Raw genomic sequence first — 57,671 nt, forward strand, 5'->3', positions numbered from 1 at the left:
ATGTTCAGGTCCGAGCGCGCGTGGGCGGAATATTGCTTCACCGCAATTTCATCGAAGGTACGGAAGTCAAAGCGGGCGACGTGTTGTTCGAAATAGACCCTGCACCGTATGAGGCCGAGCTTGAAAAGGCTCAGGCTCAGGTAGCGCAGGCCGAAGCGCAGTATCAGCAATCCATTCGGGATGCCGAGCGCGCAGAACAACTCGTCCAGCAGAAGGTGCAGAGCACGGCAGTTCGTGATTCCGCTTTTGCGACGCGCGACCTGAACAAGGCGGCGGTTGCTGCAGCCAAGGCACAGCTTCGCACCGCAGAACTCAATCTGAGCTATACGAAGGTCACCGCGCCCATCAGCGGCATTACCAGTCAGGAACAGGTCAATGAGGGCAGCCTCATCGGTACTGATGCATCCTCCAGTCTTCTGACTTCGATTACCCAGCTCGATCCGGTGTACGTGAATTTCTCCTTCACCGATACGGAAGCTGCCGAAATCGACCGTTTGCGCGCAGAACGCGGTGCAACGGGTGAAGATGCCGATCGCCTCAAGATCAAGGTCCTGTTTGGTGACGGACAGGCTTATGATCATGAAGGTACGATCGACTTCACCTCATCGTCGCTCGATACGGAAACAGGCACTCTTGGCGCCCGTGCAGTCGTTGAGAACCCTAATCGCCGCCTGATCCCTGGTCAGTTCGTCCGTGCGGTGATCCTCGGTATTCAGGTCAAGGATGCAATCACGATCCCGAAGGCCGCATTGCTCCAGGGTCCGCAAACGCAGTTTGTGTACGTGGTCAACAAGGACAATGTTGTCGAAGTGCGACCGATCACGGTGTCGCGTGAACTGAGTGACGCGTGGCTTGTTTCCGAAGGTCTCAATGCAGGCGAACGGGTTATAAGCGAAGGTCTCGTCAAGGCAGCCCCGGGTAAGCCCGTGAATCCGGTCGACGCAGCTACTGAAGCAAGCAATCAGACATCGCCTGACAAGGCGGGTGCTGAAGCTGGCAAAGAACAGGCGGCAGACAAGCAATGAATAGATTTTTCGTCGACCGCCCCGTTTTCGCGGCGGTCATTTCCATTGTGCTCGTGCTGGCTGGCCTGATCTGCATCCGGATCCTGCCGATTGCGCAGTACCCCGAACTGACGCCGCCACAGGTGGTCGTCAGTGCAACCTATCCCGGCGCAAGTGCCGAAACGGTGGCGCAGACTGTTGCTGCGCCATTGGAACAGCAGATCAATGGCGTCGAGAACATGCTCTATATGCAGTCCTCGAGCCTTGGTAGCGGTACGATGCAGTTGACCGTGACCTTCGCTCTGGGCACCGACCCCGATCAGGCCACCATCAACGTCAACAACCGCGTACAGCGTGCAACCTCGTCGCTTCCGCAGGAGGTTCAGCGTCTCGGCGTCACGGTGGACAAGCGTTCCACCACGATTCTGGGCATGGTCGCCATGTTCTCCGACAGCGATCGTTATGACCGCACCTACGTCGGTAACTACGCGCTGCTGAACGTGGTCGACGATCTCAAGCGTCTGTCGGGCGTGGGCGACGTGCAGCTGCTCGGCAATATTGACTATTCGATGCGTATCTGGCTGCGTCCAGACAAGCTGGCGCAGTATAATCTGACCCCTAGCGATGTCTCGACGGCTATCCAGGAACAGAACGCACAGTTCGCAGCCGGTCGTTTCGGCGATCAGCCCGATCCGCAGGCCGGGCCGTTCACCTATACGGCGACCACGCAGGGGCGTCTGCCGGATGCCGCTGCATTCGAGAACATTATCCTTCGTTCCAGCTCTAACGCCGCAACGCTGCGTCTGAAGGACGTTGCGCGCGTCGAGCTAGGCACGGAAAGTTATCTCGTCGACAGTAATCTTAATGGTACGTCTGCAGTTCCGATTGCAATCTATCTGCAGCCGGGCGCGAATGCGCTCAACACGATGGAACTCATTCAGAACCGTATGAACGAGTTGAAGGCGAGCTTCCCGGCGGGTATCGATTACTCGATCCCGTTCGATACGACGAAGTTCATCAAGGTCTCCATCGAGGAAGTGATACACACCTTCATCGAGGCGATCATTCTCGTCGTGCTGGTGGTGTTCATCTTCCTGCAGAACTGGCGCGCGACGCTCATTCCAATCATCGCAGTGCCGATCTCGATCATTGGCACTTTTGCGGGCATGTATGTGCTCGGCTTCTCCATCAACCTCCTGACGCTGTTCGGTCTGGTGCTGGCAATCGGTATCGTGGTCGACGACGCTATCGTGGTTCTGGAAAACGTCGAACGTATCATGACGACCGATAAGCTGTCGCCGCGCAAGGCCGCCATCAAGGCCATGGGTGAAGTGACGGGGCCGGTTGTTGCGATTGTTCTCGTGCTTTGCGCCGTGTTCATTCCGGTTGCCTTCATGGGCGGTCTTGTCGGTGAAATGTACAAGCAGTTCGCCGTCACTATCGCGATTTCGGTGACGTTGTCTGGTCTTGTGGCATTGACACTGACACCGGCGCTCTGCGCGTTGATCCTCAAGCCGGGTCATCACGAGCCGATGCTGCCGTTCCGCATCTTCAACCGCTTCTTCGAGCGGGTGACGGACGGTTACTCTCGTGGCGTTCGCTTCTTTTTGAAGCGCGCTGCAATCGGTCTGATCATTTTTGCAGGCCTTCTTGGTGCTACATACTATCTTTTTGAACGGGTTCCGGGATCGCTGTTACCTGACGAAGATCAGGGCTACCTGTTCAGCGTTGCTGTCCTGCCTCCTGCGGCCTCGTTGGAGCGCACAACGGCGGTTCTTGATCAGGCGAGCGCGAATATCCGGAAAAGCCCGGCTGTGGAAAGCGTCTTCGCGGTATCCGGCTTCGATCTTCTGTCGGGCGGTCTGAAAACCAGTGCGGGCACGATGTTCATCATGCTCAAGGACTGGAAGGAACGCACGACACCTGAAACCGATGCCCGCAATCTTCCCGGTGCCATCATGGCCATGAATTCGGGCATCAAGGACGGGCTTGTGCTGGCATTCAACCCGCCTCCGATCATGGGCCTCAGCACGACCGGTGGCTTTGAACTCTATGTTCAGGATCGTACCGGAGGTGGTGTCGAATCGCTGACGCGTGCGACCAAACTCATCACCGAGGCTGCGGCCAAGCGACCGGAACTGCAGGGCGTGCGCACGACGTTCGATCCGAACGTTCCGCAATATGACATCCAGCTTGATCGCGAAAAGGCGAAGGCTATGGGTGTGCCGATCAACTCTGTATTCACTGCAATGCAGGCAACGTTCGGCAGTCTCTACGTCAACGACTTTACGCTGTTTGGCCGCAACTATCAGGTCAACCTGCAGTCGGAGGCTGAGTTCCGTCGTGATCCAAGCGATCTCAAGCATGTCTTCGTGCGGGCCAATTCCGGCAGCATGATCCCGCTTGATGCTCTTGTGACCGTCAAACGTATTGTTGGCCCGGATCAGCTTGAACGCTTCAACGCCTTCAATGCAGCGAAGATCACCGGTAATCCGGCACCAGGTTTCACCTCTGGCGATTCCATCAAGGCAATGCAGGAAGTGGCTGCGGAGGTTCTTCCGCAGGGCTACCAGATTGCATGGACGGGCTCGGCCTATCAGGAAGTAACCACAAGCGGCACAGGCACGCAGGCGATGATCTTCGGTCTCGTCATGGTGTTCCTGATCCTTGCGGCGCAATACGAGCGCTGGAGCCTGCCGCTTGCCGTTATTACCGCAGTGCCGTTTGCTATCTTCGGTGCGCTGCTGGCGACCGATCTGCGCGGGTTGACCAATGACGTGTATTTCCAGATTGGTCTGGTGACACTCATAGGTCTGGCGGCGAAGAACGCGATTCTGATCGTGGAATTCGCGGTACTCGAGCGAGAGACAGGCAAGTCCGCGATAGAGGCGGCAGCGTCGGCGGCCCGCCTGCGCTTCCGTCCGATCGTGATGACTTCGCTGGCCTTCATTCTCGGTGTAGTGCCGCTCGCGATCAGTACGGGTGCCGGTTCGGCAAGCCGTCACTCGATCGGTACGGGTGTCATCGGCGGTATGCTGGCTGCAACGTTCATCGCAACGTTCTTCATTCCGATGTTCTATAGTCTGATAGCGCGCAAGCCGCCGAAGCGGCCAGAGGATGAAGATGTGAATGAAACGACTGGCCCGAATGGGCAGACAGATATCTAGTCCGTTTCGAACTTCACACAAAAGCCCCGCCGATAGGCGGGGCTTTTTTACATCAGTTAATGCTCATGCTTATCAGACTGTATTCGCATTTCGTTGCGACATATCCCTCGAACCAAAGGGTGTGCGTGTTCTAAAACAGCGATGCGATACTCTGAACGATTGCCCAGCCCAGAAAAGTCGCTGGTACGCTAAGCGCTGCAAGCATGATACCGAGAAACACATAGGCGGCCTCATTGGGCGAGCGCTTTGTTTGTTCCGGAGTCTTGTGCCATTGGGCAGGAACGCCATCGAACATTGTATAAATCCTCCTTCTCCCTCAACTTGATTATTGATGAGAGGGTGATTTGTTCAAGTCAAAATAAATGCATGTATTTATTGATCTTATTCTGCTATAAGCGGCGCAATTCGCGGTGCAAGTTGTATAGTTATCACGCTTCGGACGCGATTTTGTTGAGCTATATATTTGATATGAAATATTTTTACTTTTTTACTGTAAGTATCGTTATATCGGAAATTTCAAGAATATCTGAAAATTCGTTTAGTGACGGCCCTTCTCTGCGTCAAAATGGCACGCAAAGGGCATCCCAGTTTTATCGATTCCATCCGTCTTGAGTTAGGCTCAATAAAAGCTGTTGGGGAAATAGCGCAGATAAAGCTCCGTTAGCGTGCCTTTCTGCTGCAAGGCCTGAAGAGCATTGTTGAAGGCACTGGCAAGGGGAGCGTTCTTCTGTGCGACCGCAATGCTGAGACCGGAGCCAAGATATTGCGGTGCGAGGTAAGCGCCGGCTGTAAAGCTGCAGCAAGCATGGCCTTCAGGACTATTCAGCCACACTGAAAGTGACATGCCGTCGTGGAACACCGCGCTGACCTTACCGCTCTTGAGGTCAGCGAGCATGATGGATGCGTCAGGGTACGGTTTGGCGACCGCTTGAGGAAAATAGCTTTTTAGCAGTTGCTCGTGGGCCGATCCCGCAATAACGCCAACGCTTTTACCTTTTGTGGCCGTAATTGCATCGTCATTAAATGCGCCTGCGTTGGTCGTCGCAAATCGCGCAGGCAATCGCATATAGGACCGCGAGAAAGCAAATTGACCACGATTCTCATCGGTTGGTTTCCATCCGGCTATGATGGCTTCTGCTTGTCCGCTAAGCAGTCGTTCCTCAAGCTCATTCCACGGCACAGCTTCAATCTGACAGACGTCGTCAACACCCAATTGACGACAAAGGGCTTTGGCTAGGTCGACATTGTAGCCGGACAGCTGTCCCTGATCGCCAAGCATGTTGAACGGGGGAAAGTCAACGGTTGTGATGAACCTCAACCGATTGAGCGCCTGCAAGGACGGTAACGGCAGGCGTTCTTTCTGGTTGATGAAAGATGGAGCCTCTGGCTGTGCGTCTGAGGCCCAGGCACCATGGGCGCCACACGTGAATGCCAACGCGACGAGCAGTCTTGGAAGGTAGCGTTTCATGACCCGCTTTTGCCTTTTTCTCTATAATTTCGCGTTAACTGAGTTATCGAGTGACGAGCAATATTCAACGAAGGTTCAATAAAAATAAAGGTTGCAATTCATTTTCAGTATATTACCTTCCGATTGCAAATTTTACCGAAATAAATACCTAATGAAGTAAATGGTAAAATAGTAAAGAATTGAATTATTAAAGCATAAAATAAATAAATATAGGTATTCAGTAGTGCGGGGGTGCTATGAGTAATGGATCGATTGCGTTCGATCTGGAGATATGCAGTGCCATATCAGCCAGATTGGAACAATGTGGCGTGTCTAGAGATGCGTTGTTGGGGGCGTATAGTACGGCTACTCACCATGGAACATCTTTTTGTGTGGAATTGATTCAGCGAGGAGATGTTGCGGAATCGGCCATTTATGCAGCTATCGCTGATCTTCTGGGATTGGAATTCACAAACGAGGCTTTACCGTCGCGCATTTTCGTATCGGGGGAGGAAAAGCCATCGGCTTTCATCGATGTCGGACAGGTTATGGTGCTCGGCGCAGACGGAAATAGTTATCTCTACATTGCTCCGTCCGAAAATCGTATCCGAAAACTTCGAGATCATATTCTTGCGACACCGCAATTGAAGAGCCGAATTCGGATCTGTACGCCGACACTTTTGAAACAGATCATGCGGCAACGACATCAGAAGGATCTGATTGCGCGGGCTCATGAAATGACGCCGCAGTCGTTTTCAGCAGCGCGCGTTCTGGATACGCCACAGGCATTTATCATTGCCATGGCAATCTATGCGTTCTTTGCCTGCGTGTTTAACTGGCCGACGATGACGCTTCTGGTGCTTCATGTGGCGTTGTCGGTATTCTTCTTCGGATGCGTGATGATCCGTTTGTTCGCGGCTGTTTCGGGACGCCGGTTGAAGTTTCTCGAAATCAGGAAATGCAATCCGCGTGACTTACCGAACTATTCAGTCCTGGTCCCGTTATATCGGGAGCAGGAAGTGATCGGTCAGCTCATTACGAGCTTGAAACGGCTGAATTGGCCCGCCAGCAAACTCGATATCAAGCTTGTTTGCGAGAAGGATGATTTCGATACAGTATCGGCGATACGCCGTGAACGGCTGCCGTTGAATTTCGAATTGGTTCTCGTGCCGTCTGGCGGACCCAAGACGAAGCCGAAGGCACTGAATTATGCATTGCAATTTGCGCGAGGCGAGATTGTAGCGGTCTTCGATGCTGAAGACCGTCCACACCCTGACCAGCTGCTGGAAGCATGGCAGACTTTTCAGGCTGAAGGCGACAAGCTGGCCTGTGTGCAGGCACCGCTGATTATCGGGAACTTCCGCCACAACCTGCTGACACGAATGTTTGCATTTGAATATGCAGCGCTTTTCCGCGGTTTGTTGCCTTGGCTCGCTTCGCGGGGGCTTGTCATTCCTCTCGGCGGTACTTCCAATCATTTTCGGCGATCTTGTCTGGAAGAAGTTGGCGGCTGGGATGCCTACAATGTCACGGAGGATGCCGATCTCGGGGTGAGGCTCGCCCGGTTCGGTTATCACATCGGCGTCATCACGCGCGGAACGATTGAGGACGCACCCGTAAACTATGATATCTGGCGCAAACAGCGAACACGCTGGCTCAAAGGCTGGATGCAGACATGGCTCGTTCATGGACGCCAGCCGCACAACACATGGCGTGAACTTGGCTGGTTCCGGTTTTCTGTCAATCAGATCTACACGCTAGGTATAATCAGTTCAGCGCTTCTGCATCCGCTCATGTTGGCCATGTTCGCGATCTTGCTGACCAGCATGTTATTCGGGCCTTTGACAACCCATGGCGTCTGGCTGTTGGGGATTGATGTAACGAATATTCTGCTGGCCTATCTTAGCTTCTATCTTCTGGGTGCAAGAACAATGGAGCCAACGGAACTGGGAGGATATGCTTATCTGTTTTCAATCCCGGTATACTGGGTGTTGATTTCAATCTCCGCGTGGCGCGCCTTATGGCAGCTGATGCGTGTGCCTCATCTGTGGGAAAAGACACCGCACCAGCCAAGCCTGTTCTACATTTCCGCAGAAGACGAGGTGAGGAATGTAGAGCCGCGTCCGATGATCGATTGATCCTCGGCTCCAATTGCCTGAAGGTCTCTTCCTTCATAGGGCAGCGTCAAAAGGATGCGCCGGATTGCAGCTAATCTGGCGCGTCGCTTGTCATTCGACCGAATGATCGTCCAGGATGCGTAACCTGTATCGGTCCGTTCAAGCATGGTGTGTAGTGCGTCGGAGTAATCATTCCAGCGGGAGATTCCCGCCACATCCATCGGCGAGAACTTCCAGTTCTTGAGCGGACTATGGCGACGTTCATGAAAGCGCTTGAGCTGCATTTCCTGACCGATATCCAGCCAGAATTTGAAGAGATGAATACCGTCCGTAACGATCATGCGCTCGAAATCGGGTGTTTCAGTCAGGAAGGTTTCAAGCTGCGCCGGGGTACAAAAACCCATCACCCGTTCCACACCAGCCCGGTTGTACCATGATCGGTCAAACGTAACGAACTCGCCGGCAGTTGGAAAATGCGCGACATAACGCTGGAAATACCATTGACCCTGTTCGGTTTCGGTGGGCTTCGGCAAAGCAACGTTCCGCGCGGTTCTGGGGTTCATGAACTCACGGATAGTAAAGATTGTCCCGCCTTTACCAGCCGCGTCGCGGCCTTCGAAAACACTGATGACTCGACCGCCTGTATCCTGAAGCCAGTATTGAAGTTTGACGAGTTCGATCTGAAGCCGCTCCAGCGTTTCTTCATATTCGTCCGACTTCATCTTGGATGGGTAGGGATATCCACCTGACTGCAGCGCATTATCGTCGATCCATTTCGGCAGTTTCGGATCATTTATGTCAAACGAACGCGCTACACCGTCAATTTTCAGCTTGATTGGCTTGTCGATCGGCTTCGCTTCGTCTTTTTTGTCTTTCTTTTTGTTAGCTGTCTTCGAACTGTCACCCACGGCAATTCCCTTTCGTTTATATCAAAGCATGATATGGGCTGTTTGGAAGCCGCGTAAAGGACGTTCGAGCATTTCCGGATAAGTCTATGCCCCAACCGCAGAAGGAAGCAGCATGAGCGAGGCAGGCAACCGCACCGATCCAGAACCACAGGCGGAGAAGTCGATTTTCGAACCGCTTCTTCGGGTCAAGGGTGTCTTGATTGCCAGCATGGTTCTCGCGGTCTGCGTGCTGGCTCTTGATCTCCCCTTCTGGTTTCGAGCTGGCCTCCTGGCCGTTGTCGTACTCGGCGCTGTGTGGCTCGCAAGCGAAGTTGCGAGCAGCGAGCCAGACGAAGAGCCGGTGAAGACAGCGGCACCCAACGAAATGGCGGGAGTGTCCGGCGAGCGTCTGGCCGATCTTCTGACCGATCCGATGGTCGTCTTCGATCATAGCGGAACCGTTCTATTCAACAATTCTGCGGCTCTGGAGGCGTTCCAGTCGCTGGAAACCGGCACAGCGCTCTACTTGCGGTTTCGAGCGCCGGAAATGCATGCTCTCATTCAAGGCGTGATTGCAGACGGCGAAGCGCGAAGTATTGAATATTTCGAACGCGTCCCGATTGATCGCTGGTTCAAGGCGATGGTCAAGGCCTTGCCGGGTAAGGATGGCAGGCCTGAACTTTTCGTCCTGCTGTTCCGCGATCAGAGCGAAACGCGTCGCATTGATCGTATGCGTTCAGACTTCATTGCGAATGCAAGTCACGAACTGCGCACGCCGCTCGCCTCGCTTCGCGGGTTCATCGAGACGCTGCAAGGGCCAGCTCGAAACGACGCAGCTGCGCGCGACCGCTTTCTGGATATCATGCAGAAACAGGCCGAACGCATGTCGCGCCTGATCGACGATCTTTTGTCCCTGTCTCGCCTTGAAATGCGGGCACATCTGGCGGTCAATGAATGTGTGGACATGACGTCCATCCTCAATCACGTTGCCGACACACTGACGCCCTTGGCAGCCGGTCTCGATATCAGTATCGAGCGTCAACTGCCGGATCATCCCGTTACAGTCACTGGCGCGCGTGACGAGCTTATCCAGGTATTTCAGAACCTCGTCGAAAATGCCTGCAAATACGGGCAGGCAGGCAAGCGCGTCATCGTAAAACTGGACGAAGACAATAGCGGCAGTTCTGCTGAGGTGGTGGCATCAGTTCAGGATTTTGGTCCGGGCATTGCAGCGGAGCATTTGCCGCGCCTGACGGAACGTTTCTATCGGATTGACGTCGAAACAAGCCGGGCTCAAAAGGGTACGGGCCTTGGGCTTGCCATCGTCAAACATATCCTTGCACGCCATCGCGGTCGTCTGGTTGTTCGCTCGCAATTGGGCGAAGGATCAACTTTCACGGTGCGGATGCCGAAACGTACTGTGTAGGCTTTCTAACCAAACTTGCGCAGCACCCGCCATTTCAACGGGCGCAGCTTTTTGTAAAGCAAGGTTGAACGTATCCATTCCAGTGAACGGGCAAGAATGAGTGAGGTGCGTCCCCGAAGAGTGGCGGGGCGAATATAGTCGCGCAGGGGTATTGTCCGGTCGCACAAGCCGATTTTCCACCCCTCGTCGCCAAAGCCAAGATCGAAGCAGGCGTAGCCATCTGCTTTCAGCCTGTGCAAAAGGCGTAGAATTATCACTTTGCCGGGTGAAAATTTGCTCCATGTTCCGGCCTCGAAGGTTGTGATCATCGCACAGTAATGGTCATTGCGAACGACGCTCCACATGGTGGCCAATATTGTTTCCCCAACGGCAAGTGCTGAAAGATGCAGGCCATTGTGTTGAGCTAGCTGCTCGGTTGCTTCTTCGAAGAAGCGGCGCTTTTCAGGATGCGCATCGAAGCCAGGGACTTTTGTTTCTTCAAAACGGCGCTGTTTCTGGCGTAGCATGACCTGCAGAACAGATCGTCGTTCCGCTTGGGTTTGCGCTATAAAGAACCGACATCCTTCCATCTTCTGAAGCGTGCGATCACGCTTCTTGATATTGCTGATACTCTGTATGGATCGCTCTATCTCATCCATCGGGCGCATCAGAGAAATCGCATGTGTCGATGCGTTAGAAAGCTTGTTTGCCAGTTGCCACAGTGGATTTGCGAAGCCTTCCACTCGCTCCGGCATTTTGCAGAATGCAATCACATCATGCGAGGGAACCGCTGCGACAACAGCTTCGAGAACGCGTGCGGTAGTGTCAGGAGAAAGTTTCGCTGCAGCTGGAAACACGATAGGCACGTTGTAGTCGCTCACACCGTCATCGATAAATCCCAGCACACGGGATCCGTAAATACTTGTGATTGAGAGCGGCAGAAAAAGAAGCGGGGTGCCGTCGTGCTGGCGAACCTCGGTCAAACATAGCTGTGTGCCGGGTCTGCGCCCGTAAGTTGCGTCCCATGCTCTTACGAAAGATTTGGTCTGGAACACAAAAAATGCGCTGCCGGTTTTGTCATCGGCATCTGGCCAGTCGCTGGATAGCTGTTCCGCGCTGCTATAGACCCGAATGTCAAAATCTTTGGTCAGCATAAATGTCTTTCAGGATTTCCTAAATTAGGAAACCTCAATTATTTGAGTACGCCGAATCTCATTTTATAGTTGAAGTGTTTAGTGGATTTGAAACCAAAGGAAACTATGAAATGCTGGCTTGATTGGTTCTGCCAATAGATTGCTAGGCGCGTGCTTTCTCCCAAATAGGTCAACGATGTCTGTTTCGATTATCATCAAAACTTTGAACGAAGAAAAGCGCATCGCCGAGGCTGTAGAGAGCGCTCTGAAGGCTTTGCCTGGCGGAAAAGTGGAAGTAATCGTAGCAGATAGCGGGTCCACGGATCGCACAATAGAGATAGCACAGTCTTATCCGATCAAGATTGTGCAGATCGAGCCTCCCGCGCGGGCCAGCTGCGGTCTCGGTCCACAACTGGGCTTTCAGTATTCGACGCAGCCCTATATCTGCCTGATCGATGGCGACATGACAATCGAGCCAGATTTTCTGCCGGCAGCTCTTGATTATCTCGACAAGCACCCGGATGTCGGTGGCGTGACCGGCCATGTCGTGGACCAGATTCTGGAAAGTCTGGAGTTCCAGCGTCGTGCGAAGCGGCATTCGCCGGAAGCGCGAACAGGTGACATCGACCGTATGAATGGCGGTGGACTTTACAGGCGCAGCGCGATCGAGCAGGCGGGATATTTTTCCGATCGCAATCTTCATGGCCATGAAGAGTTTGATGCGGGTGTTCGGCTGCGTAGTAAAGGCTGGAAACTCTATCGTCTGGATCGCCCTTTTGTGCAGCATTTTGGCTATACCATGAATGCCTATAAGCTTCTGGTTCGCCGGTGGAAAAGCAAATATCTGCGTGGAACCGGCGAGGTTTTGCGTGCTGCAATGGGGCAGGCACACCAGAAGAATTTGTTCCGTGAACTGCCGGAATTACGGCTTTGGGGCGCGGTTTATCTATGGTGGCTGGTGATCTTGGCGGCTCTCGTTTTCGTGCCGGGATGGCCGCTGGCAATTCTGGCGGCAGCCGTGATTGCGGCGATCCCGTTCGCGGCAATGTCCATTCGTTCGCGTAGTATCGAGCTTGGCGTCTACGCGGTGGTAGCATGGATATTTCATGCAGCTGCACTACCGCTTGGCTTTTTTCAGCCGCGCCGCAAACCAACCGACTGGATCGAAAGTAAGGTTATAAGGGAGCCTTGATGAAAATCCTGCGACTGGCCATATCCGTTTCACTTATAGGCCTCGCGATGTCCAACGCTGGTGCTGAGGAATGGCTTCCGGTCACAGAAAACAATCTCGAAATTTCCGATGGAAGCCCGCTCGATTTTTCGGGGTTTCTGACAAACATCCCCATTGAAGAGAAAAATCGTTTGATCGCAAATGCCGCCGGGCATTTCGCAAAAGCCGACGAGCCTGACCAAACGATGCGGCTGCAGTGTGCCGCGATTGCCTGGGGGCCACCCTCATCTGGCGTGGTAGATCATGCCTTCATTGATCGATATGTGCGACAGCTTCGCCTGCACGGCTACAATATAGCTCGACTTCATTTTGTTGATGCCGACTTGATGCTTGGACAGGAGCGCGATTTCGATTTTCGTCCGGAAGCTCTCGACCGGATGCGTTACCTGATGGCGGCGCTCAAACGCGAAGGCATTTACTGGATCATCGACGGGCTTACCTCCGAAAGCGGCGCTTTGGGCGGGAAGGACACTGATCGTTGGGGACTTGAAGGCAATCTGAAACGCCGAACCTATGTGGACGATGCAGCATTTGATCACTGGCTGCGCTTCCAGAAAGAAGTCTACGCCACGATCAATCCTTATACAGGCCTCACACCTCTAGAAGACCCCGCACTCGCCCTCATCATTCCGTTCAATGAAAATGGTATCGAATTCACAAGCTTTGTGCACGAGCATGACGACGGGACCACATTTTGGCCCGGCTATCGTCCCGCGTTCAATGCATTTCTGAAAAAGCGCTATGCGAATACCGCTGCCTTGTCACGAGCATGGGGTGGTTTGGCATCCGATGAAAATCTGGAACAACAAGCCATCCAATTGCCTGAAAGCCGTAGCGGCGGCGGTAGACGGCTTCGGGATTTTCAGGCTTTCCTCGTTGAAAGTGAACGTTTACTGGCACAACGGATGGAACAGGGCCTACGCGGTCTTGGCTATCGCGGTCTTGTCGCCCCCTATAACAACTGGTTCACCGTCCAGACGGCTCTTTCAAGACAGAGCCAGAAAGCGTTGGTTGCCAATACCTATCATGACTGGATCGGAACCCTCAGCCCAGGAACGGAAATCAAGCATACGAGTTCGATTGCCGACGCTGCTTCCTATGTCAGCGAAATCGCTGTCGGGCGCTGGCTCGGGCGGCCTTTTCTTGTGACCGAGTACGAGCATCTGTTCTGGAACCGCTATCGATATGAAGCGGGTTTGGTGTTTCCGGCCTATGCCGCATTGCAGGGCTGGGACGGTATCTGTCGCCATGGGCAGGGGCCGCTAACGCTTGCATTTGATGAGGCAGCACCATTCCGCCAACGTATCGTTCCCTACACTTTTGCCGTCGATCCTGTCGCGCGTGCGGGCGAAACGCTGGCGTCACTCCTGTTTCGTCGAGGCGACATCGAAACTGCAGATTTCAATCTACCGTTCATGATGCAGGGTGAGGCGAGCCTTGGTGAATCGCTTGAGTTTCGAGAATCGGCGCGACTGAAACCGCTGGCACTTGTTGGCGGGATCGGTCTTGCCACGAAAGAACTGGCCTGGCCGCAAGGCCTACAAAAAAAAGTCGCGGTCGATTATCGAAATGTATCACTCGATAACGTGTTGCAGCGTCTGAAAACGGCGGGTCTCCTTGCAGATGACAACGCGACCAATCCCTCGCAAGGCCTGTTTGAAAGCGCCACTGGTCAAATCCGGCTCGACCGTAACAAGCTGCGGATGCAGGTTGTCACGCCTAAGACCGAGGCCATTGCCTTTGCTGAACTGAAAGACCGCCTGACTTTGCGTGAGCTATCCCTCGGCAATGCCGAGGAGAGGGGCTTGTTTGCTGTTTCGGCTATTGATGAGAAGCCATTGAAGGACAGTGAAAAGCTGCTGATAATTTTCGCCAGTGATGCCCGTAATACCGACATGCGCTTCCGCGACAAGGCGGAGAAAATCATAGAGGATTGGGGACGGTTGCCAGTCACTCTGCTGCGTAACCGGGTGGATGTGACACTGGCAAGAAATACTGTTTCATGGACACTCTCGCCAGTCGGTCTTGATGGGAAGATTCATGACAAGATAGCTGTCGGGTCTGGCCCCATTGCCTTCCGGCTGGACAATGGAGCTGGCAAAGCAGGGCCGACGACGTTCTTCTTGCTGGAACGGAAGCTTGCAGCTCAATAGAAATCCGTCGACAACCTGCTCCAGCTTTCGCCAGCGAGCCCGCCAATAAAGATATCATTACGCTGAACGGCGTTCAGCATATCCGCGTTTGCTGTGGCTACACAAACGTTGGCTTTCAGACGAAAGAACATGATCGACTGTTGTGAGAGCGCATTGAGATAACGCGGATCGACCCGGCCTTGCGCTGCGACATGCCCTTCATCCTGCAGATGGAGCAGCATCGCATCGACGGCATGTTTTTCCATTCCGGCCTTGGCGAGGATGTTCAGAACTTCTGCAATGCCATTGGAGCGGACGTAGTAACAAAAAAAGCCGCTCGGACTGCCGGTGCGGTCGTTGATCGCACAGAAGCGCAAGGTACCGGCAGCCTGATTATCGGACGCCATCAGGAACAGCCAGTTGATGTCGCTTTCTGTCCAGGCTGGATGTGCCAAATAGCTTTGCAGGTAACCTGGAACAAGAGATATGGCTTCGTCTTGCGCAATTTCCTTCACATTCGCCCGGGGCTTGGCAGCTCTCATGATCGCAGGAATCGGAAAAAGCGGGTTGAGCATTCTGCCTACTGAGCTTGTTGCCCATCCGCCGAGGATTGGACGCCGTTCTGCAACGTAACTGGCCACATAGCTGGCAGCCCGGAATATGCGTGTCCATCCGAGTCCATGTGTGCCGAGTGTAATCCCCCCAATTGCTTCGGAATGTTTGAGGCTTACTGGCGCAGCACTGTCGGTGAAGTTGAGTATCTTTTCACTTGGACGCAAAGTGAGTGTCAATTCGGCGGCGCCGCGTGGCGACATTTCCGGTTTCATCATGAAAGCGCAAAGCAATCGCCCCATGATCGATTGACCATTGACCCTATAGGGAATGGGCAGAACCGAGATCGCGCTATCGATCTCACCGTGCTCGTCCTCATGGACCACGCTGCCAATTGCAGGGTCGTAGTAGGGGCTTTCAAAAAAGAACTTCTGAAAATACTGATCGAAAGTCTTGTTGCATGACTTTGAGTGTGGACGAAAAACTCGCTGGAACAGCGTGCGGACGGCAGGAATATCATCAATATGCATCGCGCGAACACGTCGCGACTTGATGTCATTTGCTGGTGTAGAGATGCGCGTCATCTAAGCCCCCGCCTGCTTGAAACCGCCTTTTTTCTCTTCTGCGTCACGACTCCGGCGAACGAGGTAGATAACGCATCCCCACGATGCCAACACAATACTGATTTCGATTACGTAAATAGCTGCGAAAGTTCCTGTGATTGGCGCATACCAGGTGGCCAGTGCCAGAAGCGGTGCACCAAGAATGTTGCCTGTGTTCAGGACCGCCGTGCGATAGCTGTGCTGGCTGGCTGCACCCAGAAGATCCACCGCTATCGACCATAGAGCAACAAACACCGTGATCCAGCAAAGCGTGCGGCAGAAGGAAACCAGCGTGTCGTATTCGCTGCCGAAGAGATAGGGCAGATAGGGCGCAATGATAAAGACGGCCAGCGATGTGAATATGCCGATTGCAATCGCGGCGCCGAGCAGGCGCATTGTAATCGGTAGCGCATGATGGATGCCGTTTGCGCTGGCGCGGGCCAGATGCGGGTAGACGAGACGGTTCATCGCCTCGACGGTCAATGTGCTGCTGTCGATGATGCGACGAGTGACGCCGTAGCTGCCAACAATGCTGGGAGTTACCAATGTTCCGAGAAGCAGAAGGTCGGCATTCTGGCGGACCGCCTTGAAGATGAACTGTGATGCGAACATCACTCCGAGCCGCAGTTCATCGCGCACGATTGTGTATTGCGGAAGACCGAGTCTGCGCAGGAACAAGGCATAAACCACGGCGACCAGCACATGAACCCCGAACTGCCAATAAGCCCATCCGACAACAGTGGATACGCCAAACACAAGGCAGGCGATTGTCGCGCCAATGGTGCGGGCAATGGCAAATCCGACGACGGAGAGATTGGCCGATACGAAGTCAGTATGCGCAATGTAAATTTGCTCGACCAGCAGGATAAGGCGCACCAACACAATATTGGTGACAAGTAGCAGAAAAAGCCCAAACAGGTTGTTTGTAAATTCTGGAGAGCCACTCAGCCAGAACGGCAATATCACCATTCCGGCGGCGACGAGGACAACGCCTGTAACTGCGATCAAAATGAGATTGTGGCCAAGCATTGCCGGATAGATCGCTCGATCCTGCGCCACGCGACGTACGAGGCATTCCGCTCCGCCCAGGCCGCAAATGAAGGTGGCGATGCTGGTAACGGCCATCACCGTCACGAACAAACCGAACTCGTGAGAGCCAAGATAGCGTGCCAGAATAGCGAATGTAAAAAGCTGTGCGATGTTTGCCGCAAAAAGGCTGCCGCTAGAAGCTGCGTAGGACAGTAATGTCGACCAATGGCGTTTCAAATTTTCATACCGAGTTTTCGGGCCGCTATGGCTCAGCGTGCTTCTGGAGGATCAAAGGCGCGCTTGGAACTTCAAGATAAGGTTATGACAGCGAAGAGGCTTCTTTTTCGTAAAGCTTCTGATGATGAGGCATATGCACTGTTTTCTCTTAGTCCCGAAGAACATGAGGTGCCAAGCATGTCGACCGAAATTTATCACAAACTGCAGGACTAAATGACCGTCATTTGCATTTTGGTGACACTCGTGCAGATGATTGCCTTTCATTAACCGAATTTTTTAATCTTTAAGTCTAAGGAAAATAGTAGCGCCATGTTTGCGCTATTGAGTGAACCTTAGGGACGACTAATGTACACCTTGCGCGACCTCGCTTCGAAAGCACGGGTAACAGAGACTGCCAGTGAAAATCTGGCATCCGTCGATGACCGGCTGCGTGCAGTCAGACGCGAGACGTATGTTGTCCGTGAAGAAGAAAAGGTTACTGAAACCATTGCGCCTGCAAACAAGGGACTGATGCTGCCGGAACTCGACCTGTTCGAGGCGCTCGCCTGGATGCGTGCCCGGTGGATTTTGATCGCAGCGCTCGCAATAATAGGTGGTTTGGCGGGTCTCGCCTACGGCATGACGGCAAAGCCTCGTTATACAGCCTATACGGATTTGCTGGTTCCGCCGTCTGGACTCCAGTTGTTGCCCAACGATGTTTATGCCCAGAGCCTGCAGGCTGACAGCCAGATTCTCGACATCGAAAGCAAAATGCGCATCTTGACTTCCGGCAACGTACTCCGGCGGGTCGTGACGGACTTGAAGCTGAATGAGGATGAGGAGTTTGTGCCTCCTCCGCCAGCGTTCGATGTTAGGGCTATGCTTGGCCTCAGCAAACCGGCGGGTCCGAAAGATGATACACTGACTGCTGTACGTGCACTGTCGCAGCGGATCAACGTTACGCGTCCTGAACGATCCTATCTGGTTACGATTGCGGTCTGGACGGAAAATCCCGAAAAATCGGTAAAGGTCGCAGATTCTCTGGCGAACGCCTTCCAGGAGGAAGTTGCGCAAGCAGATGCTGATGGCGCAGGACGTGCTGCCGCTGCCCTATCCGAACGTCTGTCCTCTCTGCAGAAGGCGGCAACTGAGGCGGAAGAAAAAGTCTCGGCGTTTCGCCGGGCGCACGGCCTGCAAACATCAGGTGGCGAACTCGTCAGCACCCAGTCGATGACGCAGATCAATTCTAAATTGGTCGATGCCAAAGCGCGCGTTGCCGACGCAAGCACGCGCTATCAGGAGCTGACAAAGGATACCGGCAGCGCCGTTAGTCCGGCAAGCACCTTGCAATCGCCCACGATGACGAACCTGCGTGGACAATATGCATCGCTGAAACAGCGCTACGATGCTCTCGCCATGACCTACGGTCCGCGATATCCGGAACTGATGAATACGGAACGCCAGCTTGCCGGTCTGGAACAGCAGCTGGCGCAGGAACGGGCGCGTATCCTGCAATCGGCCAAGGTTGACCTCGATCAGGCAAATGCCGTTGTAGCGGCTCTCAACGCACAGGCAGCTTCAGCACGTTCGGCTGTTGCGCTCGACAATGACGCGCAAGTCCAGCTGTCGGACCTCGAACGCGACATGGCCGCCAAGGTCTCTATCTACAACACGTTCCTGACCCGCTCATCGGAGACGAGCCAGCGCCAGCAACTCGATGCGACCAATATCCGGATCATTTCGACTGCCATTCCTCCGATTGGTCGCAGCTGGCCACCCAAGACCGTCGTGCTTGGTGCTGGGGGTGGCATTGCCGGGATGGGCCTTGGTGTGGTTCTCGCGCTCAGTTTGGGCTATCTTGGTGCATGGCGTCGAAACCGTGAGGGTCTGGTCTGACTTGGCTGAACTATCGGTTCATTACCGTGAGGAGATACAACCGCGAGTCTCGTCAGCTATCGGGGCCGCTCTCTTTCTCTGCATGTTCTTATTCATCTGGATAGGCACCAATCCCTATCCGGATCTTGGTGCCGTGACCGGCGTCACAGCCAAAGCTGCAGATTCCAGCTCGCTCAACCAGCTGGTCACCTTGTTTCTGACGGGCAGCTTTCTGGTTTGCGCGCTGAGCAGCTCCATGCGCAGTGCCATTCTGCAACCGCGCGTTCTGATTGGCCTGGTTTTCTTCTGGCTCTTTATGACGGCCCTTTTGTCGGCTCACCCGATGATCGCCAGCAAGAAAGTGGTCTTGTCTATCCTGACCGCGTTGAATGCGAGCATCTTTCTCATGTTGCCGCAATCCGAACGCCAGATGGCACGGTTGCTGGCAGCCGGTTCATTGATAACACTGGCGTTTGCCTATTTCGGCGTAATCTTTATGCCGCAACGGGCTATTCATCAGGGTACTGAAGTTATTGAACCTATGCTGGCCGGTGCATGGCGCGGCCACTATCCACACAAGAATGCCGCCGCCGCCTCTCTGGTGCTGATGAGCTTTTTCGGCCTCTATATCTGGAAAACCGGCTTGCCGAAGACGGGTATGCTTATCGTCGCCCTTTGCGTGTTCTTTGTTCTTAACACGGGCGGCAAGACATCGACGGCCATGTTGCCGTTTATCGTCGTGATGTCGCTGGTGTTTGTGCGACTGAAATGGACACGTGTTTTCATTGCTATCGGCGGGATCGCTGCTTTCAATATTATTGCTGTCGGGGCGGCCGTTTTCGATCCCTTGCGCGAGCTTGTTCAAAGCCTGGGCGTTGACGCCAGCTTTACAAATCGATCTGACATCTGGAAACTCGCATTCGCCGCAATCTCGGCAAAGCCGATTTTCGGCTACGGTCTGGACTCGTTCTGGAAAACGCCGGAAATGGTCTATGCAGGTGGCGGTGGCGCAAGCTGGGCGGTTGCAGCCTTCAATGCACATAATTCTTTTCTGGATATGATGATCAATGCTGGGATTATTGGTTTAATTCTGACGCTTATCTGGATAATGGTCTTACCGCTTCGGTATATTAAGGAAGCGGAAAGCACAGATAACGACCCTATATTAACGCTCCTCTATATTCGCCTTTGGCTTTACGGATTATATATGTCTTGTATGGAGAGCACGTTCTTTCAGAACGGTGGGGCGGTGTGGTTCTGCATTATGGTTGCTGTCTTCGGATTGCGCTTGCAGGCAAAGGCAAAGCTCGTCTGAAACAGCTTTTGGGGGCTGGGGCAATGATGGAAATGGATAGTCTCGACAAGGCGCGCAGCCGCCTGGAATGGTATGCTATACGGCTGAACGACAGCATCAGCCGTCGGTTTCCATTGCGCCCATTCTGCCTGCCGAAGAATGAACGGATCATCACTTTCACATTTGACGATGTGCCTGATACGGCCGAAAGCGCCGGGGCTGCCATTCTCGACAAGCATGGGGTTCATGGCACTTTCTATATTGCAGGCAACCTGGTTGGTACGAAAGAAGCCAAAAGGAACCTGATCACACAGGAAGGCTGCCGGAAACTGGTCGAGCGCGGACATGAATTGGGTTGCCATACCTATGATCATCTCAAGGTTCCTTATGTCGGGGCGCAGAACATAGTGGCCGATTTAGATCGCAACACCGCCTATCTCGATGTGTTCGAGCCTGATCGTGTCGAGGCGCGCAATTTCGCTTATCCCTACTGCGCATCTTCCATGATGTCGCGGCGGCTCTTTGCTGATCGTTTCTCTACATGCCGCGGAGGTGGCAACCGCATCAATCGCGGCATGATCGACCTTGCCTTTCTGCAGGCGGTGGAGATCAGGCAGCCTGACGATGACGCTGCGCGCCAGACTCGCTGGATCGATGATCTGAATGCAAATCCCGGCTGGCTTGTCTTCTATACGCATGATGTCAGCGATACGCCGACCGAGTTCGGGTGCAAGCCTGAAACCTTTGAGCGCCTCGTATCTCATGCGGTGAAAAGTGGGGCGGCTGTTCTTTCTGTCCGCGAAGCATTGGCGCGCCTTGGTGCTCAACGAGGTGCTGCTTGACGCATTTAAATGATAAAGAACATCGCCTGTTGGCGATCAACAATTACTTTTATCGGCGCGGTGGCGCCGAAACTGTTTTTCTCGACCACATCAAACTATTTTCTGAAATCGGCTGGCAAACGGCACCTTTTGCCATGCAGCATCCGGATAATTTCCCATCCGACTGGTCTTCCTATTTCGTCTCGGAAATTGAGTATGGCCGGGAAAGCAGCCCGCTCACAAAGTTCGTGCAAGCGGGCAAGATCATCTATTCATGGGAAGCGCGCGACCGGATCAAGGCGCTGATCGAACGTTTTCGTCCGAATGTCGCGCATGCACATAATATCTATCATCATTTGTCACCGTCGATTTTCCCGGTTCTGAAGGACGCGGGTATCCCGACGGTCATGACAGCCCACGACCTGAAGCTGGCCTGTCCGGCCTATAAAATGCTGTCACACAACCAGATTTGCGAGCGCTGCAAGGGCGGGCGCATTTATAATGTGGCGCTTCATAAATGCATCAAGGATTCCACGGCGCTGAGCGGGCTGGTTTTCGTTGAAACAGCCATTCATCGCATGCTTGGTCTTTACCGCAATACGCTTGACCGCATCGTTGTGCCGAGCCGCTTCTATATTGCCAAGCTTGCCGAATGGGGCTGGCCTGAAGAAAAGCTGGTCTATATTCCCAACTTCGCCCATACGGACGATCTGAAACCTTACGCAGATGAGAGCGATTACTTCGCCTATGTCGGAAGACTGGCGCCGGAAAAGGGGATCGGTACCCTCATTCGTGCAGCGGCGATTGCGAGGCAGAAACTTGTTATTGCAGGCACCGGGCCTGAAGAACAATCACTGAAAGCGATTGCCACTGAGGCGGGCGGCGATGTCACATTCGCAGGCTATGTCTCGGGTGAACGACTGCATAGGCTGATCGGAGAAGCAAAGGCGCTCGTTCTTCCGTCTGAATGGTATGAAAATGCCCCGATCAGTATTCTGGAAGCCTATGCGCTTGGGGTGCCGGTGATTGGCGCAGACATTGGTGGAATTCCCGAAATGATCATCGAAGGTGAGACCGGAATGGTTTCCCGTGCAGGCGATATAGATGATCTCGCCCGGGTTCTTGGCGAGTTTGCGGGATTATCTCCGCAGGCGCGGCGCAAGATGGGGAATGTAGGCCGGGTCTGGGCCGGTAATGAATTCTCGCCACAGGCATACAGAAACCGCACGCTGGAACTTTATGCCGAGTTAGGGGCGCTTTGATGGTCCGAAACGACAAACGACCTCGCGTCATGATGCTGGGTCTACGCGGTGTTCCAAACGTACAAGGCGGAGTGGAAAAACATGTCGAGGAGCTCGCCCGGCTCTATGTGACAAAGGACTGGGATGTCGAGGTCATCGGACGTCGCCCATACCTTGAAAAGAAACAGCCTTATGTATGGGAGGGTGTGCGGGTAACGCCGATCTGGGCACCGACTTCCATGAAATTCGAGGCGATTGTCCATACGGTTCTGGGCGTGCTGCGGGCAGGGTTCAAACGTCCGGATGTTCTGCACATTCACGCAATCGGTCCGGCTCTGGCTGTTCCGCTGGCGCGTCTGCTGGGGGTGCGCACGGTCGTGACGCACCACGGATTTGACTATAATCGTCAGAAGTGGGGGCGTCTTGCGCGCACGATGCTGAAGCTTGGCGAATGGTGCGGGATGCGTTTTGCAAATGCACGTATCGCTGTGTCCAACGACATCGCGCAAACCATGCAACAGCATTTCCATGTGCCGATCACATTTATCCCGAACGGCGTCACGCTGCGTCCTGCCTGCCGAGACAAGACGTGGTTGGAGAAGCACGGCCTGTTACCGGAGCGGTATATCGCTCTTGTGGCACGGATTGTTCCAGAGAAACGTCAACTCGATCTCATCGAGGCTTTTGCAAAACTTTCCGATTCTTCTTTGAAACTGGCTCTGATCGGTTCGGCGGAATATACCGCTGAATATGCCGGAGCCGTCCGCGCAAGGGCTGATGCTGTGCCAGGTGTCGTGCTGACGGGCGCACTTCAGGGAGAAGAGCTGTCAGCCTTGTTCAGTCAGGCGGCATTGTTCGTTCTGCCATCCAGCCACGAGGGCATGCCGATCGCTCTGCTGGAGGCGATGGGGTATGGCTTGAACGTACTCGCAAGCGATATTACTGCCAATGTCGAAGTGGGGCTTTCAGAGGAGAGTTACTTTCCGCTTGGCAATGTCGATGCATTGAAGGATGCGCTGCGGCAGAAGATCGATAGCCCGTTGACCAGCAAGCAGTCGCAAGAAATGATCGACTGGATCGCGCGGGATTACAGCTGGAGCGGGATCGCTGACCGCACGCTGGAAGTTTACAAGTCCACTTTGAAATAGAACGCGCCCCGAAAATTGTGGGGTGGCTTTCGGGACAAGGCGTGTGTGGACCAAAATAAAGGCCCCGGAAGCTTTCGCTTCGGGGCCCGATAATCTCATTCTCGTATTCGTCTTAACGAGCCCGACGGCGTTCCGCAGTCGGCTGGAAAGCCAGACGCGAATGATAGCTGCAATATGGGCTCGATTCACCGGATTCATGGCCGCAGAAATGAAAGTCTTCGTTCAGCGGGTCGCCAATCGGCCACTTGCAGGTACGTTCGCTCAGCTGCAGCAGTGAGAGACGGCGCGAAATAGGCACCACTACATCTGAAGCCGGCTTGACCACTCTTTCCGCAACGACGTCTACGGCGTAGTCCATCTGAAGTGCAGTAGCACCAACCGTCTTGGTGACCGTAGCCGTGCGCATCGTCGTCGTATGCACGCCGGTTGAATGTTGTGCTGCAGGACGTGGCGCTGCGGCAACCGTGTTGACCTTCTTGCTGCGTGGAGCAGCGGTCGTGGTTTTGCCACGGCCCGAAAGCTTCAAACGGTGCACTTTGCCGATCACTGCATTACGGCTCACGCCGCCAAGCTGTGCTGCGATCTGGCTTGCGCTCAAGCCTTCGCTCCACAGTTTCTTCAGTAGTTCGACGCGTTCGTCTGTCCAGTTCATCGCCCTGGGCTCCAATCATTTTCGTTATCCGGAATCCGCCAGTGTTCTCGGATTGCTCCAAGCGCAAACACCATATCTATCCGGGTGACTAGGTCCGCCGCACGAAATGTAGCTTTAATCTCTAAAAAGAAACTACAATATCCAACGACTCCATGACAAGGGATAGCCCTGTCAGGCAGATTCCATTTTTATGGTTTTCCCCAACTTGGGTGCCAAAGACGGTTTTTCTTTGATCCAGCGCCGAAATTTTGCACGCAATTGGTTCTGAACTGAAAACCCGGATTGTTTCAGGATGGAACATCGCGAACTTGCGAAGCGGATATGCCGTCTGGCAGCCTCAGCCGAGGAGAGGCCTTTCTCTATAGAGTGTGGATGCTCGCGTAAAGTCACCTTCGACCGGCGAATGTTACAAGAACGAGAAAATGCATGAACTCATGCCGAAAGATGGCCTGCAAACCTTGCTTGCTTTGATTGACATTTTTTTTGTGAACGCCAATATACGCGCGAGATAAATATGCCGCCCTGAGGGCGGTTTTTTATTTCTGCCGGAAGCTCAGGCGAGGAGCATGAGCTATCTGGGCCATTCCCTCATGTCTCATTATATTTTCGCGGCAGCTGGGATGGAATATTGGGCGCTTTTCGAAAGGTGGGAACCGTTTCGAGTGCCTGAGGACTGTTTATGGGAAACACAGCTTTGCCGGTGCGACCGTGCAAGCTGCAAAAAAGGCTTTGGAGGCCTGACGCTATGACCGACGCTACGACCGTGCAACCGCTTTACGACACCTATAATCGTGCGGCGCTGCGCTTCGAGCGAGGTGAGGGCATCTGGCTGATTACCGAAAGCGGCGAACGTTACCTCGACTTTGCTGCCGGCATTGCTGTGAACTCGCTTGGCCATTCGCATCCACATCTGGTGGAAACGCTGAAGACCCAGGCGGAAAAGCTGTGGCATCTGTCGAATGTCTACGAAATTCCGGCGCAGGAGAAGCTAGGACGGCGTCTTGTCGAGAGCACTTTCGCCGACAAGGTCTTCTTCACCAACTCCGGCGCTGAAGCCCTTGAATGCGCGATCAAGACCGCGCGCCGCTATCAATATGTAAGCGGTCACCCGGAACGCTACCGCATTGTGACCTTTGAAGGCGCCTTCCATGGCCGCACACTGGCCACGATTGCCGCTGGCGGTCAGGCCAAATATCTCGAAGGCTTTGGCCCGAAGGTCGACGGTTTTGATCAGGTTCCGTTCGGTGATGAAGCGGCATTGCGTGCCGCTATCACCGATGAGACTGCAGGGATCCTGCTTGAACCCGTGCAGGGCGAAGGCGGTTTGCGCGGTTTCCCTGAAGAATTCATGCGCATGCTGCGCCAGATCTGTGATGAAAAGGGTCTTCTGCTGATCCTCGACGAAGTGCAGACCGGCGTTGGCCGCACGGGCAAGCTGTTTGCGCATGAGTGGGCTGGTATCAAGCCGGACATCATGGCTGTGGCCAAGGGCATCGGCGGCGGTTTCCCGATGGGTGCTTGTCTCGCGACCGCAGAAGCGGCCAAGGGCATGACGGCTGGTGTTCACGGCACGACCTATGGCGGCAACCCGCTGGCCATGGCCGTCGGCAATGCCGTGCTCGATGTTGTTCTGGCTGACGGTTTCCTCGAAAATGTTCAGGCAACCGCTCTGGTCATGAAACAGGGGCTTGCTTCCATCGTTGACCGCTACCCAAGTGTTGTTTCCGAAATCCGTGGCCGCGGCCTGCTGATCGGCATCAAGTGCGTTGTGCCGAATACCAGTCTCATTCAGGCCCTTCGTGACGAGCATTTCCTGAGCGTCGGCGCTGGCGACAATGTCGTTCGTCTACTTCCGCCGCTGGTTACGACGCCGGAAGAAGCGCGTGAAGCGCTGAAGCGCATTGAAACGGCGGTCGAACGGCTCGCAACTGCAAATCCGATCAGCAAGACGGCGTGATATCATGGCTAGCGATAACGGGATCAAACACTTTATCGACCTCTCTGCTGTTCCGGCATCGGAACTTCGCGCTATCATGGAAGACGCCAAGGCGCGCAAGGCGCGCCTGAAGGCGGGAGAAATCGAACGACCGTTCGCAGGCAAGGTGCTTGCGATGATCTTCGAAAAGCCTTCCACGCGCACGCGTGTGTCGTTCGATGTCGGCATGCGCCAGCTTGGCGGCGAGACGATCATGCTGACCGGTTCGGAAATGCAGCTCGGGCGCAGTGAAACCATCGCCGATACGGCGAAAGTTCTGTCGCGCTATGTTGATGCGATCATGATCCGCACCACATCGCATGAACGCATGCTGGAACTTGCCGAATATGCAACTGTTCCGGTTATCAATGCACTGACGGACGATACGCACCCTTGTCAAATCATGGCTGACGTTCTTACATATGAGGAACATCGCGGCCCGATCAAAGGCAAGACTTTTGCCTGGATGGGGGACGGTAACAACGTCCTCCACTCGCTGGTTGAAGCTGCGGCGCGTTTTGATTTCAACGTCAATATCGCAACGCCGGAAGGCAGTGAACCCAAGTCGCAATATGTCGATTGGGCGAAAGCGAATGGCGCGAGCATCATGTCTACCATCGATCCGGAAAGAGCGGCGAACGGCGCAGATTGCATCGTGACCGATACGTGGGTTTCGATGGGGCAGGAAGATCATGCCCGCGGCCACAACGTTTTCATGCCCTATCAGGTCAATGCGCGACTGATGGCAAAAGCTGATCCGAAGGCGCTTTTCATGCACTGCCTGCCTGCACATCGCGGCGAGGAAGTGACGGATGAAGTGATCGATGGACCACAATCGGTCGTATTCGATGAAGCGGAAAACAGGCTCCATGCCCAGAAAGCCATTCTGGCCTGGTGTCTGCAAAGCCGCGATCTGGGAGCATAATTTGGCTGACAAGACCAGCAATGAGCATACCGAAGTCGAGAACATCCAGGTCAATCTGGGCGATTTCGACTTCGCAGGCGATGACGCCGTTGTGCCCTTTCAGGTGGAAGGACTCGACGTGCGTGGTCGCGCGGTTCAGCTTGGCGCGAGTATCGACGGCATTCTGAAACGCCATAACTATCCGGAAGAAGTGGCCCGCCTGCTGGCGGAAGCGACGGTGCTGACCGTATTGCTTGGCACGTCGCTCAAATTTGAAGGCAAGTTCATCTTCCAGACGCAGTCCGACGGTCCCGTCGACATGCTGGTGGTCGACTTCCGCACGCCGCGTTCGGTGCGCGCCTATGCACGTTTCGACGAGGAACGGTTAAAGGAGGCGGTTGCCGCCCACAAGACGAAGCCCGAGGAACTGCTTGGACGGGGCACACTCGCCTTCACGGTGGATCAGGGCGCTTATACTCAGCGCTATCAGGGCATTGTTGCGCTTGATGGTTCGACGCTGGAAGAAATCGCCACGACCTATTTCCGTCAGTCGGAACAGATTCCGACTGATCTGAAACTGAGCGTTGCCAAGCTTGTCGAACGCGGTGCTGATGGTAAGCCAGTGGAACAGTGGCGTGCTGGCGGGCTGATCATTCAGTTCCTGCCGGAATCCGAACTGCGTGCACGCATCCCCGACCTGCCAGGCGGTGATGAGGATGAAGCCGAAGTCGCCTTTCATCCCGAAGACGACGCATGGGACGAAGCCCGTTCGCTGGTTGGAACGATCGAAAGTTCTGAACTGACGGACCCGCAGGTCGGCTCCGAGCGGCTGCTTTATCGTCTGTTCCATGAACGCGGCGTGCGCGTCTTCGACTCTGTGCCTGTGCTGGACGAGTGTTCGTGCTCGCGGGACAAAATTTCCGGTGTGCTGTCAGGTTTTACAGCCGAGGAAATTGCAGAGAGTGCGGACAACGGCAAGATTTCCGTGACCTGTGAGTTCTGCTCGAAACGCTATGAGTTCGATCCGGCGGAATTCGCGCCAAAGTCCTAGGCTTTATTACAGCTGAGAAAATGGCTTGTTACCACTGGTGGCGAGCCATTTTTTATGACCAACCTAATTTAAAGTTCGCCTTTGTTCCGGAATATCCAGCGAGAACGCGGGTATATCGACTTCGAACAAACTGCCGCCGTTGCCCTGCATCTGATAGCGCCCGACCATGACGCCCGATGTAGTGGTCAACGGGCAGCCCGATGAGTATTGAAAAGAGTCGCCTGGTTCGAGTGTTGGTTGTTCGCCGACCACGCCCGGCCCGCGCACTTCCTCGACATACCCGTTCGCATCGGTAATCTGCCAGTAACGCGAACGAAGCTGTACGGTTTCCGTGGAGTTGTTGGCAATCGTTATACGATAGCCCCAGACATAACGGTTTTCTTCGGGCTCGGACTGGTCTTCCAAATAGAAAGGTTCGACCGAAACTTCGATCCCCCGCGTTACCGCTCTGTACATGCGCACCCGCCCTACATTCACATCGGCCTTGGCACCTTGAGATCAGATAAAACCGGATCGCAATGATGCTTTGCATTGAACGGTTTGCCGATTCTGTTCATGGGCACCGTTGTTCGCCCCACCTATCGCTAAAGTTGCGGGGGAGGTCAACAATTCGGCACGTCAAATGAACGGCATTTGCCGAAATGTTCCGGCAAATGCTCAGTTTTAGCCTTTGTTTGCAGCCTAAATGCCACAATATAGCTATGTGTTTGCTTAGCGCGCGGCCTTCAGCGCTTCTTCTACATCCTCGACGAGATCATCCGTATCTTCGAGGCCAACCGAGATACGCAGGAGGCCGTCCGTGATAGCGAGTTCAGCTTTCGCCTCGTCGCTGAGGTTCTTGTGCGTCGTGGTTGCCGGGTGAGTAATCAGGCTTTTTGCGTCACCCAGATTGTTGGAGATGCTGAAAACCTGCAACGCGTTCTGGAACTTGAAGGCTGCTTCCTTGCCGCCGTCAAGTTCCAAAGCAATGAGGGTCGAGCCGCCGGTCATCTGCTTGGCGATGATGTCGGCCTGCGGATGGTCTGCCCGTCCCGGATAGATCACGCGCTTCACGCCCGGTTTGTTTGCGAGGAAGTCGGCAACCGCAGTCGCCGATAGCGTCTGCTGGCGCACGCGCACGGCCAGTGTTTCAAGACCCTTCAGCATGATCCACGCGTTGAATGGGCTGAGCCCCGGACCGGTGTGACGGAAATAATCCTGCAGGGTGTTTTCAATCCATTCGCGGTCGGAGAGGACTACACCACCAAGGCAGCGTCCCTGACCGTCGATATGCTTGGTCGCAGAGTAAACGACGATATGCGCGCCCAGCTCCAGAGGCTTCTGGAAAAGTGGTGTGGCAAAAACGTTGTCGACGATCAGTTTGGCGCCCGCTTCATTGGCGACCTGTGCAACGGCAGCAATGTCGATGATTTCGAGCGTCGGATTGGACGGGCTTTCAAGGAACATGACCTTGGTGTTCGGGCGAACAGCCGCTTTCCAGTTTTCAATATCGGAGCCGTCGATAATCGAGATTTCGACGCCATATTTCGGCAAGATAGTCTCTACGATGTAGCGACAGGAGCCGAAAACGGCGCGGGCAGAAATCACGTGATCGCCCGCCTGCACCTGACACAGGATCGCAGCTGCGACCGCCGCCATGCCGGATGCGGTTGCACGGGCTTCTTCGGCGCCTTCCAGCGCGCACATGCGTTTTTCGAACATGTCGGTGGTCGGGTTGGCATAACGCGAATAGATGAAACCCGGATCCTCGCCCTTGAAGCGCGCTTCGGCGGCTTCGGCATTCGGATAGAGGAAGCCCTGTGTCAGGAACATTGCTTCTGACATTTCGGCAAATCCGGAACGCAACGATCCGGCATGCACGAGCTCAGTTGCAGGGCGAAACTTGCGGGTATTCTCAGTCGTCATTTTTCCAACCTGTCGAAAGCTGGTCGGCCGGGGCAGGATAGTCGAGCCTCGGCGGCCAATAAAAAACCGGCCTTGCGAACACGCAAAAGGCCGGTAACGAACCGCGGCCTTTTTTAGCGAATTCTTTAACGTGGCTGCAAGCCGGCCGGCCAAATCACCACGGAACACATTTTCATTATGCCTGTTGAGTAGAGCCGTCAATGCCGAAACCGCCCCTTTTCGGGAAAAGCGCATCCCGCATGCCGTGATAATGCTTGGATTCCTGCGGAAAACCCGGTTTCTAGCTGCTGGAAGGGTTGGCATTGACGCCGCGAGCAGTCAATGGTCTTTGTCAAGCAATGCTTAGAGCATGTCTCCCGAAAGTGGGAACCGGTTTCGGGATAAAGACATGCGTGAAAACAAGAGATTAAAGCATGTCGCTTGAACACGATAAAGCACGACGTGCTTTAGGCTACGGAGTATCGGGGTAATGATGCAGAAAGATGCTGGAATTCTGGCGGATGCGGATATTTCCGCGCTGTTTGAAAGCGGTTTGCTGGCGTCTCCACGCCCTCTTGATCCCGATCAGATACAGCCTGCAAGCCTCGATCTGAGGCTTGGCGCAAAGGCCTATCGTGTCCGCGCCTCCTTCATGCCGGGGCCAGGCACACCGGTCCTGGAAAAGCTGGAACGACTGAAACTGCACGAGATCGACCTGACCGCAGGGGCAGTTCTTGAGACCGGCTGCGTTTATATCGTTCCGCTCCTCGAAGGGCTGGCGCTGTCGGCGGACCTGTCGGCATCGGCAAACCCGAAAAGTTCAACGGGACGCCTCGATATCTTCACCCGCGTTATCGCGGACGGAGCGCAGGAATTCGACAAGGTGCCTGCGGGATATAATGGCCCGCTTTATCTGGAAGTCAGCCCACGCACATTCCCGATCGTCGTGCGCACGGGATCGCGCCTGTCGCAGATACGCTTCCGCAAGGGGCGGGCCCAGCTCGACGAAGCTGAACTCGCCGCACTGCATCATGCCGAAACACTGGTTGCTGCGGAAATGCCGAATATCTCCGGCGGCGGCATCGCCCTTTCGGTCGATCTTTCGGGCGGTCCTGACCGGCTGATCGGCTATCGCGGCAAGCACCATACGGCTGTGGTCGATGTGGACAAGCGCGCAGCGCACGACGTTCTCGACTTTTGGGAACCGATCTATGATCGCGGCGCGCGCGAACTCGTGTTGGATCCGGATGAATTCTATATTCTCGTCTCACGCGAGGCCGTGCATGTTCCCCCGCTTTATGCGGCGGAAATGACGCCGTTTGATCCGCTGGTTGGCGAATTCCGAGTTCACTATGCAGGCTTCTTCGATCCGGGTTTCGGGCACAGCGCTGCGGGTGGAACCGGCAGCCGCGCCGTTCTGGAAGTTCGCAGCCATGAGGTTCCGTTCATTCTGGAGCACGGGCAGATCGTCGGGCGTCTGGTTTACGAACACATGCTGCACCGCCCATCTGCGCTTTACGGTGTCGACCTCGGCTCCAACTATCAGGCGCAGCAGTTGAAGCTTTCCAAGCATTTTCGTTGACTGTATTAGCCTCCTCCGAGCAGATATAGTTCTGGGTGGAGGAGACCGACCTAAGTGACAACTGGAATCGAACGGGATCAGGACGGGAAGCTTCAAGCGACAACGGATGCCCCGCAGCGCAGGCTATCGGTCGGCATTGTTGCGCTACCGGGCTTTACGCTGAGTGCGCTCAGCCTTTTCCTCGATCCTTTTCGCCTTGCTGCCGATGATCGCGACAAGAGCCGTCAGATACGCTGCGCATGGAAAATCTGCGCGCTATCAGGAGACCCCGTAACCTCCAGCTCCGGCATGGTGATCGAGCCGACGGCCCCCATGGGAGAACTCGACGATTGTGATTATGTTGCCGTTGTCGGCGGGCTGCTTGCACAGTATCGGCCGAGGCAGCAGGCACTGATCGATATCATCAAGCGTGCGGACCGGCGCGGCAAGACCGTAGTCGGTCTTTGTACTGCCGCCTTTCTGCTGGCGGAGGCCGATCTTCTGCCGGACCGCAATTGCTGCGTCAGCTGGTTCCATCGTGACGATTTTCTGGAGCTTTTCGACGGTTATACAGCCGATACGACCAGCCTGTTTCACCGCAGCGGAAGACATTTCACCTGTGCTGGCGGGCTTGGTACGGCGTCGCTGGCGCTTTCAATCATACAGAACGAGATTTCCGAGGAATTGGCGCGCAAGAGCGCATCCATCCTCATGATCCCTTATGAGCTTGTACGTTCCGAACAACCCGCTCTGAGTTTCAACGGTGTACGCTCGCCGATGATCCGCAAGGCGATCCGTATTTTTGAGGAAACGCTGGAAGACCCGGTGCCGATGATCGATGTCGCGCGACGATTGGGAATTTCTGTCCGCCAGATGGAGCGTGGTTTCAAACTTGCCCTTGAGCGAACGGCATTCGAGGTTCGCGAAGAACTTCGGGTTAAAAAGGCCAAGGAACTTTTATCCGAAACAGGTCTGTCCCTGCTGGAAGTGGCCGTTGCAAGCGGTTTCACCGATACGCGCAGCATGAACCGTTCATTTTCGCGGCAAAAACAGAAAGCTCCGCGAGATTACCGCAAACAGCGATAAACGAGTGTGGAACTTGCGAAGGCTGCACGGACAGCCTATTTCTTGCGCGATGAATCTGTCGCTTTGACCAATAACCACTCAGGAGATTTGCATGTCGGATGGTGTGAACCGTTTTCTTGGCGATACCCCCGCCCGTGTCCTGATCAAGCTGGTGCTGATCTCGCTGGTCGTCGGCGTGGTCATGAGCGCGTTTCACTGGACGCCTTATGATATTTTCTATGGCATTCGCGATTTCTTCCTGCGCCTGTGGAATATGGGCTTTTCGGCAATCTCAGGTTTTGTCGATTATCTGATCCTTGGGGCGGCTGTCGTCATTCCTGCCTTTATTTTGCTCCGTATCCTCAGCTACCGGAAATGAACTCAATTCGGTAATTGGATAGCTCAGACAGGCAATGCAGCAAAAACAAGGATTAACACTTAACCGGCGCGGCTTTCTGGTCCTCGCCGGTGGGGCGCTGGCGGTGTCGGTCGTGCCATTGAACATGGCGCTGGCTGCCGGAGACAATGATCCCACCCCGATTTTCAACGCTATTCGCAAGGCAAATGGTCTGCCTTTGATGGCGACCGATTCCAAGCTCGAGCAAGCCGCGCTTTATCAAGCAAGGCGTATGGCGAGTTACGGAAAGATCGGCCACAGCGTCGGTTGGGGCAATGGCTTCGTCGCGCGACTGCGCCAGGCGGGTATCCGCGGACCAGCCGCCGAAAACGTGGCCTCGGGACAGCGTGATACCCAAGCCGTCTTCGACGCATGGATGAAATCGCCGGGCCATCGCAAGAACATGCTCGATCCGACATTCGAGCATTATGGCCTTGCCTGGGCTACGCCTGAAAACAAACCCACTTACATATATTGGGCCATGATGTTGGGTCTTTAACATTGCTGTTTCTCCTGACAGTTCGCTGTCAGGAACTGCGACAATGCGGTGGCCGAATTATCTGTAGTTTCGATTGATTCCAGAGTAGATGATCTTCATCAGAGGGAATGCATTCGGGACAAGCATTATGGATCAGTCGCTGCAACGTGTTGGTGGCGTAACAAGGCCGTTCGACGTAACGCACCGGATGGTGATGCTGATCGCCATTCCCATGACGCTTGCTGCAATCACGACGCCGCTTCTCGGACTTGTGGACATGGGCGTTGTCGGCCAGATGGGACAGGCCGAGCTGATCGGCGGTCTGGCGATCGGCGCGCTGGTATTTGACTTCCTGCTATCGATGTTCAACTTCCTCCGCTCCGGCACGACTGGACTTGTGGCGCAGGCCGTGGGTGCGGAAGATGCAGTGGAAGAACAGGCGATCTTCTGGCGCGCAATCATTATCGCGGTGGTAGCCGGCAGTCTGATGATCCTGTGCCTGCCGATCATCATCGCTGTCTCGTCCACTTTCATGCATCCAACTTCCGCCACGCAGGAAGCCATGGCGACCTATGTGTCGATCCGCATGTTGTCGGCACCGGTTGCGCTGATCAATTATTCGATCCTCGGGCTGGTTCTTGGCCGCGGACAGGGCCTTTTCGGTCTCGGTCTTCAAGTGCTGCTCAATGGCATCAATATAGTGCTCTGCATCATCCTCGGTCTTGAAATGGGCTGGGGCGTCACGGGGGTTGCCTGGGCGACAGTGACTGGTGAAACGGTTGCCGCTCTCGTCGGCATGTTCATCGTGCTGAGGCATTTCCGCAAGGATGCATCCCTGCGTCCGAACCGGGCACGCATCTTTCAGAAGCAAGGAATTTTGCGCATGTTCGCGGTCAATCGCGACATCATGATCCGTTCGTTCCTGCTTCTGACTGCCTTCGCGTTTTTTACGCGGGCGGGATCCGACCTTGGGACGGTCACGCTTGCGGCCAATGCCGTCTTGTTGAACTTCTTTCTCGTTGCCGGTTTCTTTCTGGACGGCATGGCGGCGGCTGCCGAACAGATTGTCGGCCGGTCGATCGGAGCGCGTTACAGCCCGGCCTTTGTGCGGGGTGCCAAGCTCACTTTCGTGTGGGGGCTGGTCATGGCGAGCATCATCGCCTTTTTCCTGCTGGTGTTCGGCGATGCCATCATTGGGCTTCTGTCCAAGGCGGAAGACGTTCATGCCGAGGCTTTGAAATATCTGCCATGGGCGGCGCTGACAGGCATTACGGGGCTGCTGGCCTTCCATATGGACGGGGTCTATATCGGCGCCACATGGTCGCGCGACATGCGCAACATGATGTTTCTGTCGCTCGCACTCTTTATGGTTGTTCTTTATGCGGCAAAGCCCGTGATGGGCAATCACGGGCTTTGGCTGGCTCTCAATCTGTTTCTGTCTATCCGCGGCGTTACGCTTCTGGCGATTCTTCCGCGACGCTATCGTACAGAATTCATCGCTTGATCATGCAGACAGTTCGCGCCGGGCCCAGTCTTTGGTGTCCCGGTCGCGCAGTGCGGCGATGTTGGTAACGCCCTCACGTTTTACAGCGGCGGACAGGCCGCGCACGATTTCAGCAGGCAGGTTCGGGCCGCGATAGATCAGGCCCGTATAAAGCTGGACGAGATCGGCGCCTGCCTTGATCTTCGTCAGCGCTGTCTCGGCGCTATCCACGCCGCCGACACCGATCAGCGGCATGTCAGGACCGACGCGCTCGCGCATCCGGGCAAGGACGATGGTGGAACGGTCGAAAAGTGGGGCACCGGAAAGCCCACCTGTTTCATCACGATTTTCTGCGCTTTTCAGTCCGGCGCGTGAAAGTGTCGTATTGGATATGATGATGCCGTCCAGCTTCTGTTCGGTTGCCTCGGCGGCTATATCGTCCAGTTCTTCATTGGTCAGATCGGGCGCGATCTTGAGGAAAACCGGACGCTTCAGCGTGCACATCTTGCCTTCTTCGTTTCGGGCTTCCAGTACCCGGCTCAACAATTCACGCAGGCTGTCGCGAGCCTGAAGATTGCGCAGACCCGGAGTGTTGGGCGAAGAGATGTTGACCGTGAAATAACGTGCCAGCTGATAGAAGCGGCGAATACCGGCAACATAATCGGCGATGCGGTCTTCGGCATCCTTGTTGGCGCCGATATTGACGCCCACGATACCGCTCTTGCCTGCACGTTGCGACAGGCGCTTAAACGCCGCATCATGGCCTTCATTGTTGAAGCCAAGACGATTGATAACCGCTCTATCTTCAACGAGGCGGAAAATGCGCGGGCGTGGATTGCCGCTTTGGGGGCGCGGTGTGATGGTGCCGATTTCGGTGAAGCCGAAGCCCAGTTTCAGCAATGCATCCGGGACTTCGGCGTTCTTGTCATAACCCGCCGCCATGCCGAGCGGATTTGGAAACTGCAGGCCGGCAACCTTGACGGAAAGAGCCGGATCGTTTGGCGCGCCGCAGGTGACAAGACCTGTCTTCAGGCCAGCGATGGAAAGGCCGTGTGCCTGTTCCGCATCAAAGGCAAAGAGGGCACGTCGCCCGAGAGTTTCAAAAAGCCCGCTCATTAATCTTCCAGCTCCGGAAAAATGTGAAGACCATCATCGCCCAGTGGCAAGGGTTCAACCTTCAAAACAGCTGCAAGCGGCAGCTCGCCGTAAAGATGAGGAAACAGGGCTCCGCCGCGTGAAACTTCAAATTTCAATGCTGCTCCAAGCGCGGAAGCGTTCACACTGATCAGAAGCAAATCCTGTTGGCCCGCAAAATGCTTGGCTGCCGTTTCCCGCACCTGTGTTGCAGTAGAGAAATGGATATAGCCGTCGGCAATATCAACCGGAGCCCCGGTAAAACTACCAGCCTGTTCTGCTTGTGCCCAAAGGTCGCGCGGAGCGATCTTATAGATGATCTCATTGGTCATAGCTGCTCTCTAGACCGAAATTCTTCGGAAATCAAAGTCCCGCATGTTCGATTTTCGTCGTAAACGTCCCATATGATGGGGACATCTCAAAGAGAAGCTGAAGGGAATTGCATTATGTTGAACAGAAAGACACTGATGGTTCGTAATCTGGCTGCTGTTGCTCTTCTCGGTTCAGCGCTTGCTCCAAGTGTTGCATTTGCGCAGGAAAACGGGCGTTATCGGCTGGAAGGCACGGAAACCGGTTATGTCCGCCTGGATACACGAACCGGGGCGCTCTCGACCTGCACGGAGCAGCAGGGACAACTCGTCTGCAAGATGGCGACCGAAGATCGCGAAGCTTATGAGAACGACATTGCCGACTTGCAGGATCGTCTAGAGAAGCTTGAAGACAAGGTGTCCGCTCTTGAGGGGAAGGGCGGAAGTGCCGCTTCTGGCCTGCCGACCGGACAGGAATTCGAGCAGTCCATGAGCTATATGGAACGCTTCATGCGTCGCTTCATGGATATTGCGAAAAGTTTCGACAGCGAGCCGGAAAGCCCGAACAAAGAAACTGCGCCGGGCGGTCGGACCTGACGATAAAGAAAAAAGGCGCCATGCGGCGCCTTTTCATTAGAGCATTTCCAACAAAAGTACGAAGCGGTTTTGCGTAGGATAATGCGTAAAAACAAACAGATAGAGCGGAAGCGCGAACGAATGTGAATGCTTTCCGCTCTATTGAGCGAAACGCTTTGTCGCTTCGATCAGTTCATGGGTGATGCCGGGCTCTGTGACGGCGTGCCCTGCATCCTCGACGGTTCTGAGATCGGCTTCGGGCCACATCTTCTTCAACTGCCAGGCATTGATAAACGGCGTGCAGACATCATAGCGGCCATGCACGATCACACCAGGAATATGCCGGATGCGATCGACATTGCGCAGAAGCTGGTCATCGGAATCGAGGAAGCCGCGATTCTGGAAATAGTGGCATTCGATACGCGCAAAGGCGATCGCGTACTGATCTTCGCCAAAGGCGTCGACGCGGGCCGGGTCGGGCAGAAGCGAAATGACCGAGCCTTCCCAGCGCGCCCAACGTCGCGCTGCTTCAAGCTGCACCTGCGGGTCACGATCAGTCAGGCGCTTGTAATAAGCGGCGATCATATCGCTGCGCTCGGCTTCCGGGATATGCTCCTGATAAGCCTCGAAATGGTCCGGAAATAGAATGCTTGCGCCGTTGGAATACATCCAGTCGACTTCAAAACGACGGATCATGAAGATGCCGCGCAGAACAAGCTCGGCCACGCGATCCGGATGGGATTGCGCATAGGCAAGGCCAAGGGTCGATCCCCAGGAGCCGCCGAAGACCTGCCACTTCTCGATGCCGAGATGCGCGCGAATATGTTCCATATCCGCCACAAGGTCCCATGTCGTGTTTTCACGCAGTTCCGCATGCGGGGTCGAACGACCGCATCCGCGCTGGTCGAACAGGATGATGCGATAGCGCTCCGGGTCGTGCAGACGGCGCATGGTCGGTGTGATGCCGCCGCCGGGGCCGCCATGGATCATGATGACCGGCTTGCCGTCCGGGTTGCCGCATTGCTCGACATGGATTCGATGCAGCGGAGAAACCTGAAGCATCTCTTCCTTGAACGGTTGGATTTCTGGATAAAGCGTATTGCGCGTCATGAAATGCCTTTTTGGTTCCCTTCCATTAGGCTGGTCGGGCCGCTCTTATGTTATTTTCGACACCAGCCTAACATACAATGCGGCCAGATGGCGGCAATGCGTATTGTGAAAACGGGTTAGCAACGTGAATTTTGGTTGCCCAAGCCAAAAAACGGCATAAAACGGAGTGGTTGGCTGATTGGCCTGCACCGCGAGGGGAGGAGACCTGAAACAATGGCGCGCGAGGCACATGCATTTCATCATTGCTGACGATCACCCGCTTTTCCGGGGCGCACTCAGGCAGGTCCTTTCGGGACAGTCGCAGAGTGTTGAAATCATCGAAGTCGGCGATTTTGACGCCGTCAAGAAACTGGTCGGCGAACGAGAAGATATCGATCTTCTACTGTTGGATTTGACGATGCCGGGAGGAACCGGGCTTTCCGGTCTGGTGACGTTGAAGGCCTTGCAACCGGCGCTTCCGGTTATCATCGTCTCGGCGACTGACGATGCCGCCACAATCCGTCATGCTGTCGAGCTCGGCGCTTCCGGTTTCATCTCGAAATCCGCCAGCATGGAGACCATTGGCGAGGCCGTGCGTGCCGTTCTGGCTGGCGATATCTGGACACCTGCCGATATTGAGCTGGATCATCCGCACGACCCTGAAATTGAGGCTCTCATTGCGCGACTGCGTACATTGACGCCGCAGCAGACGCGTGTGTTGACCATGCTTGCCGAGGGTCTGCTGAACAAGCAGATTGCCTATGAGCTTGGCGTGTCGGAAGCCACGGTCAAGGCGCATGTTTCGGCGGTGCTGCAGAAACTTGGGGTCGACAGCCGCACGCAGGCGGTCATTCTTCTGTCACGCATCGGCAATGATGCCCTGAGCACGGATTGAATGACGGTCAACTACTGAGCGGCGTTCTGCGCTGACCTATTATCCTGCCTCGCATGATAAAAATGCGATAGAAGGGAACGCAATGCGGCGGGCCGAAGTGGCTTGTGCAAAACTGTGACGTTCTCGTCTTCAGCGCGCTGGCGGACTTCCTTGGAACGATCGGCTGTCAGCAGGACGGCGGGTATTTCCACCTGAAACGTCTCGCGTGCAAAGCCGATCATATCGAGGCCGTTTTCGTGTAGAAGATGATAATCTGCGACGATCACATCGGGCGGTGTGGAGTGGTCGGCACAATAGTTCTTCAACGCTGCTCCACTGCGCAACGTCGTTACATGGCATCCCCACCCGCGAAGCAGCGTTTCCATTCCGGACAGGATGCTGGCGTCATTATCGATGCAGAGAACATCGAGCCCGGTCAGTTCCAGCGCTTTCTGCAGGCCGCGGCGGCTCTTCACGTCATCGGCGGGCACTTTTTCCTGTGAAACAGGAATGCGCAGGGTGAACATGGTTCCCTTATCGGGCGTCGAAGTCAGGGACAGCGGCAGCGACAGCAGCCTTGCGATGCGGTCGACAATGGAAAGGCCGAGGCCAAGCCCTTCCGCTTCCCGCATCCCCTCATCCAGTCGCGTGAACTCCCGGAAGACAAGTTTCAGCTTTTGCGATGGAATGCCGATGCCGGTATCGAACACCTGCAACTCCACAAAGGAACCACGACGCCGAACGCCGAGCAGAATACCACCCTTGCGGCTATATTTGATCGAGTTGGAAACAAGGTTCTGGATCAGGCGGCGAAGCATATTGCGGTCCGTTTTGACAACGATGCTCGACGGCACAACGCGCAACTTCAGCCCTTTGGCGGCTGCAAGAGGCGTAAAATCGGTAGCAATCTGGCTCATCAGCTTGTCGAGGTGAAACACCGAGAGGTCAGGCTTGAGTGACCCGGTGTCCAGTCGGGAAATATCCAGCACCATACCCAGAATGGCTTCCACGGCCTCCAGCGAGGAATCGATATTACGTGCGAATTCGCTCGTTTCGGAGCGTCCGAGTTTTTCGGCAAGCGCCGTACTATACAATCGCGCTGCGTTGAGAGGTTGCAGAATGTCATGACCGGCTGCTGCCAGAAAGCGTGTCTTTCCCTGATTGGCCTCTTCTGCTGCCGTCTGGGCCTTGGCGAGCTGCTGGTTGACGCGGGTCAGTTCTGCCGTGCGATCCGCCACGCGCTGCTCCAGCATTTCCGCTGCCTTCTGGCGCGTGACGTCGGCTTCGACTGCTGCCGTGATATCGGTATATGTCGCGACAATTCCGCCATCCGGCATCGGGTTGGATTGAATTTCCAGCACCTTGCCCGTCGATTTCATGTCGATGCGCCATGGCTGGCGCACAGCTGCGAGCGAGCGGATGACCCCGTTCTGCGCGTTGAACGATATATCGCCGCGGCTGTGCAGCTGTTCCACGATTTCCGAAACGGGTATCCCGACCTGCATCACTTCATCTGGGAGATCGAAAAGCTTGCGGAACTGCCGGTTCCAGAAAGTCAGCCTCAGATCCTTGTCTAAAACGGTAATTCCCTGTTCCATCTGATCGAGGGCCGTTTGCAGCAGATTGCGGTTTTGCTGCAAGGCGGTCGAAGCATCGTCAAGGAGCTGTCGCGCGTCACGTCCTGATGCATCGCTCTTCTGCAAAAGCAGTGACAGTACAAGGCGCGCCGATGCCGAGCCGACGGCTGTGCCGAGCAGCTGCTCCGCATGACGGATGAGCGGTGTGTCGACAGTCATGCCCGGATCAAGCCGCCTCTGTTCCCTTCCTTCAAAGCGCAGAAAGGCGCGCTCGACACGTTCCGCACCGAGATAGCGCGCCATGGTGGCTTTCAGTTCGGCAACAGTGACGGTTGTGCGGAAGCGCTTGAGCGTCGGCGTGCCGATGAAATAACGCGGCAGGAAGATGCTTGCCTGAATGCGTTCGAGCGGTGTCGAGGTTCGTGAAAGGGAACCAAGGATGTAGAAGAGCGTATTGGCTGCAAGGCTCCACATCACGCCATTGGTCAGCGGGAGAGCGTTGGTTCCGAAAAGCGCTTCGGGACGTAGCGCCGTAAAGCCAAGGAAGCCGTCGCGCAGAATGGCAGCATTTTCCGGCGCCATCGTTGGCAGCAGCAATGTGTAGGCCCAGACTAGAAATCCCGCTGACAGACCCAGCATGGCACCGCGCCCATTCGCATTGCGCCAGAACAATCCGCCGATGAAAGCCGGAACAAACTGGGCAATTGCAGCAAAGGAAACGAAGCCGATCGAAGCAAGATGGATGTTGTTGGAGGTAAACCGATAATAGGCGAATGCGAATGCCAGAATGCCGATAATGGTGAGGCGACGTGTGTTCAGAATGACTTTGGTCAGGTCTCGCTGTTCGGCGGCATGTTGCTTCGCGAGACGCCGGATGAAGAGCGGCAACACCAGATGGTTTGAGATCATGATCGAAAGCGCAACGCAGGCGACGATGACCATCGCCGTTGCCGCTGACAATCCGCCGAGAAAAGCCACCAGTGCGAGCCAATGAGCGCCTGCCGCCAGCGGTAAAGCCAGAACGTACAAATCTCCGCTGACATTGCCTCCGAGCGTCATCACGCCAATCAGCGCGATGGGAAAGACGAAGATATTGATGAGGACCAGATAAAGCGGGAAGAGCCAGGAGGCTGTTCGCAGTTCCTTTTCACTCCGGCTTTCCACCACGGTCACATGGAATTGTCGCGGCAGCATGATGATGGCGGCGGCACTAAGTGCGCTTTGTACGATCCATGTGCCGATGGATGTCTGATAGTGGAACGCTTCCAGCGCTTCTGGTGATTGGGATATCTGATTGATCAGTTGCGATGGGGCGCCGAACAGAAAGAAGGTGCAGGCAAAGCCAACGGTCAGGAAGGCGCAAAGCTTGATGACGGATTCCAGAGCCACAGCCAAAATAAGGCCGTTCTGATGTTCCGTGGCGTCGGTATGGCGGGTGCCGAAGAGGATCGCAAAGACAGCGAGCACAGCGGCAACGGGGAGGGAGATGTCACCGAATATGAATACCGACGGATCGACGGCTGATCCGTAATGCTCCATGACAAGACCGACACTGCCAGAAACGGCTTTGAGCTGCAGCGCGATATAGGGGATCGAGCCGACGGCTGCGATGCAGGTCGCAAGAGAGGCTACACCGAAGCTCTTGCCGTAGCGGGCAGCGAGAAAATCAGCAATTGACGTGATGTGCTCGGATTTCGCCAGTCGCACGATATGCCGCAGCAGCCGGTTGCCGAGCGTAAAGACGAGAATGGGGCCGATATAGATTCCAAGGAACTCAAGACCGCGCTGAGCCGATAAGCCGACAGAGCCGAAGAAGGTCCAGGAGGTGCAGTAAACGGCCAGACTGAGCGCATAGATGTAGGGGCGCGGAGCACTGTTCCAGCGCGACGTGCGCCGGTCGCCGATGCTGGCAACTGCAAAAAGCAGCAGCAAATATAGAAAGGCGGCGCCAATAATACCCCAGCCCTGCATAGTCGGCCTGTTCCCTCACTCCTCGATCATGATTTGACGCAAGCACTTTCGGTGCATTCGTGCAAGATTATTGATGAAAAACAGTGTGTTTTAGCGGTTTCATCTTTTCTTTGGTAATTTTCGCCTACACACTAGGAGTGTGATCCCGAAGAAGTGCACGTCATTTTTCAGGATAGCATTTGAAATGGCAGGGCGCCTTTCAGTTTCGCTTCTGAGATGGGCCCTGCCATCCACTGCCAGTTTATCTGGTGCCCAGGTTGATTTGGCGAACGCCACCGCGGCAGGACGGCCCCAACGGTCCGCGTTCGTGAGGGAGACAGGTAATGCTAAAGGAATTCAAGGAATTCGCCCTGAAGGGCAATATGGTCGATCTGGCCATCGGTGTCATTATTGGCGGGGCGTTCGGCGGCCTCGTCAATTCCATCGTCAACGATATCATCATGCCGATCATCGGTCTGATCACTGGCGGTATCGATTTTTCGAATATGTTCATACAGCTGGCAGGTGAACCCAGGGCCACACTGGCAGCTGCCCGTGAAGCCGGTGCGACTATTGCCTACGGCAATTTCGTCACGCTTCTCATCAACTTCCTGATCATCGCATGGGTATTGTTCCTTGTGGTGAAGGGAATGAACCGCATGAAGAAGAAGGAAGAGGCAAAGCCGGAACCGGAAGCACCGCGCGAGGAGGTCCTGCTGACCGAAATTCGCGATCTTCTGGCAAAGCAGAAAGCCTGATTGATTCAGAACTGGCGAACGAATGCGGGGCCTTGTGGCCCCGTTTTCTTTTGATCCATAAATACGCTTGATCGGACCATCACAAAAAGCCGCGTGATTTCGCTAACGGGCCTTGATAAGCACGAAATCAAAATCGAAGTTCAACGCGGGGAAATCATGACGCTCATAGCCAATCTTCGTCGGGAAGCAGCTCAATCACCCGAAAGCGGGATTGTGGCGGTCGCCAATCACGGACGCGGGCGCGAGGGGCTCATCCCGCTTTGGGTAGGCGAGGGAGATCTTTCGACGCCCGATTTCATCCGCGCCGCGGCCCAAAAAGGTATCTCTGAAGGCGAGACCTTCTATACCTGGCAGGCTGGCATCCCGGAACTGCGGGAGGCGCTGGCTCGCTATCACGCGCGTCATTTCCCGCTGCCCCTGAAACCGGAGAACTTCTATGTCACCGGCTCCGGTATGCACGCCATCGAAATGGCGCTGACAGCAACTGTTGGGGCGGGCGAAGAGGCGATTTATCTTTCCCCGGCCTGGCCAAATTTTGTTGGCGCAGCTGGTCTGGCAGGCGCTGTTCCGGTTCCGGTCGAGCTGGAATTCGGTGCCAATGGCTGGATGCTCGATCCAGAAAAGATCGCAGCCGCCATCACGCCGCGCACGAAAGCACTCTTCATCAATACGCCATCCAATCCCACCGGCTGGACAGCGGACCGTGAGACATTGCAATTCATTCTCGATCTTGCCCGCAAGCATGGTCTCTGGATCATCGCCGACGAGATTTATACCCATTTCTATTATGGTGGCGGTCGCGCTCCATCCTTCATGGATATTATGGAGCCGGATGATCGCATCATCTTCGTCAACTCGTTCTCCAAGAACTGGGCGATGACGGGCTGGCGTGTCGGCTGGATGACGGTGCACCCGTCACTGGGGCCGATCATTGAAAATCTGATCCAATATTCGAATTCGGGTGTTGCCCAATTCATGCAACGTGGTGCCGTTACGGCTCTCGATGAAGGCGATGCCTTTATTTCGATGCAGGTTGAACGGGCGCGTTCGACGCGCGATAGCCTGTGCGCAGCGCTGTTATCGACCGGCAAAGTTCGCCTGACGCCGCCTCAAGGGGCATTTTATCTTTTCTTCGGCGTGGATGGTGTCGGGGATTCGGTCAAGGCGGCCATCGATATGGTGGACAATGCCAATGTCGGTCTGGCACCTGGCAGCGCTTTTGGCCTCGGCGGCGAAGGTTTTTTCCGTCTCTGTTTCTGCCGCGATCCGGAACAAGTGGACGAAGCCGCACGGCGGCTCGTGCGCTGGATCGAAAAGCTCTGACAAAAAAGGCCGCTCGAAGCGGCCTTTTTATTGGAGAATTCCAGAAATTGTCAGCCGCCAGCCTTGGAGACCATCAGCGGAATGATCCGCTCGGAACTGGCTGGCTGCGAAACAGTGGGCTCTGCATAAGGAATGCCGAGTGCATTCCAGACTTCCAGCAAGGCATCCTTGAGGCCGTCGATCAGGGCGTCGTCATGCAGAGGCGACGGCGTGATACGCAGTCTTTCGGTTCCGCGTGGCACGGTCGGATAGTTGATCGGCTGGATATAGATGCCGTGCACTTCCAGCAAACGGTCGCTGGCTTTCTTGCAAAGTTCAGGATCGCCGACCAGAATAGGCACGATATGCGTTTCGGACGGCATCACGGGGAAACCTGCGGCCGAAAGCACGTCCTTTGCGCGCTGCGCCTGACGTTGCTGACCGTTACGCTCCACCTGCGAATTCTTCAAATGCCGGATGGCGGCCGTCGCAGATGCGGCAACTGCTGGTGGCAAAGAGGTCGTAAAGATGAAGCCCGGTGCATAGGAGCGTACGGCGTCAACAATCGCGCGCGAACCGGTAATATAACCGCCGAGAGCGCCAAAAGCCTTGGCAAGCGTGCCCTCGATAATATCGATGCGATGTGCCAGACCGTCGCGTTCGGTAATGCCGCCGCCGCGCGCGCCGTACATGCCAACAGCATGAACTTCGTCGATATAGGTCATGGCATTATATTTGTCGGCGAGGTCGGCGATCTTCTCGATCGGCGCGATATCGCCATCCATCGAATAGACGGATTCGAACACGATCAGCTTGGCGCGCGCCGGATCGGCGGCCTTCAAAAGCTGTTCCAGATGCTCGACGTCATTGTGACGGAAAATCTTCTTTTCCGCGCCTGAACGACGCACGCCTTCGATCATCGAGGCATGGTTCAGTTCGTCGGAGAGGATGAGGCAGTTCGGCAGCAGCCGTGCAATCGTGGAAATCGAAGCTTCATTGGAAACGAAGCCCGACGTGAAAACGAGACCAGCTTCCTTGCCATGCAAATCGGCGAGTTCGGTTTCGAGTTCAACGAGCGGATGGTTATTGCCGGAAATATTGCGCGTGCCGCCGGAACCTGAGCCAGCATTGTCAGCTGTATCGCACATTGCCTTGATTACGTCGGCGTGGTGTCCCATGCCAAGATAATCATTGGAACACCAGACGGTGATTTCACGGGCAGTGCCATTGTTGCGCCAGATAGCTCGGGGGAAACGTCCGACAATACGTTCAAGATCGGCAAAAACGCGGTAACGCTTCTCGGCGTGCAACTGGTCGATCGCTTCTTCGAAAAAACGGCGATAGTCCATAATGCGCTCCTTAGTCTGTGCACTAACTAGCGCTTTTGGCACTTGCCGTCCATGGCGCATTGATGGGCAATTTGCCACGTTTGTGTGAAGCAGCATTGATTGAAATCAAGCAAATCGGCTCGACGATCAAAATACCGGCGACGAAGTTTTCATCACGAAGCGTGTCGGGGGCTGTTACAGAGTGATCGGCTTCAACAAAGAGTTGCTTGAATGAAGCGCAACAAAATACCAGCTTTTTGTGACCTTCATTGAAAACCTGGCACCTTTATGAAACCAACGCGAACGGTGATGAACTATCCAGCCTCGGCGACCGGCGACTGGACTGCCTATTGGCGCGCCTCACCGATGCGACATCTGCGCTTGCGTTGGAGGCACGTGCAGCTTTCGGTTCCGCATCGAAAAAAATCGGCAAATCTGATTGCTGCATCCGGAAGCTTCGAGGCTTTACGGCCAGGCGATCTGCCGCTTGTTTGCGTGGTTCGCAATGCTGCGCCCTATATGAAGTCGTTTCTGCGCTATTATCGCGAGATGGGTGTTACGCGTTTCATCGTTGTAGATGACCGATCGGACGACGGAACGACTGAAATCTTGTCCAGTGCTCCTGATGTGGATTTGTTCACCTCGGACGTTGGCTACGCACAGGCTGACCGCGGACGTGCCTGGCGCGATGCCCTGTTCAATCTCTACGGACGCGGGCGCTGGTATTTGTCGGTTGATGCTGACGAGTTCTTCGTATTTCCGAGAATGGAGCAACGGGATATCCGCTCTTTTATCGAGGAGCTGGAGGGGAATGGAATTCGTCGGTGTCTGGCACCGATGATCGACATGTATCCCGGCGGTCTGCTGCGTGAAGGAGTCTTCGTCGATGACGGGACGAAATATCCGTTCGAGGTTTCATCGCATTTCGACGGCGACGGCTACACGGCGACATGGGAGAAGTTCGGGGTAGCGGTGCGTGGTGGACCGCGTTTGCGCCTGTTCGGACGCAGCATGCGACTTTCAAAATTTCCGCTGATTTGGGTCGATGAAAAGACGGATTATCGCCGGGGCAGCATTCATGGGCCGGGTCCATGTTTCCGGAATTTTCTTCCGGCAACCGGTGCTCTTCTCCATTACCGCTTTTCTTCGCTTTCGGTCGGCGAGTTCAAACGTATTGCCTCCGAAAAGAGCCATGCCGGCGGAGCAGAGCACTACCGCGCAATCGTCGAGAACGAGCGTTTTTCAGACGATCTTTCGCTCGTCTATGAAGGTTCGGTCCAGTACACAGGCCCGGATTGTCTCGTGAGGCGCGGCTTCATGGCTGATTTGCACGACATAGAGCGTGGAGCCAAGCCGAGGAGCCGACTTAGCGCGTGAACGTTTTCCGCAGGAATTGCAGCAATATATCATTGCGCCTGATTGTAAGACGCGGAATGCCGAACGGATCATCATTTGACCGTGCGCGGCGTTTTTCCGTCGTCGTCGCGTTTGTATAGCCTGCCGCTTCGACGATCTTGCGTGTCACTGCGTTTTCTCCGCCGTAAGGATAGGCGAAAGACGTGACCTCACGACCGAGCAGGTCTTCAATCTTCATGCGTGATTGCTGGATTTGCGTGATGGCTTCCTGTTCGCTTATTTCCGGCAGGAGGACATGGTCGAGCGTATGGGAACCGACTTCATGACCAAGATCTGCCCATTCGCGCAATTCGGAAACGCTCATACAGTTGGCGCGCGCAACGCCAATCTTCTGGTCCCAGAGATTGAAGCCGCCGATCTGGTTGGCCACGAAATAGTTCGTGGCGGTGAAGCCAAACTCCTGCAGCACGGGCAGGGCATTACGGAACACATTCTCGAAACCGTCGTCAAACGTGATGACGGCGACTTTGCCCTGTTTCCCGCCGTAAATGTAAGGAATTGCGTCCCTCACCGACAGGCCGCGATAACCCAGCCGTTTCAGCCAGGCCATCTGCTGGCGAAAGCGATCCGGGTGCACGATCATACTGCGATAGGGCGTGCGGTGTTGCGGTGGCACGTCAATCTGATGATACAGGAAAATCGGAACAGGCACGGGAAACCTCAGATAGCTGCGCGCGAGCGCGATTTTATCTTCCAGCGATAAAGCGGGCGCAAGATTTCACGCTTCAGCTTGTCGGGCAAGGAACGCGATTTCTGGATCGTGCTGCCGCCAAGCTGTACCGAGATTTCCTTCACTCCGCCCGGAAGAACGGATAGCGGTTTGAGTCCCGTAACCCAGTTCATTTGTGCCGTGGTGTCGACCGGGCGGTCGAACACTTCGGTTGCAGAGAGCAAGCGCTGCGCGGCTTCCCGCCCGACAAGCTGCGCCACCATGCCAAGGCCGACCGGTACAGGTTCGATGATCCGCAGTGTTTCGGTGTTCAGCACTACGCGCCCGCTTTCACGCTCGCGAAACGGAAAGCGGATGAAGCTATCGGCCTTGAGAATCTGGCACGCAGCGGAATAGGCAGCGGCAAATTCCGGTGTCAGCTCCACATCGTCTTCCAGCACGAGACCTGCATCCAGTTCCTGATCGACAATCGCCTGCCAGGCCTTCCGGTGCGAAAGAAAGCACGCGATTTCGTTGGTGCTGAGCTGGAATGGATAGCGGGGCTTGTGCGCCGATCGCCGATAAACGCGGCTGATTGTTTGCGCATCGAGTGTGCGCCCGTCGACGGCGTTCACTACGTCCGTCTCTACAGGCAGCCTACGAACAAGTTCTTCGACTTGCGGCTGCCGGTCGGTGGCGCGCTCCAGATGGATGATGAAAGCCTTGACGGCCCTTTGGGGGCCATCATTCGCAGTGATGTCAGGACGCGTTTCGTTCATGGTCCTTATCTACCTTGTAGCATACAGAAAGCTCAAGGTATTTTGCAGATCAGACCGGCTTCCAGCCCGGCTCGACACTATCGGCTTCCGCTCGCCACAAATCGGCGTAGTCGACATTCTGCCAATCCTTGAACCACGGGCCGCCGCGTGTGTAATGCACCACTTTCGGCAGGCCGGTTTCCGGCTTCTCGTTCCAGCCTTCCAGCCAGTTGTAATCCGTCGGCAGAGCGCCAATTTCATCATCGGCAGCCCATTGCATGCGGTGCAGGTAGGCGCCGGTTTCGCTGTTGATCAGCTCCGGCGTCAACTGGCGTGTCGACGGATGCTCGCAGTTGAACAGCATACAGGACGACCAGTTCTTGCGTGGATAGCTGGTCTGCACCTTGCCATCCATCTTCACACTATCCTTGGGCTGATAATCGTGCTGAACGCAATAAACGGCTTTTGAAGGGTCATTGTAAGCTTGGAGGCCAGCAATATCGCCCAGAAAAAGAAAGTCACAATCGCAGAAAAGCGCCCACCCTTTGTAGCCCGCAAGCCATGGCGTGAAAAACCGCGAATAGGTAAACTCCGTCGATGCCAGTGGATCGACTTCCCGCGTGTAGACCCCTCGATCGACCAGGTCCTGCAACTTGATCGGCACGATCTCCAGCGGAATAGAGGAATGCTTCAATGCGGATGCTTTGGCGACTTCATATGCGATGGGCTCGCGAGAATCCCATCCGATGAAAATGCGTAACGGTTCACTCATTCATAGGCTCCTCTAAAGAGATTGTGTCGTGATCGTTCCCCACGTTTTCCGCCGGAAATTATAGTGATGGCGCTGGGTCACTGGATGAGGCTGATGCGTCCGGATTTGACCTTCTGCTCAACCCAACTGCGCTCATCTCCCCAGGTGTGGCGTTTCCAGCCTTCCCAGGTGAAGCCGCAGATTTTAACGTCCCAGCTTTCCTCCGGACATTTTCCGAGCATGTACCAGATGCCAAAAAAGCCGGTGCTTGGAAAGGCTTTGCTTATATTCTCGTCGGTTACACCCAGCTCTTTGCATCCGGCCAGATAGAATTGGGGCGGCATGATCCGGATTTCCTTGCCAGCAGAGCCGACAACTTCGATGGTCTGCATAGTCCAGTCGCCACGCCTTCCCTTGAGACGGGAGAGGAAATTCGGACCAGGGTGATATTTGCGGATGATGCTTGGATGATAGGCAAGCATCACTTCCTTGGCCGCCTTGAAAGTCGGTGTCTGCACGAAGCCCGGATCGCGTAGCCGCCGCTGCATCGGCTTGCTTGAGGTTGCCAGCATCAGGAGATCTGTCCGGGTGCCGCTCATGCCGATGGACTTTTTTGGCTCATTGAAACGGACCACAAAATCGGCAGCATCCACTTCGGCAGAAAGATCGCGCGGCAAAGGCGCATTGCCGACGATGATCAATGTCTTTTTCATGCACTCCAACTCTAATTAGAATGAACCGGTGCCTGTGTCGAAACAGTAGGTATATCTAAATTAGAATTACATAATGATTACAACAATAGGAGGCAATTTCCTTTGTTGTTGGGAAATCCGGGTGAAATGCTAGGATTTCGCTGCAATCACAGCAGCCATGCAGGATATGCACTTCTCAAAAGACAGAGAAAGGCGGAAGCTCACTATCGGGAGGAAGATAAAAAAAGGGGATACCACCATGAATCTTCGCACCCATTTCCATCGCTGGATGCAGTATCGCGAAAATATTCGCGAACTTAGTGGCTGCACGGACCGCGAGCTTTCCGATCTCGGCCTTTCACGCACCGATATTCATCGCGTCGCCCGCGAAGCCGCTTTTGCTTGAACCAGCGGACCAAGGCCGTTTCCCTGTTTCGGGAACCGGCCTGTTTCGATCCGCAAAATCTTCCAAAACCTACACGTCACCCGGCTTCTTGAAGCGAATGTGAATGTTGTCGCCTGCGAGGTCGAAGCCTGCATAATTGCGCTGAAAGGCAATGAGCGCGTCGTTGACGCCCTTTGAATAATCGTCTTCCTGCACATCGATATGGTGCCGGTAGAGAATCCTGTCGTCCTTATAGAATATAACCTGACCTTCCATCATAGCCTCCTTCTGATGAAGCGCTGAGCAGAAATCCGTTGGCGGTTTCAGGCGTCGCGCGCTTTGAAACGGGTGGGTAGAGCAATGTTCTACACACGGGCCTATGGCTGAAGAGGTGCCGGGGGCACTTATCCAGTCGGTATATCTATTTGAGATAGGCGATATGGCGGGCGTTTCAAGATGATGCGGTGCCGGTTCCGGCCTTGCTCAGCTCGAGCCAGGCACGAGCGGCATGAGACAGGAATGCGCCTTTTCGCCAGATCAGTGCCAGATTCCAGTTCACATCGGCACCTTTGATCCTGTGGATGCGCACGCCGGGATGATGCCGCTGTTCCGCGATCATTTTTGGTAGAAAGCCGATGCCCATGCCTGCCGCTACGAGCTCGACGATGAAGTCAATCTGACTGGAGCGGACCGCAACGTTTGGAGAGAATCCATGCGAACGACATGCATCAAGGATAATGTGGTTGAGGGCAAAGCCGCTCTCGAAAAGAATGAACGGCAGGCTGGCAATGTCCTGCAGCGAAACGCCGTCACCGCGTGCAAGCGCATGATCGGTCGGGAGAAGCGCCACAACCGGTTCGCACCGCACATCCTGCCACTCGAAGCTGTCTTCAACCGGCAGAAGCGAAGCCGCAAGTTCCACATCTCCGGCAAGCAGCAATTCCTCCAGCCTCCGGCTGCCGTGCTCGACCAGCTGAATGTCGATTTCCGGATAAAGCTTCGTATAAGCCGCAAAGACGGGAGCGAAAAGCACGCTGGACCCGATGGGCGGCAGGCCGAGTTTCAGCAGGCCGCGCTTGAGGCCGCGGAGCTCACCCAGCTCGGCCAGCATGTCGTCTTTTTCCGCCAGCATGGCGACCGCGCGACGAAAGACAATCTCACCTGCCGTTGTGAGGCGAGAGGGAGAGATTTCACGATCCAGCAGAACCAGCCCCAATTCGTCTTCAAGCTGTCTGACCGCCTTGCTGACGGTCGACTGGGTCGCGTTGATGGTTTTTGCGGCGGCGGAAAAACCGCCTTGCCGCACCACTTCGACAAAGGCCTGGAAGCTGCGCAAGTTCATGAGCCATTCTATTACGGAATAGCTGCAATGAAATCAATTCATTTCTAGAATAGCGCCAGAAGGCCTATATTCACCCATGAAAATGCATCAGTCCCCATTGGAAAAGCACATGAACGCCCACAGCCTTTTGATCCGGTTTCGTTACGCACTGCATCACAGCCGTCTGATGCAGATTGCGACGCTGGTCGGTTTCTGGCTGGCGGGTGAGCTTTTCGTCCGCCTCGTCGGTCTGCCTCTGCCGGGTGGCATTGTCGGTATGGCGCTGGTGCTGGCGCTGCTCCTGAGCGGTCGTGTTAGCTTGTTCAGCATGAAGCGCGGCGCAGAATGGTTTCTAGCAGAAATGTTGCTCTTCTTCGTTCCCGCAGTGCTTGCAATTCTCGAGCATAAGGAACTGCTCGGTCTGCTCGGTCTGAAAATCATGGCTGTGATTTTGCTCGGCACGTTGACGGTCATGAGTGTCACCGCACTGACGGTTGATCTCTGCTACCGCTGGAGCCTGCGTTATGTCGCTAAGTAATCCGCTTGTTGCGACGCTTTTCTGGTCTGCCGCGACGATCCTGCTTTATCTAGCTGCCAAGCGCGTCTATCGCCGCTTTCCGATGTGGTGGTTGACGCCGCTCGTTGTTACGCCATTGTTGCTGATAGCGCTGGTCATTGGGCTCAATCAGAACTATCGCGGCTATTTCGGTGCTACCCACTGGCTGGTTGCGCTGCTTGGACCTGCAACGGTTGCTTTTGCGGTCCCGATTTACCAGCAGCGCGCAACGATCCGCCGCTATTGGCCGGTGCTTCTGGCCGGTGTGGTCGTCGGAAGTTCGTCTGCCATGGCTTCCGCATGGGGTCTGGCGCATCTGCTGGGCCTCAACGAAGCAATCAGCCTCAGCCTGATGCCACGTTCAATGAGCACACCGTTTGCGATGACCGTCTCTGGCGACATTGGTGGAACGCCTGACCTGACAGCAATCTTCGTGGTGCTGACAGGTGTGTTCGGTGCAGCTCTCGGTGAAGTCATGCTCAACTGGCTGCCGATCCGCTCCGCGCTGGCACGCGGAGCCCTTTTCGGTATGGGTGCGCACGGAGCCGGTGTGGCCAAGGCCCACCAGATCGGTAGCGAAGAAGGTTCGATTGCCGGGCTGGTCATGGTGCTTGTTGGCCTCGTGAATGTGCTTGCTGCTCCCCTGATTGCCCACTTTTTGTGAGAGCCTAATTTTACAGGCCATTCTTTAAAAACGCCCGGTTTCCGGGCGTTTTCTGTATTAGCGAATCTGCCTTTTTCTTGAGCATCAACGTCTTTGCATAACTGATATGCATTAATGACCGTTGCTGCAGTGAAGGGGGGCGGGTAAATATCTCTTCATCGAGTTCACTCCTCCTCCCAGAACTCGATAAGGAATGCGGCACTCCTCCTCCCAAGCCGTATTCAAGATCAGGCCGCGCATCCTCCTCCCGCGCGGCCTTTTTCTTTTTTAGCTCCCCTGCATCCTGCTTCGCTTTCAACTCCGTGCGTTGACAATGCGTAACTGCATAGCCCCATAGGCAAGCTGCAGCATCTGCTCTATCTCTGATTCAAGTTTTGAATCGGGGAGACAGTGTCCATGACAAGCGGCATCCACCACATCACCCTCATCACCCGAAAAGTGCAGGCGAATGTCGATTTCTATGCCGGCTTTCTGGGGCTGCGTATCGTCAAGCAAACAGGCGGGTTCGAGGATGCCGAGCAGCTGCATCTGTTCTATGGCGACCGCTCGGGCACGCCCGGATCGTTGATTACGTTTCTGGTCTGGGAAGATGGTGCCAAGGGGCGTGTTGGCCACGGTCAGGTCAGCGAAATCGCGCTTGCCATCGATCGCACGGCCATCGGTTTCTGGCTCGAACGCGCCTTGCGTTATCATGTGCCTTCCGAAGGACCGGTTCAGGAGTTTGGCGAACCTGTTCTGCGCCTGCGCGATCCCGACGGTGTGATCGTCAAGCTTGTCGGCTGCGATCTTGCCGCCAATGATGCGTGGGAAAGCGAAGGCATTCCGCCAGCTTGCGCCGTCAGGCGTTTGCGTGCCGCGACTATTCTGTCCGAAGCGCCGGAACAGACGGCAGGTTTCATCGAACGTTATTTCGGTTTCAGGCCTTCGGCGAAAGAAGGCACGATAGATCGTCTTCTGTCGGATTCCGGCGACGCCATCGATGTGCGTGACGCCGGCGGCTTCTGGCCGGGCATCCCCGGCACGGGCATTGCCGATCATGTCGCTTTTCGTGCTGCAGATACTGGCGACGTGGAAATGGCGGAGAAGGAGCTTTCCAAGCTTAATTCCAGCGCCGTCAATGTGCACGACCGCAAATATTTCACGTCGCTCTATGTTCGCGAACCGGGCGGAACGCTGTTCGAATTTGCAACTGATGCACCGGGCTTTGCAATAGACGAGCCGGTCGAGAAACTGGGCCAGTTCCTGTTTGTGCCGCCCGGTAATGAAGAAAAGGCCGATGCCATTCGGGCACGAATGCCGCAATTCGCTCTGCCGGGCGAAGAGCGCGTCATCTATCGTGATCTGCCTTTCGTTCATCGGATACACCAGCCGGAAGACCCGGATGGCAGTACACTGGTGCTTTTGCATGGCACTGGTGGAAACGAAAACGACCTGATGCCGTTCGCCCGCAAGGCTGCGCCGCGCGCAACCCTTCTGGGGGTACGGGGACGCAGCACGGAAGAGGGTATCCAGCGCTGGTTCCGCCGCTTCGATCTGAAAAAATTCGATCAGGCCGATATTCAGTTTGAAGCGCAGGCATTCGAGGCTTTCGTTGAAGGTGCCGCCGCCGCTTATGGTATCGATTTGAATCGGACAGCCTTTATCGGGAACTCCAACGGCGCAAATTTGCTGGCGGCTTTCATACGCCTGCATCCGCATGTGGTTCGCACGGCGGTTCTTCTGCGCGGTCAGGAGGTTCTGGAGGAGCAGCCCGATGGTGCGGATTTGTCGGATGCTTCAGTGCTTTTGATGAATGGTGCTTCCGATCCGTTCGGCGATGAGACCGGAACGCTGGAAAAAGTCCTGAGAGACGACGGGGCGGCGCTTACCATCAGCACGGTCGAAGCAGGGCATGCACTCATCGATGAAGATATCCTCATTGTAAGCGACTGGCTTCGGGACAAGATATAAATAAAAGGGCCGCGGAGAATTCCGCAGCCCTTTTACTATATTAATCGAGGGGCTTCAGGTTACGCTCGATGGCTTCGCGCTTTCCTTCGAGGAAAGGTGGAAGCGACAGGCTCTCGCCAAGGCTTTCAAGTGGTTCATCAACAGCGAAACCCGGACCGTCGGTAGCGATTTCGAACAGGATACCGTTCGGCTCGCGGAAGTAGAGCGAGCGGAAGTAGTAACGTTCCACTTCGCCGCTTGACGGCATGCGCACGGACCGCAGACGGTCGACCCATTCCTGCATGCTTTCCTGATCCGGCGTGCGGAAGGCCACATGGTGCACGGCGCCCGCACCCTGCCATGCAGTCGGCAGGTTCGGCTGTACCGCGACATGCAGTTCGGCGGCGGCACCGCCCGGCCCCATGGAGAAGACATGGACATGGCCTTCGCCGTCAGGCGAAGCGTAATCGCCGGTCTGGCGCATGTTCATGACCTTTTCCAGAATGATCTGGGTCGGCGCCAGTTCGGGAACGCTAAGCGTAATCGGTCCGAGACCTCTGATCTGCCTTTCAGCAGGCACGGGACTCCGGTCCCAGCTATGTGCCTCACCCGCGCCGCCATCATCGGTCAGGCGCAAGCGCTGCCCTTCCGGGTCTTCGAAGTCGAGAGCAGCCCGTCCCGCGACCTCGAAAATATCGCCCGTCTGGACGCCTTTATCGTTAAGGTGCTTTCGCCACCAATCGAGACTTTCGACACCGTTCACACGCAAACCGGTGCGGGCGACGCTGTTGGTGCCGCGCTGTTCGCGCTGTACCGGCCAGTCGAAAAAGGTGATGTCCGTGCCGGGCGAAGCCAGCCCGTCTGCGTAGAACAGATGGTAGGCGCTGGTGTCGTCCTGATTAACGGTTTTCTTGACGAGCCGAAGCCCGAGCGTGTCGGTATAGAAGCGCCGGTTGCCGGGCGCATCGGCGGTAATGGCTGTCAGATGGTGCAGCCCTGTCAGTTCCAATGCCATAATGTGCCTCCTTCAGAAACGGAGTTGCTGTTGGGGGATATATCGGTCTGGGCTGATCGTGAGGAAAGTATCACCTGTTGAACAGTGTGTAACCCATAAGCCGCAATCGCCTTGCGTTCCGACAACGGTGGATAATTGGGGCTTGGCAGAAGGTTTCAGGTAAAGAATATATTAACCCTCAAAGTTCGGGTGTAATACCAAAACTAGATGAGTTTGACCCATCGAGTTTTGGTTAAGCCTGTGCGGCGATTGAGCATTTTCAGGGCGTGATGCGTCAGCATCTCAGCGCCCTCGTATAAGAGACCTGCTGGCGTAGCGTTGAGGGAGTTTGGTTTTGCGGCGCGTTTTTTCTCAGACTGCCCCTGCGTTGCTTGTTCTTTTGTCTGTGCTTGCCGGTTGCGCCAGCCGGCCTGAAGGCGTGCTTATCCCGGTCGGCGATGTCGCTTCGCCCGGTACGACGAAGGTGAATCTTGTCGTTGCCACCACGCGCCGTCCGTCTGATAATCCCGGCATTCTTTTCTCCGGCGAACGCGACAAGCTCGTGTCGCTCAACGAGATCGTTGTGTCCATTCCGCCGGAAAAGAACCGCAAGGCGGGTGAAGTGCAGTGGCCCAAGAAGCTGCCGCCAAATCCGCAGAAGGATTTCACCACCGTCAGCGTGACACCGGTCAAGACCGATGTGGAAATGGCAGGCTGGGTCCGCCCGCATCTGACTAAAAGCCGCCGCGTAATGGTGTTCGTGCACGGCTTCAACAATACGTTCGAGGATTCCGTCTATCGCTTTGCGCAGATCGTGCACGATTCCGGTGCCGATGTTGCACCGGTGATCTTTACCTGGCCATCGCGCGCCAGTGTTTTCGACTACAACTACGACAAGGAAAGTACCAATTATTCCCGCGATGCGCTGGAACAGATCTTGCGCGCCATCGCGCGTGAACCCGAGGTCAAGGATATCACTGTCATGGCCCATTCGATGGGCAGCTGGCTGACGGTTGAGGCTCTGCGGCAGATGGCGATCCGCGACGGTCGCGTCAATGCCAAGATAACGGATGTCATTCTGGCATCGCCCGATCTCGACGTCGATGTGTTCTCCAAGCAGTTCCTTGCCATGGGCAAGCAGCATCCGCGCTTCACGTTGTTCACGTCGCGGGATGACAAGGCGCTTGCATTGTCACGGCGCATTTCGGGCAATATCGACCGTCTCGGCCAGATCGATCCGTCAATCGAGCCTTATCGCTCCGAGCTGGAAAAAGCAGGCATCACCGTTATCGACCTGACACAGCTGAAGGCGGGTGACCGTCTCAACCATGGCAAGTTTGCTGCAAGTCCGGAAGTCGTGCAGCTGATCGGTCAGCGCCTTGTTGCAGGCCAGACCATCACGGATTCGCAGGTGGGCCTCGGTGATCGTCTGGGGGCGGTAGCGATGGGTACGGCACAGGGTGTCGGCACGGCTGCCTCGCTGGTGGTGACAGCGCCGATTGCCGTGTTCGATCCGAACACGCGCAAAACCTATGACGAGCAGATTGACCGTTTCGGTCGTGCTGTCGGCAATACGGTTGGCGCGGTAACTACCCCCACGCAGTAAAGTATGCTGACAGCGTTCTTTCCTCTGCAGTTGTCATATTTGAGCTGACGCTGTAGGACTCGCGGCCAACAAATTCGGGCCGCGAGGAGGACCTCATGCAGATCATCCGCACCATTGAGGAATTGCGTCAGGTTTTGGCACCAGCAAGGCGGGCTGGAAAACGCATCGGCTTCGTGCCGACCATGGGCTACCTCCATAAAGGCCATCTTGAACTGGTTCACCGCTCCAGAGCGGAAAATGACGTGACCGCCGTGTCCATCTTCGTCAATCCGTTGCAATTCGGCGCGAATGAAGACCTCGACA

At 55.2% G+C, this 57,671-nt stretch carries 51 protein-coding genes and 1 riboswitch (2 of these 52 only partly in view); of the genes, 30 read left to right on the forward strand and 21 right to left on the reverse strand.

Annotated elements, in window-relative coordinates:
- Positions 1–1,025 carry the 3' portion of an efflux RND transporter periplasmic adaptor subunit gene (locus KWJ32_RS07995; RefSeq protein ID WP_010658198.1) on the forward strand. It extends 190 nt beyond the left edge of the window, so the window shows 1,025 of its 1,215 coding nt (coding positions 191–1,215); its start codon lies beyond the left edge, outside the window; it ends in the stop codon at positions 1,023–1,025.
- A complete protein-coding gene (bepE, locus tag KWJ32_RS08000; protein ID WP_010658199.1) occupies positions 1,022–4,171 on the forward strand; it encodes a multidrug efflux RND transporter permease subunit BepE in 3,150 nt (1,049 codons plus the stop codon). Before KWJ32_RS07995 ends, bepE begins: the two co-directional genes overlap by 4 nt.
- A 130-nt stretch (positions 4,172–4,301) precedes the next feature.
- Here bepE and KWJ32_RS08005 read toward each other — a convergent pair whose 3' ends face one another.
- The gene (locus tag KWJ32_RS08005; protein WP_006466025.1) at positions 4,302–4,466 is read right to left on the reverse strand and encodes a hypothetical protein; all 165 of its coding nucleotides are present in this window, start codon (positions 4,464–4,466) and stop codon (positions 4,302–4,304) included.
- Positions 4,467–4,790: 324 nt separating this feature from the next.
- Positions 4,791–5,639 (reverse strand): transporter substrate-binding domain-containing protein, encoded by an 849-nt coding sequence (locus KWJ32_RS08010; RefSeq protein ID WP_010658200.1) that lies wholly within the window; start codon positions 5,637–5,639, stop codon positions 4,791–4,793.
- Positions 5,640–5,875: 236 nt separating this feature from the next.
- On the opposite strand from KWJ32_RS08010, the gene KWJ32_RS08015 reads away from it, so the two are divergent.
- The gene (locus KWJ32_RS08015) at positions 5,876–7,756 is read left to right on the forward strand and encodes a glycosyltransferase (RefSeq protein ID WP_029375881.1); all 1,881 of its coding nucleotides are present in this window, start codon (positions 5,876–5,878) and stop codon (positions 7,754–7,756) included.
- On the opposite strand, the gene ppk2 is transcribed toward KWJ32_RS08015, so the two are convergent.
- The gene (gene ppk2 / locus KWJ32_RS08020; RefSeq protein WP_010658202.1) at positions 7,699–8,643 is read right to left on the reverse strand and encodes a polyphosphate kinase 2; all 945 of its coding nucleotides are present in this window, start codon (positions 8,641–8,643) and stop codon (positions 7,699–7,701) included. The two genes, KWJ32_RS08015 and ppk2, sit on opposite strands and share 58 nt — an antisense overlap.
- 112 nt (positions 8,644–8,755) lie before the next feature.
- Between ppk2 and KWJ32_RS08025 the strand changes: the two genes are divergently transcribed.
- A complete protein-coding gene (locus tag KWJ32_RS08025; RefSeq protein ID WP_040129932.1) occupies positions 8,756–10,048 on the forward strand; it encodes an ATP-binding protein in 1,293 nt (430 codons plus the stop codon).
- 5 nt (positions 10,049–10,053) lie between these two features.
- Here the strand turns inward: KWJ32_RS08025 and KWJ32_RS08030 are convergent, their stop codons facing one another.
- A complete protein-coding gene (locus tag KWJ32_RS08030; protein WP_256885962.1) occupies positions 10,054–11,181 on the reverse strand; it encodes a GNAT family N-acetyltransferase in 1,128 nt (375 codons plus the stop codon).
- A 175-nt stretch (positions 11,182–11,356) separates the two neighbouring features.
- Here KWJ32_RS08030 and KWJ32_RS08035 point away from each other — a divergent pair, with 175 nt between their 5' ends.
- Positions 11,357–12,352: a glycosyltransferase gene (locus KWJ32_RS08035; protein ID WP_012090696.1), complete on the forward strand. Its 996-nt coding sequence runs from the start codon at positions 11,357–11,359 to the stop codon at positions 12,350–12,352.
- Positions 12,352–14,544 carry a hypothetical protein gene (locus KWJ32_RS08040; RefSeq protein ID WP_012090697.1) on the forward strand — a complete coding sequence of 731 codons (2,193 nt, stop codon included), beginning with the start codon at positions 12,352–12,354 and terminating at the stop codon, positions 14,542–14,544. The genes KWJ32_RS08035 and KWJ32_RS08040 overlap by 1 nt, the downstream gene beginning before the upstream one ends.
- Here KWJ32_RS08040 and KWJ32_RS08045 read toward each other — a convergent pair.
- On the reverse strand, positions 14,538–15,659 hold the full coding sequence (locus KWJ32_RS08045; RefSeq protein WP_010658207.1) for a hypothetical protein: 1,122 nt from the start codon (positions 15,657–15,659) through the stop codon (positions 14,538–14,540). The two genes, KWJ32_RS08040 and KWJ32_RS08045, sit on opposite strands and share 7 nt — an antisense overlap.
- Positions 15,660–16,943, reverse strand: coding sequence for a lipopolysaccharide biosynthesis protein (locus KWJ32_RS08050; RefSeq protein ID WP_010658208.1), 1,284 nt, complete (start codon positions 16,941–16,943; stop codon positions 15,660–15,662).
- Between the two features lie 345 nt (positions 16,944–17,288).
- On the opposite strand from KWJ32_RS08050, the gene KWJ32_RS08055 reads away from it, so the two are divergent.
- From KWJ32_RS08055 to KWJ32_RS08075, 5 genes are read left to right on the forward strand one after another with little or no spacing between them, the layout of a single operon-like run.
- Positions 17,289–18,818 (forward strand): GumC family protein, encoded by a 1,530-nt coding sequence (locus KWJ32_RS08055; RefSeq protein WP_010658209.1) that lies wholly within the window; start codon positions 17,289–17,291, stop codon positions 18,816–18,818.
- Positions 18,727–20,112: an O-antigen ligase gene (locus KWJ32_RS08060; protein ID WP_235907481.1), complete on the forward strand. Its 1,386-nt coding sequence runs from the start codon at positions 18,727–18,729 to the stop codon at positions 20,110–20,112. Before KWJ32_RS08055 ends, KWJ32_RS08060 begins: the two co-directional genes overlap by 92 nt.
- A 23-nt stretch (positions 20,113–20,135) precedes the next feature.
- The gene (locus KWJ32_RS08065) at positions 20,136–20,933 is read left to right on the forward strand and encodes a polysaccharide deacetylase family protein (RefSeq protein ID WP_010658211.1); all 798 of its coding nucleotides are present in this window, start codon (positions 20,136–20,138) and stop codon (positions 20,931–20,933) included.
- The gene (locus KWJ32_RS08070) at positions 20,930–22,174 is read left to right on the forward strand and encodes a glycosyltransferase family 4 protein (protein ID WP_012090701.1); all 1,245 of its coding nucleotides are present in this window, start codon (positions 20,930–20,932) and stop codon (positions 22,172–22,174) included. The genes KWJ32_RS08065 and KWJ32_RS08070 overlap by 4 nt, the downstream gene beginning before the upstream one ends.
- Positions 22,174–23,301 (forward strand): glycosyltransferase family 4 protein, encoded by a 1,128-nt coding sequence (locus KWJ32_RS08075; protein ID WP_010658213.1) that lies wholly within the window; start codon positions 22,174–22,176, stop codon positions 23,299–23,301. The genes KWJ32_RS08070 and KWJ32_RS08075 overlap by 1 nt, the downstream gene beginning before the upstream one ends.
- Positions 23,302–23,413: 112 nt before the next feature.
- Here the strand turns inward: KWJ32_RS08075 and KWJ32_RS08080 are convergent, their stop codons facing one another.
- Positions 23,414–23,953: a GcrA family cell cycle regulator gene (locus KWJ32_RS08080; protein ID WP_010658214.1), complete on the reverse strand. Its 540-nt coding sequence runs from the start codon at positions 23,951–23,953 to the stop codon at positions 23,414–23,416.
- A 745-nt stretch (positions 23,954–24,698) separates the two neighbouring features.
- Here KWJ32_RS08080 and KWJ32_RS08085 point away from each other — a divergent pair.
- From KWJ32_RS08085 to KWJ32_RS08095, 3 genes are read left to right on the forward strand one after another with little or no spacing between them, the layout of a single operon-like run.
- Entirely contained in the window at positions 24,699–25,910 is a 1,212-nt protein-coding gene (locus tag KWJ32_RS08085) for an aspartate aminotransferase family protein (RefSeq protein WP_010658215.1), read from the forward strand.
- A gap of 4 nt (positions 25,911–25,914) precedes the next feature.
- Positions 25,915–26,853: an ornithine carbamoyltransferase gene (gene argF, locus KWJ32_RS08090; protein WP_010658216.1), complete on the forward strand. Its 939-nt coding sequence runs from the start codon at positions 25,915–25,917 to the stop codon at positions 26,851–26,853.
- A gap of 1 nt (position 26,854) precedes the next feature.
- On the forward strand, positions 26,855–27,883 hold the full coding sequence (locus tag KWJ32_RS08095; RefSeq protein ID WP_010658217.1) for an Hsp33 family molecular chaperone: 1,029 nt from the start codon (positions 26,855–26,857) through the stop codon (positions 27,881–27,883).
- 63 nt (positions 27,884–27,946) lie between these two features.
- On the opposite strand, the gene apaG is transcribed toward KWJ32_RS08095, so the two are convergent.
- Together apaG and KWJ32_RS08105 are read right to left on the reverse strand one after the other, a co-directional pair.
- Positions 27,947–28,339, reverse strand: coding sequence for a Co2+/Mg2+ efflux protein ApaG (apaG, locus tag KWJ32_RS08100; protein WP_010658218.1), 393 nt, complete (start codon positions 28,337–28,339; stop codon positions 27,947–27,949).
- 255 nt (positions 28,340–28,594) lie between these two features.
- The gene (locus KWJ32_RS08105; protein WP_256885963.1) at positions 28,595–29,788 is read right to left on the reverse strand and encodes an O-succinylhomoserine sulfhydrylase; all 1,194 of its coding nucleotides are present in this window, start codon (positions 29,786–29,788) and stop codon (positions 28,595–28,597) included.
- A 91-nt stretch (positions 29,789–29,879) separates the two neighbouring features.
- A riboswitch (SAM riboswitch) is annotated at positions 29,880–29,959 on the reverse strand.
- Positions 29,960–30,257: 298 nt separating this feature from the next.
- Between KWJ32_RS08105 and KWJ32_RS08110 the strand changes: the two genes are divergently transcribed.
- The 5 genes from KWJ32_RS08110 (at position 30,258) to KWJ32_RS08130 (ending at position 34,772) form a co-directional block, all read left to right on the forward strand.
- Entirely contained in the window at positions 30,258–31,349 is a 1,092-nt protein-coding gene (locus KWJ32_RS08110) for a 2'-deoxycytidine 5'-triphosphate deaminase (RefSeq protein WP_010658220.1), read from the forward strand.
- A 54-nt stretch (positions 31,350–31,403) separates the two neighbouring features.
- Positions 31,404–32,414, forward strand: coding sequence for a GlxA family transcriptional regulator (locus KWJ32_RS08115; RefSeq protein WP_010658221.1), 1,011 nt, complete (start codon positions 31,404–31,406; stop codon positions 32,412–32,414).
- A gap of 91 nt (positions 32,415–32,505) precedes the next feature.
- Entirely contained in the window at positions 32,506–32,772 is a 267-nt protein-coding gene (locus KWJ32_RS08120; protein WP_010658222.1) for a DUF6460 domain-containing protein, read from the forward strand.
- A gap of 34 nt (positions 32,773–32,806) precedes the next feature.
- Positions 32,807–33,289: a CAP domain-containing protein gene (locus KWJ32_RS08125; protein WP_010658223.1), complete on the forward strand. Its 483-nt coding sequence runs from the start codon at positions 32,807–32,809 to the stop codon at positions 33,287–33,289.
- A gap of 127 nt (positions 33,290–33,416) precedes the next feature.
- The gene (locus tag KWJ32_RS08130; RefSeq protein WP_036585993.1) at positions 33,417–34,772 is read left to right on the forward strand and encodes an MATE family efflux transporter; all 1,356 of its coding nucleotides are present in this window, start codon (positions 33,417–33,419) and stop codon (positions 34,770–34,772) included.
- On the opposite strand, the gene KWJ32_RS08135 is transcribed toward KWJ32_RS08130, so the two are convergent.
- Both KWJ32_RS08135 and KWJ32_RS08140 read right to left on the reverse strand, forming a co-directional pair.
- Positions 34,773–35,867, reverse strand: coding sequence for a quinone-dependent dihydroorotate dehydrogenase (locus tag KWJ32_RS08135; protein WP_010658225.1), 1,095 nt, complete (start codon positions 35,865–35,867; stop codon positions 34,773–34,775).
- A complete protein-coding gene (locus KWJ32_RS08140) occupies positions 35,867–36,217 on the reverse strand; it encodes a DUF952 domain-containing protein (RefSeq protein WP_010658226.1) in 351 nt (116 codons plus the stop codon). Before KWJ32_RS08140 ends, KWJ32_RS08135 begins: the two co-directional genes overlap by 1 nt.
- Positions 36,218–36,331: 114 nt before the next feature.
- On the opposite strand from KWJ32_RS08140, the gene KWJ32_RS08145 reads away from it, so the two are divergent.
- Positions 36,332–36,790: a hypothetical protein gene (locus KWJ32_RS08145; RefSeq protein WP_036563275.1), complete on the forward strand. Its 459-nt coding sequence runs from the start codon at positions 36,332–36,334 to the stop codon at positions 36,788–36,790.
- A gap of 138 nt (positions 36,791–36,928) precedes the next feature.
- Here the strand turns inward: KWJ32_RS08145 and pip are convergent, their stop codons facing one another.
- Complete coding sequence (pip, locus tag KWJ32_RS08150; protein WP_010658228.1) at positions 36,929–37,879, reverse strand: prolyl aminopeptidase; 951 nt, start codon at positions 37,877–37,879, stop codon at positions 36,929–36,931.
- Positions 37,880–38,108: 229 nt separating this feature from the next.
- On the opposite strand from pip, the gene KWJ32_RS08155 reads away from it, so the two are divergent.
- Entirely contained in the window at positions 38,109–38,753 is a 645-nt protein-coding gene (locus KWJ32_RS08155) for a response regulator transcription factor (RefSeq protein WP_010658229.1), read from the forward strand.
- 11 nt (positions 38,754–38,764) lie between these two features.
- Here KWJ32_RS08155 and KWJ32_RS08160 read toward each other — a convergent pair whose 3' ends face one another.
- Positions 38,765–42,280: a PAS domain-containing hybrid sensor histidine kinase/response regulator gene (locus tag KWJ32_RS08160; RefSeq protein ID WP_010658230.1), complete on the reverse strand. Its 3,516-nt coding sequence runs from the start codon at positions 42,278–42,280 to the stop codon at positions 38,765–38,767.
- A 323-nt stretch (positions 42,281–42,603) separates the two neighbouring features.
- On the opposite strand from KWJ32_RS08160, the gene mscL reads away from it, so the two are divergent.
- Together mscL and KWJ32_RS08170 are read left to right on the forward strand one after the other, a co-directional pair.
- Positions 42,604–43,017, forward strand: a complete 414-nt coding sequence (mscL, locus tag KWJ32_RS08165; RefSeq protein ID WP_010658231.1) for a large conductance mechanosensitive channel protein MscL — start codon at positions 42,604–42,606, stop codon at positions 43,015–43,017.
- 156 nt (positions 43,018–43,173) lie between these two features.
- Complete coding sequence (locus KWJ32_RS08170; protein WP_010658232.1) at positions 43,174–44,340, forward strand: pyridoxal phosphate-dependent aminotransferase; 1,167 nt, start codon at positions 43,174–43,176, stop codon at positions 44,338–44,340.
- Between the two features lie 50 nt (positions 44,341–44,390).
- On the opposite strand, the gene hemA is transcribed toward KWJ32_RS08170, so the two are convergent.
- The gene (gene hemA / locus KWJ32_RS08175; protein WP_010658233.1) at positions 44,391–45,668 is read right to left on the reverse strand and encodes a 5-aminolevulinate synthase; all 1,278 of its coding nucleotides are present in this window, start codon (positions 45,666–45,668) and stop codon (positions 44,391–44,393) included.
- A gap of 288 nt (positions 45,669–45,956) precedes the next feature.
- On the opposite strand from hemA, the gene KWJ32_RS08180 reads away from it, so the two are divergent.
- Positions 45,957–47,024, forward strand: a complete 1,068-nt coding sequence (locus KWJ32_RS08180; RefSeq protein ID WP_235691735.1) for a glycosyltransferase family 2 protein — start codon at positions 45,957–45,959, stop codon at positions 47,022–47,024.
- Here the strand turns inward: KWJ32_RS08180 and KWJ32_RS08185 are convergent.
- From KWJ32_RS08185 to KWJ32_RS08200, 4 genes are all read right to left on the reverse strand, one after another.
- Positions 47,014–47,715, reverse strand: a complete 702-nt coding sequence (locus tag KWJ32_RS08185) for a polysaccharide deacetylase family protein (protein WP_010658235.1) — start codon at positions 47,713–47,715, stop codon at positions 47,014–47,016. The genes KWJ32_RS08180 and KWJ32_RS08185 overlap by 11 nt on opposite strands.
- A gap of 8 nt (positions 47,716–47,723) precedes the next feature.
- Positions 47,724–48,491, reverse strand: a complete 768-nt coding sequence (locus tag KWJ32_RS08190; protein ID WP_010658236.1) for a glycosyltransferase family 25 protein — start codon at positions 48,489–48,491, stop codon at positions 47,724–47,726.
- A gap of 49 nt (positions 48,492–48,540) precedes the next feature.
- Positions 48,541–49,242, reverse strand: a complete 702-nt coding sequence (locus tag KWJ32_RS08195; RefSeq protein ID WP_010658237.1) for a hypothetical protein — start codon at positions 49,240–49,242, stop codon at positions 48,541–48,543.
- A gap of 77 nt (positions 49,243–49,319) precedes the next feature.
- The gene (locus tag KWJ32_RS08200; RefSeq protein ID WP_010658238.1) at positions 49,320–49,934 is read right to left on the reverse strand and encodes a glycosyltransferase family 29 protein; all 615 of its coding nucleotides are present in this window, start codon (positions 49,932–49,934) and stop codon (positions 49,320–49,322) included.
- Between the two features lie 238 nt (positions 49,935–50,172).
- Here KWJ32_RS08200 and KWJ32_RS08205 point away from each other — a divergent pair, with 238 nt between their 5' ends.
- Complete coding sequence (locus KWJ32_RS08205) at positions 50,173–50,319, forward strand: DUF1127 domain-containing protein (RefSeq protein ID WP_010658239.1); 147 nt, start codon at positions 50,173–50,175, stop codon at positions 50,317–50,319.
- A 69-nt stretch (positions 50,320–50,388) separates the two neighbouring features.
- On the opposite strand, the gene KWJ32_RS08210 is transcribed toward KWJ32_RS08205, so the two are convergent.
- Both KWJ32_RS08210 and KWJ32_RS08215 read right to left on the reverse strand, forming a co-directional pair.
- Entirely contained in the window at positions 50,389–50,574 is a 186-nt protein-coding gene (locus KWJ32_RS08210) for a hypothetical protein (RefSeq protein WP_010658240.1), read from the reverse strand.
- Positions 50,575–50,749: 175 nt separating this feature from the next.
- Positions 50,750–51,640 carry a LysR family transcriptional regulator gene (locus KWJ32_RS08215; protein WP_010658241.1) on the reverse strand — a complete coding sequence of 297 codons (891 nt, stop codon included), beginning with the start codon at positions 51,638–51,640 and terminating at the stop codon, positions 50,750–50,752.
- A gap of 109 nt (positions 51,641–51,749) precedes the next feature.
- On the opposite strand from KWJ32_RS08215, the gene KWJ32_RS08220 reads away from it, so the two are divergent.
- The 3 genes from KWJ32_RS08220 (at position 51,750) to KWJ32_RS08230 (ending at position 54,789) form a co-directional block, all read left to right on the forward strand.
- On the forward strand, positions 51,750–52,157 hold the full coding sequence (locus tag KWJ32_RS08220; protein ID WP_010658242.1) for a CidA/LrgA family protein: 408 nt from the start codon (positions 51,750–51,752) through the stop codon (positions 52,155–52,157).
- Positions 52,144–52,839 (forward strand): LrgB family protein, encoded by a 696-nt coding sequence (locus KWJ32_RS08225; protein ID WP_010658243.1) that lies wholly within the window; start codon positions 52,144–52,146, stop codon positions 52,837–52,839. The genes KWJ32_RS08220 and KWJ32_RS08225 overlap by 14 nt, the downstream gene beginning before the upstream one ends.
- Before the next feature lie 396 nt (positions 52,840–53,235).
- The gene (locus KWJ32_RS08230) at positions 53,236–54,789 is read left to right on the forward strand and encodes a VOC family protein (protein WP_010658245.1); all 1,554 of its coding nucleotides are present in this window, start codon (positions 53,236–53,238) and stop codon (positions 54,787–54,789) included.
- A 40-nt stretch (positions 54,790–54,829) separates the two neighbouring features.
- Here KWJ32_RS08230 and KWJ32_RS08235 read toward each other — a convergent pair whose 3' ends face one another.
- Complete coding sequence (locus tag KWJ32_RS08235; RefSeq protein ID WP_010658246.1) at positions 54,830–55,783, reverse strand: ring-cleaving dioxygenase; 954 nt, start codon at positions 55,781–55,783, stop codon at positions 54,830–54,832.
- A gap of 328 nt (positions 55,784–56,111) precedes the next feature.
- Between KWJ32_RS08235 and KWJ32_RS08240 the strand changes: the two genes are divergently transcribed.
- On the forward strand, positions 56,112–57,368 hold the full coding sequence (locus KWJ32_RS08240) for an alpha/beta hydrolase (protein WP_029375884.1): 1,257 nt from the start codon (positions 56,112–56,114) through the stop codon (positions 57,366–57,368).
- Positions 57,369–57,463: 95 nt separating this feature from the next.
- On the forward strand, positions 57,464–57,671 hold the 5' end (the start) of the coding sequence (gene panC / locus KWJ32_RS08245) for a pantoate--beta-alanine ligase (protein WP_036578237.1). 662 nt of this gene lie beyond the right edge of the window; 208 of the gene's 870 nt are visible here — the first part of the coding sequence; its start codon is at positions 57,464–57,466; the stop codon falls past the right edge of the window.

It is taken from the genome of Ochrobactrum sp. BTU2, assembly GCF_024539785.1.
GTDB lineage: Bacteria > Pseudomonadota > Alphaproteobacteria > Rhizobiales > Rhizobiaceae > Brucella > Brucella anthropi.

Coding starts and splice junctions, on each gene's coding strand:
- KWJ32_RS08225 (WP_010658243.1), top strand. CDS start 52,144: ATGTCGCTAAGTAATCCGCTTGTTGCGACGCTTTTCTGGTCTGCCGCG.
- KWJ32_RS08045 (WP_010658207.1), bottom strand. CDS start 15,659: ATGACGCGCATCTCTACACCAGCAAATGACATCAAGTCGCGACGTGTT.
- KWJ32_RS08130 (WP_036585993.1), top strand. CDS start 33,417: ATGGATCAGTCGCTGCAACGTGTTGGTGGCGTAACAAGGCCGTTCGAC.
- KWJ32_RS08135 (WP_010658225.1), bottom strand. CDS start 35,867: ATGAGCGGGCTTTTTGAAACTCTCGGGCGACGTGCCCTCTTTGCCTTT.
- KWJ32_RS08220 (WP_010658242.1), top strand. CDS start 51,750: ATGAACGCCCACAGCCTTTTGATCCGGTTTCGTTACGCACTGCATCAC.
- mscL (WP_010658231.1), top strand. CDS start 42,604: ATGCTAAAGGAATTCAAGGAATTCGCCCTGAAGGGCAATATGGTCGAT.
- apaG (WP_010658218.1), bottom strand. CDS start 28,339: ATGTACAGAGCGGTAACGCGGGGGATCGAAGTTTCGGTCGAACCTTTC.
- KWJ32_RS08040 (WP_012090697.1), top strand. CDS start 12,352: ATGAAAATCCTGCGACTGGCCATATCCGTTTCACTTATAGGCCTCGCG.
- KWJ32_RS08005 (WP_006466025.1), bottom strand. CDS start 4,466: ATGTTCGATGGCGTTCCTGCCCAATGGCACAAGACTCCGGAACAAACA.
- pip (WP_010658228.1), bottom strand. CDS start 37,879: ATGACGCGCAATACGCTTTATCCAGAAATCCAACCGTTCAAGGAAGAG.
- KWJ32_RS08035 (WP_012090696.1), top strand. CDS start 11,357: ATGTCTGTTTCGATTATCATCAAAACTTTGAACGAAGAAAAGCGCATC.
- KWJ32_RS08140 (WP_010658226.1), bottom strand. CDS start 36,217: ATGACCAATGAGATCATCTATAAGATCGCTCCGCGCGACCTTTGGGCA.
- argF (WP_010658216.1), top strand. CDS start 25,915: ATGGCTAGCGATAACGGGATCAAACACTTTATCGACCTCTCTGCTGTT.
- KWJ32_RS08120 (WP_010658222.1), top strand. CDS start 32,506: ATGTCGGATGGTGTGAACCGTTTTCTTGGCGATACCCCCGCCCGTGTC.
- KWJ32_RS08085 (WP_010658215.1), top strand. CDS start 24,699: ATGACCGACGCTACGACCGTGCAACCGCTTTACGACACCTATAATCGT.
- KWJ32_RS08110 (WP_010658220.1), top strand. CDS start 30,258: ATGATGCAGAAAGATGCTGGAATTCTGGCGGATGCGGATATTTCCGCG.
- KWJ32_RS08125 (WP_010658223.1), top strand. CDS start 32,807: ATGCAGCAAAAACAAGGATTAACACTTAACCGGCGCGGCTTTCTGGTC.
- KWJ32_RS08180 (WP_235691735.1), top strand. CDS start 45,957: ATGAACTATCCAGCCTCGGCGACCGGCGACTGGACTGCCTATTGGCGC.
- bepE (WP_010658199.1), top strand. CDS start 1,022: ATGAATAGATTTTTCGTCGACCGCCCCGTTTTCGCGGCGGTCATTTCC.
- KWJ32_RS08190 (WP_010658236.1), bottom strand. CDS start 48,491: ATGAACGAAACGCGTCCTGACATCACTGCGAATGATGGCCCCCAAAGG.
- KWJ32_RS08215 (WP_010658241.1), bottom strand. CDS start 51,640: ATGAACTTGCGCAGCTTCCAGGCCTTTGTCGAAGTGGTGCGGCAAGGC.
- hemA (WP_010658233.1), bottom strand. CDS start 45,668: ATGGACTATCGCCGTTTTTTCGAAGAAGCGATCGACCAGTTGCACGCC.
- KWJ32_RS08015 (WP_029375881.1), top strand. CDS start 5,876: ATGAGTAATGGATCGATTGCGTTCGATCTGGAGATATGCAGTGCCATA.
- KWJ32_RS08105 (WP_256885963.1), bottom strand. CDS start 29,788: ATGACGACTGAGAATACCCGCAAGTTTCGCCCTGCAACTGAGCTCGTG.
- KWJ32_RS08010 (WP_010658200.1), bottom strand. CDS start 5,639: ATGAAACGCTACCTTCCAAGACTGCTCGTCGCGTTGGCATTCACGTGT.
- KWJ32_RS08200 (WP_010658238.1), bottom strand. CDS start 49,934: ATGAAAAAGACATTGATCATCGTCGGCAATGCGCCTTTGCCGCGCGAT.
- KWJ32_RS08025 (WP_040129932.1), top strand. CDS start 8,756: ATGAGCGAGGCAGGCAACCGCACCGATCCAGAACCACAGGCGGAGAAG.
- KWJ32_RS08160 (WP_010658230.1), bottom strand. CDS start 42,280: ATGCAGGGCTGGGGTATTATTGGCGCCGCCTTTCTATATTTGCTGCTG.
- KWJ32_RS08230 (WP_010658245.1), top strand. CDS start 53,236: ATGACAAGCGGCATCCACCACATCACCCTCATCACCCGAAAAGTGCAG.
- KWJ32_RS08075 (WP_010658213.1), top strand. CDS start 22,174: ATGGTCCGAAACGACAAACGACCTCGCGTCATGATGCTGGGTCTACGC.
- KWJ32_RS08155 (WP_010658229.1), top strand. CDS start 38,109: ATGCATTTCATCATTGCTGACGATCACCCGCTTTTCCGGGGCGCACTC.
- KWJ32_RS08210 (WP_010658240.1), bottom strand. CDS start 50,574: ATGGAAGGTCAGGTTATATTCTATAAGGACGACAGGATTCTCTACCGG.
- KWJ32_RS08170 (WP_010658232.1), top strand. CDS start 43,174: ATGACGCTCATAGCCAATCTTCGTCGGGAAGCAGCTCAATCACCCGAA.
- KWJ32_RS08235 (WP_010658246.1), bottom strand. CDS start 55,783: ATGGCATTGGAACTGACAGGGCTGCACCATCTGACAGCCATTACCGCC.
- KWJ32_RS08195 (WP_010658237.1), bottom strand. CDS start 49,242: ATGAGTGAACCGTTACGCATTTTCATCGGATGGGATTCTCGCGAGCCC.
- KWJ32_RS08030 (WP_256885962.1), bottom strand. CDS start 11,181: ATGCTGACCAAAGATTTTGACATTCGGGTCTATAGCAGCGCGGAACAG.
- KWJ32_RS08145 (WP_036563275.1), top strand. CDS start 36,332: ATGTTGAACAGAAAGACACTGATGGTTCGTAATCTGGCTGCTGTTGCT.
- KWJ32_RS08055 (WP_010658209.1), top strand. CDS start 17,289: ATGTACACCTTGCGCGACCTCGCTTCGAAAGCACGGGTAACAGAGACT.
- KWJ32_RS08080 (WP_010658214.1), bottom strand. CDS start 23,953: ATGAACTGGACAGACGAACGCGTCGAACTACTGAAGAAACTGTGGAGC.
- KWJ32_RS08205 (WP_010658239.1), top strand. CDS start 50,173: ATGAATCTTCGCACCCATTTCCATCGCTGGATGCAGTATCGCGAAAAT.
- KWJ32_RS08065 (WP_010658211.1), top strand. CDS start 20,136: ATGATGGAAATGGATAGTCTCGACAAGGCGCGCAGCCGCCTGGAATGG.